Origin of the sequence: Proteus cibi (assembly GCF_003144405.1) — a bacterium.
GTDB lineage: Bacteria > Pseudomonadota > Gammaproteobacteria > Enterobacterales > Enterobacteriaceae > Proteus > Proteus cibi.
The window spans coordinates 57672-105348 of sequence record NZ_PENW01000003.1; the positions used below are offsets into that span (position 1 = coordinate 57672).

The 47677-nt window shown below is 38.3% G+C and carries 49 protein-coding genes (1 of these 49 running past the window's edge); 30 read left to right on the plus strand and 19 right to left on the minus strand.

The annotated features are described in order from the left end of the window. The 4 genes from DK865_RS00590 to DK865_RS00605 all read right to left on the minus strand — a co-directional run. Positions 1–105, minus strand: the 5' end (the start) of a protein-coding gene (locus tag DK865_RS00590; protein WP_023583266.1) for a serine hydrolase domain-containing protein. The gene continues 906 nt to the left of window position 1, outside the view; 105 of the gene's 1011 nt are visible here — the first part of the coding sequence; its start codon is at positions 103–105; its stop codon lies beyond the left edge, outside the window. Positions 106–185: 80 nt separating this feature from the next. Then, on the minus strand, positions 186–395 hold the full coding sequence (locus DK865_RS00595; RefSeq protein ID WP_006534633.1) for a 2-hydroxymuconate tautomerase family protein: 210 nt from the start codon (positions 393–395) through the stop codon (positions 186–188). A gap of 69 nt (positions 396–464) precedes the next feature. Continuing rightward, positions 465–1484 carry an inner membrane protein YhjD gene (gene yhjD / locus DK865_RS00600; RefSeq protein WP_023583267.1) on the minus strand — a complete coding sequence of 340 codons (1020 nt, stop codon included), beginning with the start codon at positions 1482–1484 and terminating at the stop codon, positions 465–467. Positions 1485–1815: 331 nt separating this feature from the next. Beyond that, the gene (locus DK865_RS00605) at positions 1816–2205 is read right to left on the minus strand and encodes a DUF1090 domain-containing protein (protein WP_036914376.1); all 390 of its coding nucleotides are present in this window, start codon (positions 2203–2205) and stop codon (positions 1816–1818) included. Positions 2206–2385: 180 nt separating this feature from the next. Between DK865_RS00605 and DK865_RS00610 the strand changes: the two genes are divergently transcribed. The 4 genes from DK865_RS00610 to DK865_RS00625 all read left to right on the plus strand — a co-directional run bounded on the left by DK865_RS00610 (position 2386) and on the right by DK865_RS00625 (position 7311). Next, positions 2386–3228 carry a 23S rRNA (adenine(2030)-N(6))-methyltransferase RlmJ gene (locus tag DK865_RS00610; RefSeq protein ID WP_109390911.1) on the plus strand — a complete coding sequence of 281 codons (843 nt, stop codon included), beginning with the start codon at positions 2386–2388 and terminating at the stop codon, positions 3226–3228. Between the two features lie 144 nt (positions 3229–3372). After that, entirely contained in the window at positions 3373–4728 is a 1356-nt protein-coding gene (gorA, locus tag DK865_RS00615) for a glutathione-disulfide reductase (protein ID WP_023583270.1), read from the plus strand. Positions 4729–5349: 621 nt separating this feature from the next. Next, positions 5350–6771 carry an NAD(P)/FAD-dependent oxidoreductase gene (locus DK865_RS00620; protein ID WP_109390912.1) on the plus strand — a complete coding sequence of 474 codons (1422 nt, stop codon included), beginning with the start codon at positions 5350–5352 and terminating at the stop codon, positions 6769–6771. A gap of 45 nt (positions 6772–6816) precedes the next feature. After that, a complete protein-coding gene (locus tag DK865_RS00625; protein WP_023583272.1) occupies positions 6817–7311 on the plus strand; it encodes a RidA family protein in 495 nt (164 codons plus the stop codon). Between the two features lie 144 nt (positions 7312–7455). Here the strand turns inward: DK865_RS00625 and DK865_RS00630 are convergent, their stop codons facing one another. Beyond that, positions 7456–8436: a LacI family DNA-binding transcriptional regulator gene (locus DK865_RS00630; RefSeq protein WP_109390913.1), complete on the minus strand. Its 981-nt coding sequence runs from the start codon at positions 8434–8436 to the stop codon at positions 7456–7458. A 216-nt stretch (positions 8437–8652) separates the two neighbouring features. Between DK865_RS00630 and DK865_RS00635 the strand changes: the two genes are divergently transcribed. Further along, positions 8653–10311, plus strand: a complete 1659-nt coding sequence (locus tag DK865_RS00635; protein ID WP_109390914.1) for a glycoside hydrolase family 13 protein — start codon at positions 8653–8655, stop codon at positions 10309–10311. A 59-nt stretch (positions 10312–10370) separates the two neighbouring features. On the opposite strand, the gene mobB is transcribed toward DK865_RS00635, so the two are convergent. Both mobB and mobA read right to left on the minus strand, forming a co-directional pair. Next, entirely contained in the window at positions 10371–10889 is a 519-nt protein-coding gene (gene mobB, locus DK865_RS00640) for a molybdopterin-guanine dinucleotide biosynthesis protein MobB (RefSeq protein ID WP_023583275.1), read from the minus strand. 8 nt (positions 10890–10897) lie between these two features. Continuing rightward, complete coding sequence (mobA, locus tag DK865_RS00645; protein ID WP_109390915.1) at positions 10898–11482, minus strand: molybdenum cofactor guanylyltransferase MobA; 585 nt, start codon at positions 11480–11482, stop codon at positions 10898–10900. A gap of 221 nt (positions 11483–11703) precedes the next feature. On the opposite strand from mobA, the gene DK865_RS00650 reads away from it, so the two are divergent. The 4 genes from DK865_RS00650 to polA all read left to right on the plus strand — a co-directional run bounded on the left by DK865_RS00650 (position 11704) and on the right by polA (position 17060). Further along, complete coding sequence (locus DK865_RS00650; protein ID WP_023583277.1) at positions 11704–11973, plus strand: YihD family protein; 270 nt, start codon at positions 11704–11706, stop codon at positions 11971–11973. 14 nt (positions 11974–11987) lie between these two features. Further along, positions 11988–12983 carry a serine/threonine protein kinase gene (locus DK865_RS00655; RefSeq protein ID WP_023583278.1) on the plus strand — a complete coding sequence of 332 codons (996 nt, stop codon included), beginning with the start codon at positions 11988–11990 and terminating at the stop codon, positions 12981–12983. Positions 12984–13003: 20 nt separating this feature from the next. Continuing rightward, complete coding sequence (gene dsbA, locus DK865_RS00660) at positions 13004–13627, plus strand: thiol:disulfide interchange protein DsbA (protein WP_023583279.1); 624 nt, start codon at positions 13004–13006, stop codon at positions 13625–13627. A 634-nt stretch (positions 13628–14261) separates the two neighbouring features. Next, the gene (polA, locus tag DK865_RS00665) at positions 14262–17060 is read left to right on the plus strand and encodes a DNA polymerase I (protein WP_109390928.1); all 2799 of its coding nucleotides are present in this window, start codon (positions 14262–14264) and stop codon (positions 17058–17060) included. A gap of 133 nt (positions 17061–17193) precedes the next feature. Here polA and def read toward each other — a convergent pair whose 3' ends face one another. Beyond that, positions 17194–17712, minus strand: a complete 519-nt coding sequence (gene def / locus DK865_RS00670; RefSeq protein WP_109390916.1) for a peptide deformylase — start codon at positions 17710–17712, stop codon at positions 17194–17196. A 286-nt stretch (positions 17713–17998) separates the two neighbouring features. Here def and DK865_RS19105 point away from each other — a divergent pair, with 286 nt between their 5' ends. Next, the gene (locus DK865_RS19105) at positions 17999–18046 is read left to right on the plus strand and encodes a hypothetical protein (RefSeq protein ID WP_438361642.1); all 48 of its coding nucleotides are present in this window, start codon (positions 17999–18001) and stop codon (positions 18044–18046) included. 152 nt (positions 18047–18198) lie between these two features. Here the strand turns inward: DK865_RS19105 and yihA are convergent, their stop codons facing one another. Beyond that, entirely contained in the window at positions 18199–18831 is a 633-nt protein-coding gene (yihA, locus tag DK865_RS00675; protein WP_109390917.1) for a ribosome biogenesis GTP-binding protein YihA/YsxC, read from the minus strand. Between the two features lie 269 nt (positions 18832–19100). Here yihA and ppiA point away from each other — a divergent pair, with 269 nt between their 5' ends. From ppiA to argD, 3 genes are all read left to right on the plus strand, one after another. Continuing rightward, positions 19101–19670, plus strand: coding sequence for a peptidylprolyl isomerase A (ppiA, locus tag DK865_RS00680; protein ID WP_023583283.1), 570 nt, complete (start codon positions 19101–19103; stop codon positions 19668–19670). A gap of 374 nt (positions 19671–20044) precedes the next feature. Further along, a complete protein-coding gene (locus DK865_RS00685; RefSeq protein ID WP_023583284.1) occupies positions 20045–20620 on the plus strand; it encodes an aminodeoxychorismate synthase component II in 576 nt (191 codons plus the stop codon). Positions 20621–20737: 117 nt separating this feature from the next. After that, entirely contained in the window at positions 20738–21958 is a 1221-nt protein-coding gene (gene argD, locus DK865_RS00690) for a bifunctional acetylornithine/succinyldiaminopimelate transaminase (protein WP_109390918.1), read from the plus strand. An 88-nt stretch (positions 21959–22046) separates the two neighbouring features. Here the strand turns inward: argD and crp are convergent, their stop codons facing one another. Continuing rightward, positions 22047–22679, minus strand: coding sequence for a cAMP-activated global transcriptional regulator CRP (gene crp / locus DK865_RS00695; protein WP_004246872.1), 633 nt, complete (start codon positions 22677–22679; stop codon positions 22047–22049). Between the two features lie 313 nt (positions 22680–22992). Here crp and DK865_RS00700 point away from each other — a divergent pair, with 313 nt between their 5' ends. Next, positions 22993–23400 (plus strand): OsmC family protein, encoded by a 408-nt coding sequence (locus DK865_RS00700; RefSeq protein ID WP_023583286.1) that lies wholly within the window; start codon positions 22993–22995, stop codon positions 23398–23400. An 88-nt stretch (positions 23401–23488) separates the two neighbouring features. On the opposite strand, the gene DK865_RS00705 is transcribed toward DK865_RS00700, so the two are convergent. The 3 genes from DK865_RS00705 to DK865_RS00715 all read right to left on the minus strand — a co-directional run bounded on the left by DK865_RS00705 (position 23489) and on the right by DK865_RS00715 (position 25622). Continuing rightward, on the minus strand, positions 23489–24358 hold the full coding sequence (locus DK865_RS00705; RefSeq protein ID WP_023583287.1) for a phosphoribulokinase: 870 nt from the start codon (positions 24356–24358) through the stop codon (positions 23489–23491). Between the two features lie 65 nt (positions 24359–24423). Further along, entirely contained in the window at positions 24424–24645 is a 222-nt protein-coding gene (locus DK865_RS00710) for a YheU family protein (RefSeq protein WP_023583288.1), read from the minus strand. Beyond that, a complete protein-coding gene (locus tag DK865_RS00715) occupies positions 24642–25622 on the minus strand; it encodes a hydrolase (protein WP_023583289.1) in 981 nt (326 codons plus the stop codon). Before DK865_RS00715 ends, DK865_RS00710 begins: the two co-directional genes overlap by 4 nt. Positions 25623–25721: 99 nt before the next feature. On the opposite strand from DK865_RS00715, the gene DK865_RS00720 reads away from it, so the two are divergent. From DK865_RS00720 to DK865_RS00730, 3 genes are all read left to right on the plus strand, one after another. Next, entirely contained in the window at positions 25722–26327 is a 606-nt protein-coding gene (locus tag DK865_RS00720; protein WP_109390919.1) for a LysE family translocator, read from the plus strand. 728 nt (positions 26328–27055) lie between these two features. Beyond that, positions 27056–27916: an SIS domain-containing protein gene (locus DK865_RS00725; protein ID WP_109390920.1), complete on the plus strand. Its 861-nt coding sequence runs from the start codon at positions 27056–27058 to the stop codon at positions 27914–27916. Positions 27917–28065: 149 nt separating this feature from the next. Next, entirely contained in the window at positions 28066–29610 is a 1545-nt protein-coding gene (locus DK865_RS00730; protein ID WP_023583292.1) for a methyl-accepting chemotaxis protein, read from the plus strand. A 99-nt stretch (positions 29611–29709) separates the two neighbouring features. On the opposite strand, the gene DK865_RS00735 is transcribed toward DK865_RS00730, so the two are convergent. The 3 genes from DK865_RS00735 to DK865_RS00745 form a co-directional block, all read right to left on the minus strand. Further along, complete coding sequence (locus tag DK865_RS00735; protein ID WP_109390921.1) at positions 29710–31455, minus strand: methyl-accepting chemotaxis protein; 1746 nt, start codon at positions 31453–31455, stop codon at positions 29710–29712. Positions 31456–31993: 538 nt separating this feature from the next. Next, positions 31994–33682, minus strand: coding sequence for a methyl-accepting chemotaxis protein (locus tag DK865_RS00740; protein WP_109390922.1), 1689 nt, complete (start codon positions 33680–33682; stop codon positions 31994–31996). 330 nt (positions 33683–34012) lie between these two features. Further along, positions 34013–35947, minus strand: coding sequence for an ABC transporter ATP-binding protein (locus tag DK865_RS00745; RefSeq protein WP_109390923.1), 1935 nt, complete (start codon positions 35945–35947; stop codon positions 34013–34015). 121 nt (positions 35948–36068) lie between these two features. Here DK865_RS00745 and kefG point away from each other — a divergent pair, with 121 nt between their 5' ends. The 4 genes from kefG (at position 36069) to slyD (ending at position 39418) form a co-directional block, all read left to right on the plus strand. After that, on the plus strand, positions 36069–36620 hold the full coding sequence (gene kefG, locus DK865_RS00750) for a glutathione-regulated potassium-efflux system ancillary protein KefG (RefSeq protein ID WP_023583295.1): 552 nt from the start codon (positions 36069–36071) through the stop codon (positions 36618–36620). After that, positions 36620–38473 (plus strand): glutathione-regulated potassium-efflux system protein KefB, encoded by a 1854-nt coding sequence (gene kefB, locus DK865_RS00755; RefSeq protein ID WP_023583296.1) that lies wholly within the window; start codon positions 36620–36622, stop codon positions 38471–38473. The genes kefG and kefB overlap by 1 nt, the downstream gene beginning before the upstream one ends. A 13-nt stretch (positions 38474–38486) precedes the next feature. Next, positions 38487–38690 carry a YheV family putative zinc ribbon protein gene (locus DK865_RS00760; protein WP_036914399.1) on the plus strand — a complete coding sequence of 68 codons (204 nt, stop codon included), beginning with the start codon at positions 38487–38489 and terminating at the stop codon, positions 38688–38690. Positions 38691–38779: 89 nt separating this feature from the next. Further along, a complete protein-coding gene (slyD, locus tag DK865_RS00765; RefSeq protein WP_109390924.1) occupies positions 38780–39418 on the plus strand; it encodes a peptidylprolyl isomerase in 639 nt (212 codons plus the stop codon). An 82-nt stretch (positions 39419–39500) separates the two neighbouring features. Here slyD and DK865_RS00770 read toward each other — a convergent pair whose 3' ends face one another. Beyond that, positions 39501–39719, minus strand: a complete 219-nt coding sequence (locus DK865_RS00770) for a SlyX family protein (RefSeq protein ID WP_023583298.1) — start codon at positions 39717–39719, stop codon at positions 39501–39503. A gap of 334 nt (positions 39720–40053) precedes the next feature. Between DK865_RS00770 and fkpA the strand changes: the two genes are divergently transcribed. Further along, on the plus strand, positions 40054–40806 hold the full coding sequence (gene fkpA, locus DK865_RS00775; RefSeq protein ID WP_088494382.1) for an FKBP-type peptidyl-prolyl cis-trans isomerase: 753 nt from the start codon (positions 40054–40056) through the stop codon (positions 40804–40806). Positions 40807–40900: 94 nt separating this feature from the next. Here fkpA and DK865_RS00780 read toward each other — a convergent pair whose 3' ends face one another. Together DK865_RS00780 and DK865_RS18590 are read right to left on the minus strand one after the other, a co-directional pair. Next, on the minus strand, positions 40901–41782 hold the full coding sequence (locus tag DK865_RS00780; RefSeq protein WP_109390925.1) for a DMT family transporter: 882 nt from the start codon (positions 41780–41782) through the stop codon (positions 40901–40903). A gap of 146 nt (positions 41783–41928) precedes the next feature. Continuing rightward, positions 41929–42087 (minus strand): hypothetical protein, encoded by a 159-nt coding sequence (locus DK865_RS18590; protein ID WP_162556596.1) that lies wholly within the window; start codon positions 42085–42087, stop codon positions 41929–41931. Between the two features lie 347 nt (positions 42088–42434). On the opposite strand from DK865_RS18590, the gene DK865_RS00785 reads away from it, so the two are divergent. The 8 genes from DK865_RS00785 to DK865_RS00820 all read left to right on the plus strand — a co-directional run. Continuing rightward, positions 42435–43139, plus strand: a complete 705-nt coding sequence (locus DK865_RS00785; RefSeq protein WP_023583301.1) for a helix-turn-helix transcriptional regulator — start codon at positions 42435–42437, stop codon at positions 43137–43139. Positions 43140–43148: 9 nt separating this feature from the next. After that, entirely contained in the window at positions 43149–43544 is a 396-nt protein-coding gene (tusD, locus tag DK865_RS00790; protein WP_036914403.1) for a sulfurtransferase complex subunit TusD, read from the plus strand. Beyond that, the gene (gene tusC / locus DK865_RS00795; RefSeq protein WP_023583302.1) at positions 43544–43912 is read left to right on the plus strand and encodes a sulfurtransferase complex subunit TusC; all 369 of its coding nucleotides are present in this window, start codon (positions 43544–43546) and stop codon (positions 43910–43912) included. The genes tusD and tusC overlap by 1 nt, the downstream gene beginning before the upstream one ends. Positions 43913–43943: 31 nt before the next feature. Then, positions 43944–44237 carry a sulfurtransferase complex subunit TusB gene (gene tusB, locus DK865_RS00800; protein ID WP_109390926.1) on the plus strand — a complete coding sequence of 98 codons (294 nt, stop codon included), beginning with the start codon at positions 43944–43946 and terminating at the stop codon, positions 44235–44237. 127 nt (positions 44238–44364) lie between these two features. Continuing rightward, positions 44365–44739: a 30S ribosomal protein S12 gene (rpsL, locus tag DK865_RS00805; protein ID WP_004236497.1), complete on the plus strand. Its 375-nt coding sequence runs from the start codon at positions 44365–44367 to the stop codon at positions 44737–44739. Positions 44740–44838: 99 nt separating this feature from the next. Next, positions 44839–45309, plus strand: coding sequence for a 30S ribosomal protein S7 (gene rpsG / locus DK865_RS00810; protein ID WP_004246897.1), 471 nt, complete (start codon positions 44839–44841; stop codon positions 45307–45309). Between the two features lie 78 nt (positions 45310–45387). Next, positions 45388–47502, plus strand: coding sequence for an elongation factor G (fusA, locus tag DK865_RS00815; RefSeq protein WP_023583305.1), 2115 nt, complete (start codon positions 45388–45390; stop codon positions 47500–47502). 67 nt (positions 47503–47569) lie between these two features. Next, positions 47570–47677: GTP-binding protein (locus DK865_RS00820; RefSeq protein WP_228407704.1), on the plus strand; the 108-nt coding region annotated here is incomplete at its 3' end.

Genomic DNA, 47677 nt, shown 5'->3' on the forward strand with positions numbered 1-47677 from the left:
AAATCCGTGCGCCATACCAAAAGGGTACTGAATGCCTGCACCTGTAATATAGATAGCACTTGCTGAAGGTAAGGCATGAAAAGCATCAGTCATTGATTGAACCATAGTTACTTCCTTATCTGTCAGGAAAATAAATCAGCAAAAAGGGTGTACTTGGCACCCTTTATTTATATTGCAGAAATTCTTTATTTACTTTTTGTTGCTGCTCGTAATTCTGTCACTGTTTTACCGCCTATTCCCCAGTTATCTGTTTCAACTTCATCAATGACGACAACGGTAGTTGCTGGGTTTTTACCTAATACATCCACCAAAAGTTGTGTTGCTCCCGCAATGAGTTGCTCTTTTTGCTCTGCGGTTGCACCTTCGCGTGTAATTTTAATATTAACGTATGGCATTATTTTTCCTTATTACGTTATGTATAGACGGTTAATGCAGGGAATTAACCATGTAGTTTTATCATAAAGTTAAGATGTTGATTGCGTTTCAGACAACTGTTCTTTACGCATATTTGGGCCATCAGTGGCGATCCACGCGGCACAAAAGAGCGTTAATCGGGCAAAAAAGTAGAAAAAAGCCATTAAACCTATTACTGAACCAAATGCGGCACCTGAAGGTGAGCTTGCGATTTTGGGTAGCATCCATGTCATGACAGATTTCAATATTTCAAAACCAATGGCAGCGATCAGTGTGCCTTTAATAAGTGAAATTCGTTTTGGTTGATGACGGGGCAAGATCCACAATATCCATAAAAAGAGTAAATAGTTTGCAGTAATGGAAATAGTTAAGCCGATGGTTGTCCAGGCTGGCGTTAACCATTCAATACCGTCTAATCCCAATGTGTGAACAATCATTCTTTGGGCTGAGCCAGCCACAGAAGTGAGTGTAATAGTGACAATTAACGCAAAAAGTAAGCCAATTAGCGCTAAAAAGTCACGAAAGTAGCGAAAATAGATTTTCTCTTGCTCTTCTTTGTTTCTTTCCCAAACGGGGCGTGATTGCGCCAAAATGGCTTGGCGTAAATTACCTACCCAATTAACACCAGAATAAAGAGCAATAGCTAAACCCGTTAAACCAACGGTGGTACGCTGGCGAACAGCGGTATCAATACTTTGTTGAACCGTAGATGCAAGCGTTGGATCGTCAATGCTATTGGCGACGCCTGTAATTAATTTCGCAAGTAAATCTGGGTTTGAGGCTAAAACAAAACCCGCACAAGCAAAGGAAAGCATTAATACAGGAATTAATGATAAGAATGAAAAATAGGTAATCGCGGCGCCAAACTGATTTCCCATTCTGTCAGTAAAGCGTTCGGCGGTGCGAATAAGATGTGCAATAAAAGGGATGTTAGTAATAAAATTACTGATTTTTATTCCAATACCGATGGCTTTTTTTCCGCCATGGAGCCCTTTTTCCAGCCCTTTTTTGAGCGGCTGAGTCAGTTGAGTTTTTTCGTTCTCTGTTTTGGGTTGCTGCTCTTCTGACATATATCCTCTTTAATTAGATCTGTCCATTTTTAATAATTGAGTGTCACTACTATAGTTTTCACTCAAAAATATCATAGCTTAATTTCTATTACACACCTTATGCTTATTGTAATTAGCCACTGATTTAGGAGATGTATTTGTTTGTTCTGGCTTAAGTGTAGATGATGCTCTATCAAAAGGCGTAGATAATCTTGTACTTAATAAAGGATAAAAAAACCAATACTGCAATTCTGAAATTAAGTGTAGTTTAATAAGAGAATGGCTACTCACTTATTGTTTTATTCTGCATTTCACAGTCAAATAAGGAGTAGACATTAATTACTGATGATAACTATTTTGTCAGTAGATTTAATTCTTCTTCAATTGCTTTTAAATCTGCTTTTTCTTCAGCTAGCTTTCTTTCTTGCTTAGCAATTTTATCTGCATCACCTTTAAGTTGTGCTTCTTTTAATTCAAGCTCACGTTCTTTAACATCAAGTTGTTTTTCACGTAATTCAAGGCGCGTGTTCTCAACTACTTTTTCAGGTGTGCAATAGCGTTCAACATTTTGTAATGCTCTTTCCAAGCCTTGGATACGATATTGATTACCATGTGCTTTTGCATATTCCATCTGTTTTTGGATATTCTGTTTTTTTATCTCGCAGCCATTGGTTGATCTATCTGCATAAGCATGACTTGTTAGTAAGCTTAAGGCGATGGCAGTAAAAAGTAATTTTTTCATCATTCTATCCTAGTTAAACTTAAGTGAAATATGGCGTTATCATAACGGTTGAATACTAAGACACAACGTTTCTTTCGCTTTCAATGAAGAAGTTCGGCTTTTTCTGATACACTGAGTTTAATCACGATTTCAGAGTAAATTAATTACTAAGCTATACTTATTTCTAACGGAAGATAAAGAATGCTGAGCTATCGCCATAGTTTCCATGCTGGCAACCACGCCGATGTTTTAAAACATATTGTTCAAACACTCATCATTGAGTCTTTAAAAGAGAAAGAGAAACCTTTTCTTTATCTTGATACTCATGCTGGCGCTGGACGTTATCAATTAACCAATGCTCATGCGACTCGCACTGGCGAATATTTAGAAGGGATCGCACGCTTATGGCAGCAAGAAGAAGTGCCTGAGCTTATTTTGCCTTACCTTGAAGCAGTTGGAGAATTAAATGCAAGTGGGGAACTGCGTTATTATCCAGGATCACCTCTATTAGCGGGTAAATTACTAAGAGAACAAGATTCTTTAGTGTTAACAGAATTACATCCAACGGATTTTCCTTTATTACGTACCGAATTTTCTCGTGATGAGCGAGTTCGAGTTTCTCGTGAAGATGGGTTTGGTCAATTAAAATCTAAGTTACCTCCACCAAGTCGTCGTGGATTCGCATTAATAGATCCACCTTATGAACTTAAGCAAGACTATTCTGCGGTTGTTAAAGGTGTTGTTGATGGTCATAAGCGTTTTGCGACAGGAACTTATGCGATTTGGTATCCTGTAGTTCACCGTCAGCAAATCAAACGCATGCTAAAAGAGCTTGAAGCCACTGGGATCCGTAAGATTTTACAAATTGAATTGGCAGTAAAACCCGATAGTGATCAACTCGGGATGACAGCATCAGGCATGATTGTGATTAATCCGCCTTGGAAATTAGAATCACAAATGAAATCGATACTCCCTTGGTTACATAAAACCTTAGTTCCTGAGGGGATTGGACATACATTAGTTGAGTGGGTTGTACCAGAATAAGCATCTTTATTATTGTTTTTGCCTATTACTGTAAAAGCTAAAATCTGACGTGCTATGTTTTAAACTTTGTCATAATAGACATCATGATATGAAAGACTTAGCCTGTGAGTTACCTATTTTTCTACAGATAAATGGATCAGAGAAATGACGAGCAAACATTACGATTACATCGCCATCGGTGGCGGTAGTGGCGGTATTGCATCAATTAATAGAGCAGCAATGTATGGTCAAAAATGCGCATTAATTGAAGCGAAAGCATTAGGTGGCACTTGTGTTAACGTGGGTTGTGTACCTAAAAAAGTGATGTGGCATGCAGCGCAAATTGCTGAAGCTATTCATCAATACGGCCCTGATTATGGTTTTGATACCACCGTGAACCGTTTTGATTGGGATACGCTGATCAGCAGCCGTTCTGCTTATATTGATCGTATTCATCAATCTTATGACCGTGTCTTAGGTAATAACAAAGTTGATGTTATCCAAGGGTTTGCTCGTTTTGTTGATGCCAATACTATTGAAGTTAATGGTGAAAAGATCACGGCTGATAATATTCTGATTGCAACAGGGGGGCGTCCTGTTCAACCTAATATTCCAGGTGCTGAGTATGGTATTAATTCTGATGGTTTCTTTGAATTAAAAGCTTTACCAAAACGCGTTGCTGTTGTTGGCGCCGGTTATATCGCGGTTGAACTTGCTGGTGTGTTAAATGCTTTAGGTAGTGAAACACATCTATTTGTACGTAAACATGCACCACTGCGTAATTTTGACCCATTAATCGTTGAAACACTGTTAGAAGTGATGGAAACAGAAGGGCCTAAGTTACATACACATGCTATTCCTAAAGCGGTGATTAAGAATGCAGATGGAAGTTTAACGCTACAACTGGAAAACGGCACAGAACAGACAGTTGATACATTAATCTGGGCAATTGGTCGTGAGCCAGCAACAGATAACCTGAATCTGGCGGCAACGGGTGTGGAGTTAAATGAAAAAGGCTATATTAACGTCGATAAATTCCAAAATACCAATGTAAAAGGAATTTATGCGGTGGGCGATAATACAGGGGCAGTGGAATTAACGCCTGTTGCTGTTGCCGCAGGGCGTCGTTTATCAGAACGTTTATTTAACAACAAACCTAACGAACACTTAGACTATTCAAATATCCCAACGGTTGTATTTAGCCATCCTGCTATTGGTACTGTTGGCTTAACAGAGCCTCAAGCCGTTGAGCAATACGGTGCAGATCAAGTCAAAGTGTACAAATCATCTTTCACCGCAATGTATAGTGCTGTGACTCGTCATCGTCAACCGTGTCGTATGAAGTTAGTTTGTGTTGGTGCAGACGAAAAAATTGTTGGTATTCATGGTATTGGTTTTGGTATGGATGAAATGCTACAAGGTTTTGCGGTGGCACTGAAAATGGGTGCAACGAAAAAAGACTTTGATGATACTGTGGCAATCCACCCAACAGCAGCAGAAGAATTTGTGACGATGAGATAAGCCATTTCTATTTATAGAGCTTAAGCTTATTTTTATTATTACGTGAAAAGCTAGAGTTAACCCTCTGGCTTTTTTATTGAAAATTTGTACTGACTTGGGTTTTATTTTGCACTCAAATATCCTCTTTTCTAGGCTTTTTCCCAAAAGCACATTCTTCTATTTACTGACCAACAAACCAGTTATTAAGTGAGATGACTTGTTTTGTAAAAATAAGGTTATTACATAGCCAAGATCATCTTTTTATTTTATGCAATTGTGCGATAGGTTTTGCTTGTTTTGTAAACAATATTTTACAGTTCCTCCTTGTTGTTTGTATCAATATGTTAATTATTTAAACAATTACTTTTTCTGTTAAAAATTTCTTTCTTTCTTATTATTTCATTATTTATCAACGAATAATGAATGAGCTTCTGCTATTGCTAATTCATTAAATGATGGGTTTCTATGAAAAAAAACGGTTAAAGTAACCATATTGTATCTATGGATATTGTTATTCTAAGAAACGGTTAACAAATAATTATAATTATTAACAATATAATGAACTATGGTATTATTCAGTTTTAAAGAAATAAATGAATAACATTATAAATATAAATGGTAAATCCATTACTGAGGTAGAAGATGAAAATTTCAAGGAGAAAGCTGCTTTTAGGTGTTGGTGCTGCAGGCGTTTTAGCTGGTGGTGCCGCGTTAGTTCCAATGGTTCGCCGGGATGGTAAATTCGTTGAAGCTAAATCTAGAGCATCATTTGTCGAAGGTACAGAAGGTGCGCTGCCTAAAGAGTCTGATGCAGTGATTATTGGTGGTGGTATCCAAGGTATCATGACCGCTATCAACCTTGCAGAACGTGGCATGAGTGTCACTATTTTAGAAAAAGGCGAGATTGGTGGTGAACAATCAGGCCGAGCATACAGCCAAATTATTAGTTATCAAACATCACCAGAAATTTTCCCATTACACCATTACGGGAAAATCTTATGGCGTGGAATGAACGAGAAAATTGGTGCTGATACCAGTTATCGCACACAAGGTCGTGTAGAAGCTCTTGCTGATGAAAAAGCATTTGATAAAGCTCAAGCGTGGATCAAAACAGCAAAAGAAACTGCGGGATTCGATACACCATTAAATACTCGCATCATTAAAGGTGAAGAGTTATCAAACCGTCTTGTTGGTGCTCAAACACCATGGACTGTTGCCGCTTTTGAAGAAGATTCAGGTTCTGTTGATCCAGAAACAGGAACACCTGCATTAGCGCGCTACGCTAAACAAATTGGCGTGAAAATTTATACCAATTGTGCGGTAAGAGGCATTGAAACTGCGGGTGGTAAAATTTCTGATGTTGTAACAGAAAAAGGCGCAATTAGAACATCTCATGTTGTTCTTGCGGGGGGGATTTGGTCACGTTTATTTATGGGTAACATGGGTATTGATATTCCAACCCTGAATGTTTACTTATCACAACAACGTGTATCAGGTGTTCCTGGCGCACCTCGTGGTAACGTGCATTTACCGAATGGTATCCACTTCCGTGAACAAGCTGATGGTACTTATGCTGTCGCACCGCGTATTTTCACCAGTTCGATTGTGAAAGATAGCTTCTTATTAGGACCTAAGTTCATGCACCTATTAGGAGGTGGTGAGCTACCATTAGAATTCTCTATCGGTGAAGACTTGTTTAATTCATTCAAGATACCAACATCTTGGAAATTAGATGAAAAAACACCGTTTGAGCAATACCGCATTGCAACAGCAACACAAAATACTGAGCACTTAGATGCTGTATTCCAAAGAATGAAAGCTGAATTCCCAGTATTTGAAAAATCACAAGTTGTTGAACGTTGGGGGGCAGTAGTTAGCCCAACATTTGATGAATTACCTATTATTTCTGAAGTCAAAGAATACCCAGGTCTAGTTATTAATACGGCTACTGTATGGGGTATGACTGAAGGCCCAGCAGCAGGTGAAGTCACTGCTGATATCGTAACGGGCAAAAAACCAGTTATTGATCCAACACCATTTAGTATGGATCGCTTTAAGAAGTAAATAACCCCTTGTTTTACTGTAAATTAAACATGTTAAGGAGTTTTCATGCGTTATAAAAGTTTACTTGTTGCCCTGCCTTTTATCTTTGGTGTAGCAAGCGCGAATGCGGAGGGTGTTGTGCACCATAAATTAAACGGTATGCCTATTTCTGAATCTGTTGAAGTGAGTGCAGCTAATAACCTCGTATTCTTAAGCGGTAAAGTACCGGCTAAGAAATCAGCAGATGCACCAGAAGGCGTATTAGCGTCTTATGGTAACACTGAAGAACAAACTATCAGTGTATTAGAACAAATCAAAACGCACTTAAATGAACTTGGCCTAGACATGAAAGACGTTGTTAAAATGCAAGTCTTCCTAGTTGGTGGTGAAGAAACTAAGGGTGAGATGGACTTTAAAGGCTTTATGGATGGTTATTCTAAGTACTTTGATGCTTCGAAAACTGACCAACTGCCAGCACGCTCAACTTTCCAAATCGCTAAACTGGCAAATCCAGCATGGCGTGTAGAAATTGAAGTTATCGCTGTTCGTCCTGCAAAATAAGAACGATCGCGTTTACTCAATTTCGACGTAAAACATAATTGAATAAAACGCCAAAGAGGGACAACTTTCTTTGGCGTTTTTTATGATATCAACACATTATGGCAATGTTTCAACACCAAACTGTGATAAGAATTGAATCAACAATTAACTACTTTCACCTTGGATAAATCGCACCGGAATAACAGAGACATTATCTGTTATTTCTTTATTCTCAATTAATGCACTAATCACTTCTACACTTTTTTCAGCTAGTTTTTCAAAAGGCTGTTCAATACAAGTTAATTGGCGCAGTGTTTGGCTTAACCACGGGCTGCCATCGTAAGCAACAATTTTTAATTGTTCAGGAATGGCAATATTTCGCCTTGTTGCTTCATTAAATAATGCCATCGCGGGAATATCAGCAGCAAAAATAGCATCGATATCTGAATGCAAAGAAAGTGTTTTTGTTGCAAAGGAGTGGAAATAGTCTTTCTCTTCTTTTTTCCAATTTACTTTGCAAGGAATAGGTTTAATACCTGCCTGAATAAGTGTTTCTTTAAAAGCCAAACAGCTTTGATATGAAGGGGTGGATGATAAATAACTTGAATTATCTTCAATATAGAGGATTTTTTGGCAGCCCTTTTGAATAAGGTGTTCTGCTGCTAATCGACCACCAGTATGGTGATCGGAACAAACTAATGGAATATCACGAAGATGACGATCTAGCGTTACCACGGGTCTTTGAATATGCTGATATTCACTATCATTCAATAACAGATATTCTGCAATAATACCGTCGATCTGACCGCGTTTAAGCATATCAAAAAATATACGTTCACGTACTTTGCTATTTTGGGTTGCACATAACATCATGCTATAGCCGTTTTCAGCGAGTTTATTTTCAATAAAACGTGTCACTGTCGCAAAATAAGGGTATTCAAGGCTATTAATAATGACACCAACAACAGCACTTTTTTGTTGATATAAATTTCTTAGCCAAGTATCTGGAATATAATCTAATTCCTCTACCGCTTTTTTTATTTTTTCTCGCGCAGCTTGAGACACATAACCACTGTTATTTAATGCTCTAGAAACAGTGCTTGCTGCGACATTGGCTTTTTTTGCGACATCACGGATCCCGGCCATTGAATATGCTGTTGCTCCTTTCAATTAGTTGATGACCTAATATATCTTAATATGATTATGACAAACCCATCTTTATTGAGGTAATTGTGTTTTTTTAGTATGAGCTATTTCACATTTTAGTATGTTAATTACCTTGCTCTCTCTTTTAGTGCTTATAGTATCTTATATTAACTATGGAACAGTTCCATAAATACTAATTACCTTGGTGAGGTGAATATGTCTAATACTTGGTGGAAAGAAGCCGTGGTTTATCAAATTTATCCCAAGAGTTATTATGATAGTAACGGAGATGGTATTGGGGATTTAGCTGGGATCACAGAGAAATTAGATTATATTCAGTCACTCGGTACCAACGTTATTTGGTTATGTCCTATTTTTAAATCGCCAATGAAAGACAATGGTTATGATATTGCAGATTATTCTGTTGTCGATCCTATCTTTGGCGATAATAACGAGTTAGATAAACTTATTAGCGAAGCTAAAAAACGTGATATAAAAATTCTATTAGATTTAGTATTAAATCATTCTTCTAATGAACATCCATGGTTTAAAGCTGCAATTGAAGATCCTAATAGCCCATATAACGATTATTATATTTTTAAACAATGGGATAAGCCGACTCCCCCTAATAATTTGCGCACTTATTTTGATTGCTCTGTTTGGAGTCGCGTTGGAAAAACTAATCGTTGGTATTTCAATTCCTTTGGCCCTGAACAGCCGGACTTAAATTGGGAAAACCCGCAATTACGTAAAGACATTATCGATATGATAAATGTCTGGATCAAAAAAGGTGTTGCAGGATTTCGCATTGATGCGATTGGTAATTTAAAAAAATCTCCTGAAGCCTTATCAGAATATCAATTTGAACCTGATAAAGATGATGGTTCTGCATCTTTAGTACCTTGGGTTTTAAATCAACCGGGTATTGATAAGTTTTTAACAGAATTAGTTGAGAATACTTTTAAGCCTGCAAATAGCATGACAGTTGCAGAAATTGATGTACCGGAAAAAGATTTACGTGCTTATGTTGGTGAGAATGGGTATTTCTCTATGGTATTTGATTTTAGTATCGCGGACTTAGATATTCGCAATGAAAAGCCATTCACCATTAATCCAATCACAGGCGAAAGATTAAAACCTGTATTTATTAAAAGCCAACTAGATACTCAACGAGTAGGTTGGGGAGCACCTTATTTAGAAAATCATGATCAACCTCGTTCATTAAATAAATTTCTCCCTAAGGGAGGCATTAATCTTATTAGTGCCAAAATGTTAGCAACATTTTTATTAACTCAACGAGGAACGCCTTTTATTTATCAAGGGCAAGAAATCGGTATGACAAATTGCCCTATGACATTAGCGGAACATGATGATTTACATGTTTTTAAATTGTATGAATGGGGTAATAAATTAGGTTATAGCGATAAGCAAATCATTGAATATTTTAATGACCGTAGCCGTGATAATTCAAGAACACCATTCCAATGGAATAGTGAAATAAATGGTGGTTTTAGTACGGGTAAACCATGGTTAAAAGTTAACCCTAACTATGTTGATATTAACGCACAGAAAGAAACGCAAGATAAGCACTCTCTTTTTTCTTATTACCAACAATTAATTGCATTAAGACGTCATTCAGAGATCAGTGATATTTTGATTTATGGTGAGTTTTTACCATTAGATCCACCAGCAAATGTGATTGCTTTTAAGCGTACTTATGAAGATAACTCAATCAATATTTACTGTAATTTTAGTGATGAAGAAAAAGCGCTAACCATTAAAGCGAAAGACATTTATTTGCATAACAGCCCAATAGTGGAAAATGCACAAGGCGACCTTATCCTTCAGCCTTATCAAGCTATTATTTTTGCTTAACGTCCTCTATTTGATTGAGAATAAAGCGCCTTTATAGGGCGCTTTATTCTTTGCGACTTTTATTTCGTCTGTTTCAGCCAATCTGCAATAAATTCTGCAATAGCCTCGGGTGCGTTAATATCTAGTAGTGGAAAATCCACACTTAAATCACAATCGCTGGCGACGGCAATAACATGCTCATCAAGTAAATCATTAAAATCACGCTCGTTGATATGGCGATAAAGTGCAATTTTAGGAATAGTTTCGCCTTTAAATCCTTCGACTAAGATTAAATCTAGCTTACTTGCATCAAAACGAGATGCGAGGTAATACAAATCTAATTCTGGTTGTTCTGGCGTCTCTGTCATTAATGCCCAACGTTGTTGGCTTGCGACTAATGTCTGATCGGCACCTGCTTTTCTTAGCTCGTAGCTATCTTTTCCAGGTTTATCCACATCCATATCATGATGAGTGTGTTTGATCATGCCTACACGAATTTCTCTTTTGCGTAATTGTGGAATAAGTTGTTTTAGTAGTGTTGTTTTACCGGTTCCACTCCATGCCGTGATCCCTAAAAGGGGTAGATCAACTTGTGCCATTTTTATTCCTATTTTTTTAATTTGTTGGCTTTTTCAATATCGTCAGCGGTATTTAAATTAATAAAAGCACTCGCTTGATCCGCGAATAAAACCGGATGTGCATTTATCTGCTTCATAAACAACATTAATTTTCGATCACCTTGTGCTAAATAAGCTTCTAGCATAGGAATAACACGACGATTTAGCAGTGCTAAGGTAGGATGTTCTCTTTCACCATCATTAACATAAACGGCTAATGCTTCACCTCTTTGCTCATAGAGTTTTTCAACTAAATTAAGAGGAAAATAGGGGACATCGCAAGGTACAAAGGCAACCCAAGGTGTTGAAGCTTGTTTTAATAACGTGAGCATACCCGCTAAAGGCCCTGAGAATCCTTCTATTTCATCTGTAATAACAGGATATTGGCTTTGGCGATATTGCTCTAAATTTCGGTTAGCACTAATCAGTATATTATCCACTTGAGGTGCTAGTTTTTGGGCAATATGCTGGTATAAAGGCTGTCCATGTAGAATTTGAAGCCCTTTATCAGCCCCCCCCATTCGTGTTGCTTGGCCACCCGCAAGTATACCACCTGTAATATTCTTCATTTTCATATTCAATATTTGTGAATAAATTGGCTAAAATTTCCGAACGATTTTTATCAAATAAAGACGATATACTAAGTAAGAAGTATCGACTTAATGAGATTTCATGTAAAGCGACAGCAATTTTTATCAAAAAAGCGTAATCTTTACGCATATTGACAGAGGTTTCCTTTTTCTATCAGATAATAATTGGTACTTTGTTGTTGTAATTAATAATAAGGATTTTTTGTATGAAATGTCACCGTCTTAATGAAGTTATGGAATTATTGCACCCAGTTTGGGAAGAAAATTCTGATTTAAACTTAATTCAATTATTGCAGAAACTGGCTGATGAAGCGGGTTTTAAAGGTCAATTATCTGATCTGACTGATGATATTTTGATTTACCATCTGAAAATGCGCGGTTCAGCACCGACAGATGTGATACCAGGACTGAAAAAAGATTACGAAGAAGATTTTAAAACTGCGATTTTACGAGCTCGTGGCGTGATTAAAGATTAAATTCAGGATAGAAAATGGAAATATCTGCCTCATTTAATTTTCAGGGACTTTCACCTGATAACATTTGGGACGCGTTAGTTAAAATCGGTTTTTATCCTGAGTCAGGGTTAACAGAATTAAATAGCTATGAAAATCGTGTTTTTCAATTTATGGATGAGCATCGACAACGTTATGTGGTGAAATTTTATCGTCCTCAACGCTGGTCGTATGAACAAATAAAAGAAGAACATGAATTTGTTTTAGCATTAAAAGAGGCTGAGGTACCCGTTGCTGCCCCTTTAATGATTAATAGTGAGACAGTTCATCTTTCTGATGATGGCTTTTATTTTGCAATATTCCCCAGCATAGGGGGAAGAGCATATGAAACTGATAATTTATTTCAGCTAGAAGAAGTTGGACGCACATTAGGGCGCATTCACCAAATAGGCAGAAAAAAGAGTTATGAGTATCGACCTACAGTTTCTATTGCAGAATATCTCATAGCGCCAAAATTAGAATTTGAAAGTAGTGCGTTAATTCCTAATAACCTCAAACTTCAATTTATAGAGGTTATAGATAAACTTATTCATGATGTACGTCCCAGAATAGAGGATTCTACATGGCAAATATTACGGCTACATGGTGATTGCCATCCCGGTAATATATTGTGGCGTGATGAAGTTGTAATGGTTGATTTTGATGATTCCCGAATGGGACCGGCAGTACAAGACTTTTGGATGTTATTAAATGGCTCACGGCAAGAGCAGATTATACAGTTAGATACGATCCTTGAGTCTTATTATGAATACCAAGATTTTGATTTACGTGAATTGTCATTAATTGAACCACTAAGAGCAATGAGAATGGTGCATTATCTCGCGTGGGTATTAAAACGCTGGAATGATCCTGCTTTCCCTCGCGCTTTTGTTTGGTTTCAAGAGCAAGATTTTTGGTTTAAACAATTAGCCTTATTCAAGGGACAAGTGGAGCAACTAAACGAGCCTCCTTTACAACTTAGCCCAATGTATTAATTCTTAGGAGATGATGAGAAATGAAAAAGATTTGGCTGGCGTTAGCAAGTATCGTGTTAGCATTCAGTGTTTCTGCTGCTGATATTTCTGAGGGAAAACAGTACACTAACCTTTCTAAACCTGTTGCATCAGCGCCTGATGTTGTTGAGTTTTTCTCTTTTTATTGCCCACATTGTTATCAATTTTCTGAAGTGTATAAAGTCAATAGCACCGTTGAAAAGAACGCACCAGAAAATACCAATATTGTCCGTTATCACGTTGATTTCTTAGGACCTTTAGGTAAAGATTTAACACGTTCTTGGGCTGTGGCAATGGCATTAGGTGTTGAAGATCAAGTTTCTCCTGTTTTATTTAAAGGTATTCAAGAAACGCAATCTATTCGTTCTGTTGACGATATCCGTAATGCCTTTATTAATGCCGGCGTTAAAGGCGAAGATTATGATGCAGCAATGAATAGTTTTGTTGTGAATTCTTTAGTTAGCCAACAACAAAATGCTGTCGCTGATTTCCAAATCAATGGTGTTCCTGCCATGATAATTGGCGGTAAATATAAAATGAAAAATGATGGTATCAGCGCAAAATCACCAGAAGAGTATGCAAAAACATATTCTGAAATTGTGAATCAATTATTGCTGAAAAAATAATATAGGCTTAATTTTTCCTATATAGACTAAGTAAAAGTATATAGATTTTTATATGAAAAATAGCACTCAAGAAATAAGAGTGCTATTTTTTTACTTTCATATTTTTGTCATAATACAACTATCCACATTAATAAAAAATACTACGATTAATTTATAATATCTTAATGAATTCGCTAAGTGATTGATTTTTTAATTATGTTAATAAATTGGAAAGGAAGCTAACTTATTAATATAGAGAGGGTTACAAAACTACTCACAGAGTTATCCACAGGTTGTTTTGCTATTAGCTAAAAAATAAATCCTTAATAAAAAAAGATGACACTAATACGAACATTAATATTAATGATGAGTAAATAGCGCTATCTTAAATACGTTTAAACTTACACTGTAAGTTTACTTTTTAGTCTTTTTTTAATTGAGATAAAATGAAAGAATATTGCTTATGATAAAAAAGTCCTTTAATTACTATTAAGTTATCATTCATACTTATTTTTTCTGTTAAGTTCGGCTAATAATAAATAATTGAGTAATTAAGCCGAATTTCTGCATTTAAGAACAGGTAATATTCGTCTATTGCGCTGTGATGTGGCATTCTAGTCATATCAACGAACCTCAGAACAATGATGAACAGATTATGGTCCAGATAGCAGAAAACCCCTTTATCCTTGTAGATGGCTCCTCATATCTTTACCGCGCCTATCATGCATTCCCACCGCTAACCAATAGCCAAGGTGAACCAACGGGTGCGATGTACGGTGTGTTGAACATGCTACGTAGCCTGATAATACAGTATAAACCAAGCCATGTTGCGGTTGTGTTTGACGCTAAAGGTAAAACATTCCGTGATGAGTTGTATGAGGAATATAAATCTAATCGGCCTCCAATGCCGGATGATTTACGTGAACAAATAGCGCCTTTACATGAGATGGTGCAAGCCATGGGCTTACCCTTGTTATCTATTTCAGGTGTGGAAGCGGATGACGTTATTGGAACATTGGCACTAAAAGCAGCTGCGGATGGACATGATGTCTTAATAAGCACCGGTGATAAAGATATGGCGCAATTAGTGACGCCAAAGATCACGCTGATTAACACGATGACTAACGTCATTTTAGGCCCTGATGAAGTTAAAGAAAAATATGGCGTTCCTCCTGAACTGATTATTGATTTTCTCGCCTTAATGGGTGATTCATCTGATAACATCCCTGGTGTTCCGGGGGTGGGTGAGAAAACGGCATTAGGTCTTTTACAAGGGCTTGGTAGTTTAGATGAAATCTATCAACAGCTGGATAATATCGCAACGTTAAGTTTCCGTGGAGCTAAAACACTTGGCGCTAAAATGGCTGAGCATGAGAAAGTGGCAAAACTTTCTTATAAGCTAGCAACGATTAAAACGGATGTTGAACTCGATAAAACGTTTGATGACTTAGTGGTTAATGAGCCAAATTTAGATCAATTATTAGAGATGTTCACGCGTTATGAATTTAAACGCTGGATAAGTGATCTTCAAAATGGCGGATGGTTAGCACAACGTAGTACACAAAAAGTGGCGGTGCCTTACACCTCAGAAGCCGTTAAACCCAAAGAAGCACCAGTCTCAGCTAATTTTCCTGTTATTACGCAAGAGAATTATGACGCTATTTTAACGCATGAAAGCCTAGCGCGATGGGTTGAGCGCCTCAAAAAAGCACCTGCATTTGCATTCGATACAGAAACGGACAGCTTAAATAATATTGATGCTCGTTTAGTGGGATTGTCATTTGCTATTGAGCCGGGTAAAGCCGCTTATATTCCATTGCGTCATGAGTATTTAGATGCGCCAGACCAACTACCTGTTAATGAAGTGCTCGCGGCATTAAAACCCATTTTAGAAGATAAAAATATTTTAAAAATTGGGCAAAACTTGAAGTTTGACCGTGGCATTATGGAAAATGAAGGTATCGAATTAAACGGTATTCATTTTGATACGATGTTGGAATCTTACGTATTAAATAGCGTGAGTAATCGACATGATATGGATACTTTGGCTGAAAAACATTTAAATCATAAAACCACAACATTTGAAGAAATTGCGGGTAAAGGTAAAGGGCAACTGACGTTTAACCAAATTGAGGTTGAGCAAGCGACGTTATATGCCGCTGAAGATGCCGATATCACTTTATTACTCCATCAAGCGCTATATCCTCAAATAGAAGCCATTGAGCCTCTAAAACATGTTTACCGCGATATTGAAATGCCATTAGTCCCTGTGCTTTCTAGAATGGAGCGCAAGGGGGTATTAATTGATGCCCAAGTGTTAGCTGTTCAATCTCAAGAAATCACACAACGTTTAGCTGAAATTGAAAAAGAGACGTTTGCGTTAGCAGGACAAGAATTTAATCTCTCTTCACCTAAACAGTTACAAGAAATCTTATTTGATAAACTGCAATTACCTGTTATCAAGAAAACCCCGAAAGGGGCGCCATCTACCAATGAAGAAGTGTTGGAAGAATTAGCGCATAGCCATGAATTACCTCGTTTGATTTTAGAGCATCGAGGTCTTGCGAAACTAAAATCTACCTATACAGATAAATTGCCGTTGATGGTGAATAGTAAAACGAAGCGTGTACATACTTCATATCATCAAGCGGTAACGGCAACAGGGCGCTTGTCTTCTCGCGATCCGAATCTTCAAAATATCCCAGTGAGAAATGAAGAAGGGCGTCGAATTCGCCAAGCATTTATTGCGCGTGATGGCTTTAAAATTGTTGCTGCCGACTATTCACAAATTGAATTACGGATCATGGCACATTTATCGCAAGATAAAGGCTTGTTAGATGCTTTTGCTCAAGGTAAAGATATTCACCGTGCAACGGCATCTGAAGTGTTTGGTATACCTTTAGAAGACGTTACTTCAGAGCAACGCCGTAGTGCGAAAGCGATCAACTTTGGTCTTATTTATGGCATGAGCGCATTTGGCTTATCACAACAGATTGGTGTTGAGAGAAGAGAAGCTCAGCGTTATATGGATCTCTATTTTGAACGCTATCCGGGTGTCTTGGACTATATGGAGCGCACACGTAAACAGGCTTCTGAACAAGGTTATGTTGAAACGTTAGATGGTCGTCGCCTTTATTTGCCAGAAATTAACTCAAAGAATGCCATTCGTCGTAAAGCGTCAGAGCGAGAGGCGATTAATGCGCCAATGCAAGGTACAGCTGCGGATATTATCAAAAAAGCAATGATTGCGGTGGATAATTGGATTTGCAATGAATGTCCTGCTGATGTGCATATGATTATGCAAGTACACGATGAATTAGTGTTTGAAGTGCGAGAGTCTTATCTAGAGAACGCAAATATCATGATCCATAAATTGATGGAAAGCAGTATGGAATTGGCTATTCCGTTGAAAGTTGAAGTGGGTGTTGGCAATAACTGGGATGAAGCACACTAGTTTTTAAATACTATTCTTAACAAGAAAAGGGCACAGGATTGTGCCTTTTTCTATATACAAGAAAAGCTCGGTTAATGACCGAGCTTTTTTATGTCAAAACTTATCAAAATGTGAAAAAGAGATAAGTGAATAATTAAGCAACTTGTGAGTCTATCAGTTTGCTCAATTTCTTCTGTTTTTTCTCAATACGTTGACGTTTTAACGGAGATAAATGGTCAATAAAGAGTTTGCCATTAAGATGGTCTAACTCATGCTGAATGCAGCCTGCAAACAAATCAGAGGCTTCAAGTTCAATTTCATCACCATTTCTATCTAATGCCTTAACCTTTAAGAAGCGGTAACGTTCTGTTGGAGCAAAAGAATCTGGAATAGATAGACACCCATCCATCATATCCATTACCTCATCTTCAGTGCTGATAATTTCAGGATTGATAAGTGCAATGGGTTGATCTCGGTTTTCAGAAACATCAATGACAACAATGCGTTTAGATACATTAACCTGAGGTGCGGCTAAGCCAATACCTCTTTCTGCATACATGGTTTCAATCATGTCATCGATTAATGTGCGTATTTCGTCATCTACTTTTTCCACTGGTACTGCGACTTTGCGCAGACGCTCATCAGGAAAACGCAGGAGCGTTAATACAGCCATGGATACCTCATTTTATCGCTAATTACATATTTACTACGGTCTCGCAATAAGCGTATCACAAAATCATTCAGGATAAACCGCACCTTTTGTGTGATTTGTTCTATTTTTAATCATATTCACACAAGTGATTAAAGTCTCATAATTATGTAATTAAACTACATTTATTTATGGTTTGAATACATTATTACATGGCTGAATCGTGTCTGCATGTGAAAAAAAATTACAAAAGGGCTTTTATTAACCAATAAAATAGAGTACATTATCTCTCGTAGGGTACAGAGGTAAGATGTTCTATCTTTCAGACCTTTTACTTCACGTAATCGGATTTAGCTGAATATTAGCTGCCCCAGTTGACTTTATTTCGACTGGGGCATTTTTTTATCTAAAATTCACTGAAGTGGTTTGTGCGAGAAGTAAAAGGGAAAAGAGATTTCCCTTTTATCAATTAGAAGAGCAGAACGTTATCGTTGAGAAAAAAGAAGATAATTAAGCGTTGTTATCATTTGTAGGCTGTTCTTCTGAACCTGAAAACCATTCATTAAGTGTGTTACGTAGCTTATCAATGCCAATTTTTTTCAATGATGAAAAATATTCGACGCGGATATCACCAACTTTATTTGCCAGCTCGTCACGTACACTCATTAACTGCTTTTTACGCGCACCTGATGCTAATTTATCTGCTTTAGTCAGTAAAACGAGAGTAGGAAGCTCTGAGCCTACAGCCCAGTCAATCATTTGCATATCGAGATCTTTTAATGGATGGCGAATATCCATTAAAATAACGACACCTTTTAAGCACTCCCTTTTTTGTAGGTATTCCCCTAAAGAGCGTTGCCATTTACGCTTCATTTCTTCAGGAACTTGAGCATAGCCGTAGCCTGGTAAATCGACTAAGCGTAAGTCCTCTTCAATTTGAAAAAGGTTGATTAATTGCGTACGACCTGGGGTTTTACTGGTTCTAGCTAATCCATTTTGTTGGGTTAACGCATTTAAAGCACTGGATTTACCGGCATTAGAGCGACCCGCAAAGGCAATTTCAATTCCTGTATCTGGTGGTAAATGACGGATATCAGGCGCACTGATGATGAAATGTGCTTTTTGGTAATTAAATTGGGTCATTATGGTATAAACCTCTCTGAAATAATGCGGCTTTTCATGCATACTCATTTCAATTTTGCATGAAAATGAATATCTAAAATACTATTTGCTCTATTTTGGCGCAATTTAATGACTTATAACAGTGCTTAAAAATTAAAATTTACCCTGTTATAACGTAATTAGACTTATTGAGCGTAAATAAAGGTAAATGATTGGCACTATTTACCTCAGCGAATTAGAATCGCTGCATATTAAGTAAGTTGTAGACTATTAAAGTAAAGGATCCCTGCATGTTAAAACGTTTTCTTGTCACCTTCGTTACCGCTTGCACTTTAACAACAGCGACTTTTGCAATGGCAACGGGAGAAACCTTCGTTAAATTAGTCACCTCTGAAGGCAATATTGAAATCTCACTGGATAATAAAAAAGCGCCAATCACAACGAAAAACTTTATTCAGTATGTCGAAGATGGGTACTATAACGGGACCACTTTTCATCGTGTTATTCCTGGTTTTATGGTTCAAGGCGGTGGTTTTACTGCGGATTTACAGCAAAAACAAACCAGAGCGCCAATTAAAAATGAAGCCGACAATGGATTACGCAATGTAAAAGGTTCTATTGCGATGGCGCGTACATCAGATAAAGACAGCGCAACCAGCCAATTCTTTATTAATGTGGCTGACAATGCATTTTTAGATCACGGTCAACGTGATTTTGGCTATGCCGTATTTGGTAAAGTTGTAAAAGGAATGGATGTTGTTGATAAAATTTCACAAGCGCCAACTCGTAATATTGGACCTTACCAAAATGTGCCAGTAAAAACGGTCACTATTTTATCTGCGGAAGTCGTAAAAGAATAAACACATTATTAGGATAGGATATTTACTTATTCTAATAAGATAAAATGCATATAAACCGGAATGAATGTTTTCATTCCGGGGTTTTTAGCACGAAAAAAATATTTTTTATCCTTCCTTTTTCCGCGCGTTCTCCTGTAATAAGTGTTCACTGCGCTATTAATCACTCTATTCATCATCAATTACCGTCATTCTTGTTATTGCTCAATAAATCAGCAGGTTTTCTTGCTTACTATTCATATTTTACACCTGTGCTATGATAATCGGCTTTGTTGTACCCAAGTCGGTTAAACAACGAGCTATTTTGGCAAATCTACACTCGCTTTAAAATAGTAATAAAATAGATAATGATAAGAAAATCAGTCGGATAGGCTAATATGCTGTTACTTATTGATAATTACGACTCGTTTACCTACAACCTCTATCAGTATTTCTGTGAATTGGGTGCTGAGGTTGTTGTTAAGCGTAACGATGAGATCGGACTTAAAGAGATAGAAAAGATGATGCCAGCACATCTTGTTATCTCGCCAGGACCTTGTACTCCTGATGAAGCAGGGATCTCTCTTGAGGCTATACAGCGGTTTGCCGGTGAAATTCCTATTCTTGGCGTTTGTCTTGGACACCAAGCGATAGGGCAAGCTTTTGGTGCATCGGTTATCAGAGCACGAGAAGTAATGCATGGTAAGAATTCATTAATACATCATAATCAACAAGGTGTTTTTAAGGGACTTAATCGGCCTTTAAATGTGACGCGTTACCACTCTTTAGTGATTGATGCGGCAACATTACCTGTACCTTTTGAAGTGACGGCATGGAGCCAACATGATGGAAATGTTGATGAAATTATGGGGATTCGCCATCGTACTCTGCCAATTGAAGGGGTTCAGTTTCACCCAGAAAGTATTTTAAGTGAACAAGGACATGAGCTATTAAATAATTTCCTTAAATATTAGATGGATAGCATTTAAATAGCAAAATAACGCCTTTTTACATAAAACCACATTTGATTTTTTATTCATATTTAGTGATTATATTTTCATATTGAATATGAATAACGATCAGGTGGGGTAATGACAAAGCAAAGCATCAACAGGGCAACTTACGATCAAGTAATGTTGCCAATTTATTCACCCGCAGAATTTATTCCTGTCAAAGGGATGGGGAGCCGTGTTTGGGATCAGCAGGGAAAATCGTATATTGATTTTGCTGGTGGTATTGCGGTTTTAGCACTGGGGCATGCTCATCCTGCTCTTAATCAAGCCTTGAAAGAACAAAGTGAACAACTTTGGCATGTTAGTAATATCTTTACTAATGAACCTGCATTACGTTTAGCGCAAAAATTAATAGATAACACATTTGCAGAACGTGTCTTTTTTGCCAATTCAGGCGCAGAAGCGAATGAAGCTGCATTTAAATTGGCGCGCCATTATGCCGTCACTCGCCATAGTCCTTATAAAACTAAAATTATTGCTTTTCATCATGCATTCCATGGCAGAACACTGTTTACCGTCTCTGTTGGTGGACAACCTAAATATGCCGATGGTTTTGGCCCTAAGCCTGCGGATATCGTGCACGTTCCTTTTAATGATTTAGAGGCTGTTAAAGCCGTAATGGACGACCATACTTGTGCTGTCGTATTGGAACCCGTGCAAGGTGAAGGGGGTGTCACGGCGGCAACGCCTGAGTTTATGAGGGGATTGCGTGAGCTGTGTGATAAGTACGAAGCCTTGCTTGTCCTTGATGAAGTACAAACAGGTATGGGGCGTACAGGCAAGCTTTTCGCCTATATGAACTATGATGTGACACCCGACATTATTACAACCGCAAAAGCGCTAGGAAGTGGTTTTCCTCTCAGTGCGATGCTAACAACACATGAGATAGCTTCTGCAATGGGGGTAGGGACTCATGGTACCACTTATGGTGGTAATCCATTAGCTTGTGCAGTGGGCAATGTCGCATTTGATTTAATTAATACACCTGAGGTACTTGAGGGTGTAGAAAAGCGCCATCAATGGATTGTGGATGAATTGGCGGCAATCAATCAAGCGTACAATGTCTTTTCGCAAATTCGAGGGCAAGGTTTATTGATTGGTGCGCAATTGGCACCACAATATGAAGGTAAAGCCAAAGAGTTACTTGGTCTTGCTGCCAAACATGGCTTAATGATGTTAAACGCAGGAGCCGATGTGATGCGTTTTACACCCTCGTTAATTATTACCCAAGAAGAGCTACAAGAAGGAATGGTGGCATTAAAAGCGGCTATTGCGGAATTTGTAAAAGGGTCGTATTAACTAAAAACCCCATCAACGAAGATGGGGTTTACACAAAAAGTATATCAATAGCCCTTTTATGGGCTATTGTTTGTTTGAGTGGGGAAACTCAGCGAGTTCCGTAAACGACGATAGTTTTACCGTGTGCGGAGATCAAGTTTTGATCTTCCAACATTTTCAAAATACGGCCTACAGTTTCGCGTGAACAACCAACGATTTGACCAATTTCCTGACGTGTAATTTTAATTTGCATGCCATCAGGATGCGTCATTGCATCGGGTTGTTTTGCTAAGTTTAATAAGGTTTGTGCAATACGACCTGTTACATCAAGGAAAGCAAGGTTACCTACTTTTTCTGATGTTGTTTGTAATCTGTTCGCCATTTGAGCAGAAAGGCGCATCAGAATATCAGGGTTAACCTGAATTAATTGGCGGAATTTTTTATAGGAAATTTCTGCTACTTCACAGGCTGTTTTTGCTCTAACCCATGCACTACGTTCTTGATCTTCTTCAAATAATCCAAGTTCACCGATGAAATCCCCCTGATTTAGGTAGGAGAGGATCATTTCTTTTCCTTCTTCATCTTTAATAAGAACAGCCACGGAACCTTTAACAATATAATAAAGTGTTTCCGCTTTCTCACCTTGGTGGATCAGCGTGCTCTTGGATGGATATTTGTGAATATGGCAGTGTGACAAAAACCATTCAAGAGTCGGGTCTGTTTGCGGCTTGCCGAGAACCATTCGCGTTATCCTCTGTACGTTAAATGCAGCCTTTCAAAACGGATAGGTTCCCTTTTGAGACAGCGTGCTTAAAAATCCTATCTTTACCTATTAACTTCCTGAGAACACGGTAAGTTAATATGGAGTAGATTATAATAAATGAGAAAATAATGCATTGATCTTAACCACTATCATCAAGCAGATATTGTTTTTAACACAATTAGTGCATTAAGTCTCGTTTTACGCTGTCAGCATAATAAACCTATTTGCTAATTGCCAGTTGAATTATGAGAATGTACTCTTTTAGTTTCTGTCATCTTTAGGGGGAAAATAAATGGAAGCGAGAGTTAAGTGGGTAGAAGATTTATCTTTTGTCGGTGAGTCTTCTTCTGGCCATCAAATCATGATGGATGGAAATTCTGGTGATAAAGCACCAAGCCCAATGGAAATGGTCTTAATTGCTGCGGGTGGGTGTAGCGCTATTGATGTTGTCAGCATTTTACGTAAAGGTCGTCACCAAGTGACTGATTGTGAAGTGAAATTAACATCAGAGCGACGCGAAGAAGCCCCTCGTTTATTTACTGATATCAATTTACATTTTATTGTTTCAGGTAAAGAATTAACAGATAAAATCGTAGAACGAGCGGTTCAATTATCCGCAGAAAAATATTGTTCTGTTTCTTTAATGTTAGGAAAAGCAGCCAATATTACGCATTCATTTGAAATAAAAGATGCTGACTAATTTTGATATTTTAAAATAAAGTTTAATTTGAAAAATAATATCCCTTAATTAATGGGATATTATTTTTATAGAGATAAATTTTTTTGGGTTAACTGATCTTTTCGCCATTTAATAATTTTTTGACTAATGGCGCCATAATTAATTCCATCGCTAATCCTAATTTCCCTCCCGGTACAACAATAGTATTTATTGTTGACATAAATGACCCATGCAACATCGCCAATAAATAGGGAAAATCAATATCGGTTAAGCCTCGAAAACGAATAACAATAAAGCTTTCATCGAGAGTGGGAATTGCTTTGGCAGAAAAAGGGTTTGAAGTATCAACCGTAGGCACGCGTTGAAAGTTAATGTGGGTGCGTGAGAATTGAGGAATAATATAACTAATATAATCATCCATTGAGCGTACAACCGAATCTCTTACCGCCTCTTGTGAGTGTCCTCTTTCTGTGGTGTCTCGAATAAGCTTTTGTATCCATTCAAGGTTTACGATAGGGACAACGCCAACCAATAAATCAACATGTTGTGCGACATTGTGCTCATTGGTGACAACGCCCCCGTGTAATCCTTCATAAAAGAGAACATCGGTATTATTCGGCAAAGGCTCCCAAGGTGTAAATGTACCTGGTAATTGGTTGTAGGGAGTGGCTTCATCATAAGAGTGTAGATACTTGCGAGACTGACCTTGCCCTGTATCACTATATTGACTTAGGGTCTTACTCAATAAGCTAAAATCATTTGCTTCAGGACCAAAATAACTGATATGTCTACCTTGTTCTCTGGCTTTTCTTATCGCCATATCCATTTCAGGGCGGGTATAGCGATGGAAACTATCTCCATCAATCAATGCGGAATTTGCATTGAGTTGTTGGAATATTTTACGAAAAGCTTGGCTTGTTGTGGTTGTTCCTGCGCCACTTGAGCCAGTCACTGCGATGATTGGATGCTTGATTGACATAGGTTATCCTTTTGCTAAATAAGGTTAGTCCTTATTGATGGCGATACATCGCTTGCTTTGAATAACTAACCAGAGCGAAATTGCGATGCAGGCATAATATTGACGCTCTCATGAAGTTCAGACCAAACCAACACGGCCTCACCGGATTTAAGTTGTTTTTTTACGTCGGCGACTTTTTGTTCAAGCGTTTTCTCTTGGATACCATAATCAGTGCCTTCTCGTAAAACGAAACTTTCAATGAGATTGTCGAGTGTTTCAGTTGAAAGCTCGTTCCAAGGAATTATCATTGGTTTTTCTCCAAATAGGCGGATAACCAGTCAGGTATTCGGCTTTCTAGCCACATCACTGGTTTAGAGAGTTTTCCTCCAACAAAGCCCACATGCCCGCCAAACTCGGTAAGTTGATATTCAATGTTGTTAGGGAGTGTTTTAACATCAGGGATCACATCGGCAGACATAAATGGATCATCTTTAGCATGAATGATAAGTGTAGTTTTCTTTATTTTATTTAATAAAGGCAATGCACTGCATTGGCGATAATAATCTAATGCATCTTTAAATCCGTGAATTTTAGATGTAATAAGATCGTCAAATTGGCGTAGTTTTTTGATGGATTTTATCGTCAATAAACTGATTGGTAAGGACTCTGGATAGCGAATGAGCTTTCGTGTTGCGTTATTTTTGAGTTCTTTTAACAGATACCATTGATAAAAACGAGAAAAGCCATGTTCAATTTTTGTTGAGCATGGTTCTAGCATTAATGGTGCAGAGACAATAACAGCAGCATCGACAACCGCATTTTCACCACTTTCTGCAAGATAATAGGCAAGCATATTTCCACCAAGCGAATAACCAACAGCGGCCGTTGGTTGCTCACCAAATTCCTTTTTCAACCAATTTAAGAAATAGCGAGCATCTTCTGTTTCACCTGAGTGATAAATACGGTTTTGTCTATTGGGTTCACCACTACACCCTCTAAAGTGCATTACCACACTTAGCCAGCCTCTCTCTTTTGCTGCGGCTAACATGCCGTGAGCATAAGGGCTACTAAATCCACCTTCTAAGCCATGAAAGATGACTAAGCGCGGTTTATTGCGTGCCGTTGTCGGGTCTTCACTCCAGGCTAAATCGACAAAATCGTTGTCTGGAAGATTGAGGCGTTGCCAATGTGGCGTAAGTTGTGGCGTCCTACGTACAATTCTTGGTAAAAGCGTTTGTAAATGTGGATTTTTAGCCCAACGCATTGGATTAAAGTATTGAGACATATTTTCCGTCTATCAAAATGAATTAACACTTGTTTGCTAAATAACATACTGCTATTTTCGGTGAAAATAAAACGTCTGTCACATCTTTGAGCACCGTTCATGACAATCAGCCTTATTTTTTCCTTAACTATTTTCCTATTTATTGCCGCGATAACACCTGGGCCAAACAACTTATTGCTGACTTCATCAGGCGCAAATGTAGGCTTTAAAGGCTCGTTAAAGCTCATGGTCGGCATTATGCTAGGTATGCAATGCGTTTTATTGAGCTCTGCATTTGGTGTTGCCGCATTATTGATAATTTATCCTGCACTGCATATCGGATTGAAGATAGTTGGGAGTGCATATTTGCTTTGGCTTGCTTGGAAAACAGCAACATCATCTTATCAGCGTTTAGATATTCCAGCAAAAATACCCCAAGCAGTAAGCGGAGTTCAGGGCGGATTATTACAATTTCTAAATCCAAAGGCGTGGATGATGGGATTAGGTGCAGTAGGAAGCTTTAGTTTATCGGGAGATGCTTATTTTAGCTCTGTTATTGCTATTAGTATTGTTATGATCATTGTTAATTTCGTTGCCGGTGTTGTTTGGATATTAGGCGGAACATTAATTAGCCTATTTTTACAAAGCAGACGCTCTTGGTTTGTGTTTAATATTTCAATGGGCTTATTAACGGCGCTCTGCGTCCCTTTGATTTGGATAGAATAATTCAAAAAAACACTTGCAAATCAATAAATAACTTAAATTTCTTAATTATAATGATGTTTTTTTAAGTTTAGTTGACATGATATTTCTAATTATGTGTCAAAAAAAGAGTATTAATCTATCAAAAGAGAGATCTGTGATCATCTGACATCTTTATTATGTATGTTACAGTGTTAATCATATAAAAAGCTTATTAGTTTCGGGTTTTTTACTCTGTTTAATATCAATCTTTTTTATTTAAATATGCCATTTAACCTATTTCTATATCATTAAAAATAAAAATAATTCCTCTTTTAAGGAATTATTTATTCCTCATTACTGTTTGTAATTAAAGGTTTTTTATTGTGTTAATGTTTTTAAATTGTGTTTTATATTGTTATTTGGTTAATGACTATGTTTAAAAACGCAATTTTTCTGAATATAAATATATTCAGTTTATATCGTGTTATTGACCAAGAAGAATAAATTATTATTTAAAATTGGAAAAAATTAAATTAAGTATTATAAAATATAGAGATTAATGTGTGAGAGATTGAATAAAAAAAATCAATATAACGTTATTATAAGAACTAGTATTTTGATAATACTATTACTTTTTTTATGATTTATTGTATCTCATATTTTGTTTCTAATTGATTTTATTCTAAAAACCTAATTACTCTAGGTATTAAACGTTTTATCAAAATTATTCCATATATAACTATATTGTACTCGAAGTGGATATTGTCATTATGCCAACATTAACGAAGATTGCGTGGATCAAGCCTGGTATGGCGACAAATCAGCGTAAGATAGCAGACTATATTTTAGATAACCCAGAAAAAACGGTGACGCTTTCCTCACAGCAACTAGCTGTCATTATGGGGGTGAGTCAATCGGCAATTGTTAAATTTAGCCAAAAAATAGGATTTAAAGGCTTTCCATCTTTGAAACTTGCCATTAGTGAAGATCTTGGGCGAAAAAACGCAAATACGGGGAAAGATCCTAACATATTACATAATCAGATTGGCTCTGAAGATAGCTTAGTGGTAATAGCCCAAAAACTGGCTCAAGAGAAGAATAATTCTATCAGTGATACCACTCGCCAAATTAATTACCTTCATTTTGAAAAAGTCATTCAGCTTATTGATGAAGCACAGCGTGTTCAAATTATCGGTATTGGTGGTTCCGGACTCGTTGCAAGAGATCTAAGCTATAAATTGCAAAAAATAGGAATAACAACGCTGATTGAAACAGATCATCATGTACAAATATCTGTTGCTCAGATGTTAAGTCCAAAGGATTTGCAGATTGTCATTTCTTATAGTGGTAAAAGAAAAGATATGTTGGTTGCGGCCTCTGTGGCTAAAAAACAGGGAGCAAAAATCATTGCCATTACAGGAGAAAAACATTCTCCATTAGGAAGAATTTCTGATTATATATTAGAAACAATTGCGGATGAAGGTGAGTGGCGAAGTGCTTCAATTTCTTCACGTACAGCACAAAATACGATTACTGACCTTATTTTTATGGCGTTATTAAAGAAACGTGATGAGAGTGCGAAGATATTAGTGCTCAGTTCACAGGCATTAATTAATAGCTTAGATAATTAAAAAATTTGAACTGATTCAAAAAACTAATATTTAAAGTTAAGTATTTTCACTTATTGTTAAAGTTATTCTCCTCACTGCCGAAACGATAGTTATTTAGGCAGTCTTTTTTTGTTGAGATGTTTTAATTTCAATGTCGAGGAGAGTAACTAATGCGTAACAATCAACCGGTGACACAGCGAGAATACCCGGTATCTGAAAACGCAACACTGATGTCAACGACAGATCTTGATGGCAATATTATTTATGCCAACGAGGACTTTGTCGAAGCCAGTGGGTTTTCAGTGGAAGAACTTGTGGGACAACCGCACAATATTGTCCGACATCCAGATATACCTTCAGAAGTCTTTAAGGATATGTGGAAAACGTTAAAGCAAGGCGAAGTTTGGACGGGGATCGTGAAAAATCGGCGTAAAAATGGGGATCACTATTGGGTTAGAGCGAATGTCACCCCCATTATACGTCAGGGTAAAATTCAAAGTTTTATGTCGGTAAGGACTGCAGCAAAAAAAGAGGAAATAGCACAAGCCTCTGCACTTTACACCGCATTTAATCAAGGTAAGTATCCTTCACACACGTTTTCAAAAGGCGCTTTTGTTTATAAAGGGTGGCAACGTTGGCGCTCATGGAATCAAACCATTTCATTAAAAAAAAGACTTCGTCTTTTTATCCTTTTACCTTTACCTTTTATGTTGTTAAGTGCATGGTTTGCTGGCTTATCGGGGTATGCCCTTTTTATGCATATCGCAATTTTGCTGGTATTACTGATGGCAAATGAACGAATTCTTTATTTTCAGATTGTTAAGCCAATTAGACTGCTTAATGAGCAGGCAAATCGTGTTGCAACTGGCGATGAACATAACGTTACATATATAAACCGTATTGATGAAGTAGGTATGACACAGCGTTCAGTTAATCAATTAGGACGTATGTTTCGTTGGTTAGTCAGTGATGTGAGTCATCAAATTCATCAAGTAGATATCTCTTGTGATCAATTAGCCGCAGGTAATCGCGATCTGTATGTGAGAACAGAGCAAACTGCCAGCAATGTTGAAGCAACCGCCTCAACGATGAATGAATTAACGACAGCGGTAAGCAGTAATAGTGAAACGGCAGGGCAGGCAAACAATCTTTCTAATATCACTTGTGAGGCCGCGATAAAAGGCGGTAGTGCAATGGATAATATTGTTAATACGATGAATGATATTGCCAAAAGTTCTGATCGTATTAGTAATATCATTGGTGTTATTGATAGCATTGCTTTCCAAACCAATATCCTTGCACTTAATGCATCCGTAGAGGCCGCTAGAGCGGGTGAGCAAGGTCGTGGTTTCTCAGTGGTGGCAACCGAAGTTCGCAATTTAGCCCAACGGAGTGCAGAAGCGGCGAAAGAGATCAAAACATTGATCAATGCTTCAAGTAGTAATATCAAAGTGGGTTCAAAGCAAGTCAATGAAACCGTTGGAACAATGGAAGATATTGTGGTGCATGTTAAAAATGTGACCGATTTAATTGGTGAAATCAGTCTTGCATCATCAGAACAGAGTGCGGGTTTAAAAGAGTTAGGTCGCGCAGTTGAAAAATTGGAATCGATTACGCATGAAAATGCGGATTATGTTTCGAAAGCCTCAATGATTTCAGGTGAAATGAAAGTACAAACTAACTATTTAGTTAGTGCAATCAATGTATTTCATTAATTTGTTATTATTTATGAAGTAAAAGAAAAAGACACCTACTAAAAATAGGTGTCTTTGTGTTTATCTAAATCATGTTTTTATCATGATTAAATCAATGAGTTAAAAGCTTGTCCAATCATCATCTTCACCATCATTTACAGTCGTTGCTCCTTTTGCTGATTTTCTCTCTTTCACTTCATCTGTGACTGTATTTTTTATCTTCTCATCTTTTGTATGTAGTAATTTTTCAGATGAGAATTGTTTTTCTATTAGTTTGTGTTGTGTCTTTTTATCGAACTGGTCACTTTCAGCAGTTTTAAATTGTTCAACGATTTGTTCAAGATTACCCGCTTCTTCGGTCAATAAGCTGGCAACAGCGGAAGATTGTTCAACCATCGCGGCATTTTGCTGGGTTGCTTTATCCATTTCAGTGACAGCAAGAGAGACTTGAGTAATACCTCGAGTTTGTTCTTCTGACGCAGATAAAATTTCAGTCATTGAGTCTTCTACATGTTTTACTGATGTCAGGATTTCGCCCATAGAAATACTCACTTGTTCAACAAGATCATTACCATGACGAACACGGCTAATTGAAGCATCAATTAATTCTTTAATTTCCTTAGCTGCTTCAGCACTACGCTGTGCTAACTCCCTGACTTCGGTTGCCACCACCGAGAAACCACGACCTTGCTCGCCCGCTCTAGCCGCTTCAACCGCGGCATTTAACGATAGAATATTGGTTTGGAAAGCGATGCTATTAATCACGGCGGTGATCTCACCAATTTTTTGTGAACTATCGGCAATGTCCGTCATTGTTTTCACCATTCTATTGGTGACATCGCCTCCTTTGCTGGCAATATTAGAAGTTTGGCTGATAAGGTGTGAAACTTCACGAGCACTTTCTGTATTGTTTCTCACTGTTGCGGTGAGTTGTTCCATACTTGATGCGGTTTCCTCTAATGCACTCGCTTGTTCTTCAGTACGACAAGAAAGATCGGTATTCCCTGCGGATAACTCTTGAACACCGGTATAAATATGATGACTTGTTCCTCGGATCGCATTCACAATTAATGACAGTTCGGTACGCATATATTGAATACCTGTAATTAATTGGTCGATTTCATTATTTCCTTTTGCTGTGACATCTTTATTTTCTAATAAATTTCCTTGTGAAATTTCCGACATATAATCGACAATTTGATTGATACGTAAAACAATATTTCGACGTATCCACAGTACAACAAGGACAGTGAAAAGAATAAAAATAAACATAAAGATAAAAGCTAAGACTAAGGTTCGTTCATAATTACCTTGAGCTGCTTTTATTGCGTGAGTAACAACGTTATCACTGAGATAATCAGTGGCTTCATAAAGAGATTGAGTGAAGCGTTCATTGGTATTATGTGCATAAAGAGATTGGAAACCGTAGTAATCGCGGATCTCTAAACATGAGGCAAGTTGGTCAAGATCGTAAAGCACACGATTAAAGAGCTTTTTCATGCTTTCTATTTTTTCGGGATCAAAATTTGCTTCTTCGGTAGCCGTAAAGTATGCGGTAATAATACGTGTAACTTCTTGTTTTCTTTTAGGATAAGAGGAAAGGAAGTCAGAAATGGTATTTTCTGCAATATCAGGTGTGAGATGAGCATCAAACATCACATTTAGCATATCTTCACGTAATTTATTTAACTCAGCATAACCATAATCCATCGTTTTTATCTGTTCAAAGCCATTCGCTAATTGTGAGATCCGCTTATTTGTTAAACTCGCATCACGGATACTCATTGCACCAGAAAAAAGTTGAATGGCGCAAAACAGTATTAAGATAAACATTAAGCCATTAGATATTTTTATTCGTTTCAGCATAGCCTTACCTATTTAATTGGTTTGTAGGACACACAGCAAGGAGCGATAACTATTTATCAATTAAACTTATTCGGCTTAATATTTAAAAACTTTACCTTTTCTACTCTATTTAATAGTAAAGACAACTTATATTTCTTTTTTTAGCTTTAATTACCAGCTAATAGCTAAAATTTTTTAATGATTGATAGAAAAGACTATAAGTATATTATCTTACTTATTTTTTGTGTTAATTATTAATGTATAAATTTAAATAATGTATTGTTGGATATTAAAGCGATAATAAACAGTATTTTATTTTTATTTATCTTTTTATCTTATGATAAGTAAAATAAAATTGTCTCTTTCATAAATGCTCTTAATATTTCTTAAAAAAACGTTTTTTTCGTATGAAAAACGATCTGCTTTTTTGTGTTTATGTGCGATGGAATTGGAAATACTCCCAGAAAAATGACTGGGAGTAGGGTAGGGAGGGGTTTTGTTATATGTTCGGAACTATTTTTACACCGCGCTTCCTCACGATGTTACGTGATCGAGATACTTAAAAACTTTCCCAATTATCGTCAGTTTCATGATTATTGGTTTTGATGGTTGGTGTTTTAAGTGTTTCAGAGTCTTGTGATTTAGCTGAAAATGTTGGCAATTTAGCTTTGGCAGGTGCCGCTTTTTCATGCTCAACTTTAAATGTATTCACAATCATATCTAGCATACTGGCTTGTTCACTCAATGTGGCAGACGCCGCCGTTGATTGTTCAACCATCGCCGCATTTTGCTGGGTTGCTTTATCCATCTCATTAACAGCAAGGCTAATTTGTGCAATACCACGCGTTTGCTCTTCTGATGCAGATAAAATTTCTTTCATCGAACCTGAGACATGATTGACAGATGTAACAATTTCACCCATTGATAAGCTAACTTGTTCGACAAGATCATTACCTTGTCTCACACGTAATATTGTTGATTCAATCAGTTCTTTGATCTCTTTTGCTGCTTCAGCACTCCGTTGGGCTAAATTGCGAACTTCACTTGCCACTACCGAGAAACCACGGCCTTGTTCGCCTGCTCTGGCGGCTTCAACAGCGGCGTTAAGAGCTAATATATTGGTTTGGAAAGCAATATCATCAATAACCGCAGTGATTTCACCAATTTTTTGTGAGCGATCGGCAATGTCGGTCATTGTCATTACCATCTTATTACTATGCTCACCCCCTTGAACAGCAATATCGGCAGTGCTCATAACAAGCGCTGTTACTTCACGGGCGCTCTCCGTATTATTACGAATAGTGGCGGTCATCTGCTCCATGCTGGATGCCGTTTCTTCTAATGCGCTAGCTTGCTCTTCAGTTCGGCTGGATAAATCATTATTACCCGCAGCAATTTCTTGTACACCTGTGTAAATAGTTGCACTGGTATTTCGAATAGAGCTTACCATCTCTTTTAATTGAGCCCGCATTTGCTGTAAGCCGAGCATGAGCTGATCGATTTCAGTCTTACCTGAAACATCACTATCAATGCGACTGACTAAATCACCTTTAGCAATGGCTTCTTGATAGGTGATCATTTGGTTAATGCGCACAATAATATATTTGCGGATCCAAATAAGCACTAAGGTGGTAAAGATGAGGAAGATACCCATAAAGAGAGAGGCTATCCACAACATACTGTGGTAGTTGTTTTCTGCTTCAATCACGGAAGGGTTAACAACCTCATCGGTAATAAAGTCTGTAGCTTCATACAATGAATTCGTGAAATTAGTGTTTGCTGGGCTTTTTAAAATTAAACGAACCGCGTTAGTGTTACGTTCATTTAAATACTGCGCCAGTAAATCAAGATCAGCTCGGCTCTTTTGATAGAGCTGTTTGATCTGAGCCATACGTTGCTGATCGAAACCTGTTTGCGCAGATAGCTCAACATACTCATTCATCAATGCATCAACTTGCGCTTTACGTGCAGGCATGGTTTGCATAAATGTGGTGATGTTTTCATCCTCGGCTTGAGGATTTGATATATAACTAAATGCTTGTGCAATAATATCAGTACGTAATGTATTCAACTCCGCATAGGTATTATCCATGGTGCGTAGTTGATCGAAACTGTATGAAATTTTTTTAAGAGTATTTTGAGTCTGGTAGGCATCGTGAATGCTTTGTACTCCAGAAATGATCTGAATAATACAAAACAGAGTCAGGACACACATTAAACCTTGAGAGATTTTAATTCGTTTTAACATAACCCTACCTATTAGCTTTGCCTTTACGTTGGTAAGTGGGAGGTCCACTTAGCAGAATGATTAATTCGGCTGGAATGTTAAAAACTTTAGCGTGAAAGAATTTATTTCCCTTACTTAATCTAAATAGGTAGAAAATAAATGTTAGATAGCTATTTTTATTGGGTTATTGCTAGATAAGGTGAGATTATGTTTTGTGTAAATCGTGCTATTGTAAAATGATATAAATACCGTAAGTGAAATGAATTGTATAAATTTTAAGAATGAATCGAGAGCAAAAAGAAAGGAACTATTTTATTTTAGATAGTTCCTTTTTTAATGATTTGGATTGTATTACTGGGCGGCAAATGCGTTTGTCATTTCTTCCAGTGTTTCTTGTAATTCCATCCACTCCATTTCCACTTCTTCTAGTGCCGATTTCGCAACACCTTGTCGGCTTAAGCAATCAGAAAGCTCATTTTTACGACGAGTATCATAAATACCACTATCAGAAAGAGCGGATTCGATATCACTAAGCTCTTGGCTTAATTTATCCATCTTGCTTTCTAATGTTGTGAGTTTCTTGCGTAAAGGCTGGGTTTGTTGTCTAAATTCAGCTTCTTTACGTTTTTGCTCTTTTTTATCTTGAGCACTTAAATTGGCGGTTGTTGTAGTATTGTCGTTATTTTGTTGGCTCTTATTTGCCTGTGTCTCTTGGCGATTTTGATCAACTAACCATTGTTGGTAATCATCAAGATCGCCATCAAATGGTTCAACTTGACCATCATGTACCAGATAGAGGTCGTCAGTGGTAGAGCGTAATAAATGCCTATCATGCGATACAACAACAATTGCCCCTTCAAAGCTAATTAAAGCTTGGGTCAGTGCTTGACGCATATCTAAATCAAGGTGGTTTGTTGGTTCATCCATTAATAGCAAGTTAGGGCGTTGCCAAACTAAAAGTGATAAGACTAAACGTGCCTTTTCGCCTCCAGAAAATTGACCACAAGCATCCGTGACTTTATCGCCATGAAAACCAAAACCCCCCAAGTAATCACGTAATTTTTGTTCAGTTTCTTTGGGTGCTAAACGCGTTAAATGTTGCAGTGCTGATTCATCAGAGCGTAAAAACTCTAATTGATGCTGGGCAAAATAACCAAGTTTAATGCCTTTAGAAAGAGCCAATTTCCCTTGTAATGGTTGAATTTCGTCCGCAAGTAATTTAATCAGTGTTGATTTACCTGCACCATTGCGCCCTAATAATCCAATACGTGAGCCAGGAACTAAATTGAGTTTGATATCATTAAGAATGACTTTTTCACCATAACCCGCGCTGACTTTCTCCATTGATAAAAGTGGATTAGGTAAGCTTTCAGGTTGGCGAAAACTGAATTGGAATGGGTTATCTGAATGCGCAGGAGCAACGCGTTCCATTCGTTCAAGCATTTTTACACGGCTTTGCGCCTGTTTTGCTTTTGTCGCTTTCGCTTTAAATCTATCTATAAAACTTTGTAAGTGTGCAATTTTAGCTTGTTGATTTTCAAACAAAGCTTGTTGTTGTGCGAGTTTGGTTGCACGCTGCATTTCAAACGAAGAGTAGTTACCGGAATATTCAAAGATTTTTTCTTGCTCAATATGTAAAATTTTATCCACGATAGGATCAAGAAAATCACGGTCATGGGAAATTAAAATAAGCGTTCCGGTGTAGCTTTTTAGCCATTTTTCTAGCCAAATAACAGCGTCTAAATCTAAGTGGTTGGTGGGCTCATCGAGTAGCAGTAAATCAGATCGACAAATCAGCGCTTGTGCTAAGTTTAAACGCATTCTCCAGCCACCTGAAAATGATTTTACAGGTTCACTCAGTTGCTGTTGGCTAAACCCTAAACCATTCAGTAAGGTCGCTGCACGAGATTGTATTGTCCATGCATTAATTGCATCTAATTGCCCGTGGATCAGTGCAATAGCATGACCATCGTTGATCTCGTTAGCTTTTTGTAATCGTTGTTCTAATTGACGGTATTCTCTATCACCATCAATAACATAATCTATAGCAGGTACATCAAGTGCGGGTGTTTCTTGGTTAACCCATGCCATTGACCATGTACTAGGATAGGTGACATTGCCTGCTTCAGCTTGCAGTTCACCTTTCAATAAAGAAAGTAATGTGGTTTTGCCACAGCCATTTTTACCGACTAGACCAATTTTTTGCCCTGGATTAATGGTTGCACTGGCATTGTCCAGTAACACTCTGACACCACGGCGAATTTGCAAAGAAGAAAAAACAATCATAAATATCGTCTATTAAGAGTATGTAAATTAATATATAGAGTAAGTTGTTCGTAACAGTTGGTCACAATGCGTGCATGGTAACGGAAAAAACAGTTTCTGACACGTTTTGTAAGGAGGAATGATGTCAAACGCATCAAATGTTTTGCTGGTGTATGTTCATCCCGAGCCGCGCGAATCAATCGCCAATAAGGCGTTATTAAAAGCGGTGAGGAATTTAGAAAATATAACTATCCATGATTTATATGCTATTTATCCTGATTTTTTTATTGATATACACCATGAACAATCTTTGTTGTGTAAGCACCAGGTGATCGTTTTTCAATTTCCATTGCAAACATATAGTTGCCCTGCGTTATTAAAAGAGTGGCAAGATAGAGTATTAACGCGTCCATTTGCTAACAAAGCGGGCAGAGCACAATTAAAGGGTAAGTCATTTCGTTGTGTTATTACAACGGGAGAGCCTGAGATGGCTTATCAACATGATGGGAAGAATCACTATACACTTACAGAATTATTACGACCTTTTGAATTAATGGCAGAAATGTGTGGTATGCGCTGGTTATCACCAATGATTGTGTATTCAGCAAGACAACAATCTAAAACAACACTGACTCATATCGGTGAAGCTTATCGCCATTGGTTAAGTGCTCCACTTGAAGGAGAACAAGCTTAATGGAAGATAATTGGATGATTAAAGCCGTGCTCTTTTTCCTGTGCGCTGCCGTGGTTATGGTACCTATTGCACAGCGTCTTAAAATTGGTGCTGTACTCGGTTATTTGATTGCTGGTATTGCTATTGGACCTTGGGGATTAGGGCTGTTTAAAGATGTTGATAACATCTTACATTTTGCTGAATTAGGTGTGGTCTTTTTAATGTTCCTGATTGGTTTGGAGTTAAATCCAGCCAAGTTATGGGAGTTGAGACGTGCCATTTTTGGTGTTGGTTCAATGCAGGTGGTATTAACGGCTTCTATTTTTTCAGGGCTCATTCTCGTTTTTACGTCTTTCTCATGGCAGGCTGCCGTTATTGGTGGATTAGGTATTGCGATGTCTTCTACGGCGATGGCATTGCAACTTATGAATGAAAAAGGAATGAACCATAATGAAGGTGGGCAATTAGGTTTTGCTGTTTTACTTTTCCAAGATATGGCGGTTATTCCTATCCTCGCCGTTATTCCTTTGTTAGCCGGAGAAACGGCAAGTAGTGATTGGTATCGCATTGGCGTGAAAGTGGCTGCTTTTGCTGGGCTGCTGATTTGTGGTCGTTATTTATTACGTCCGCTCTTACGTTTAGTTGTGAAATCGGGAGTGAGAGAGGTTTTTACTGCTGCTGCGCTACTTGTTGTATTAGGTGCCGCTATTTTTATGGAAACGCTAGGTTTTTCAATGGCAATGGGAACTTTTATTGCGGGAGTGTTATTGGCAGACTCAGAATATCGACATGAATTAGAGATCTCCATTGAACCTTTTAAAGGCCTACTTTTAGGACTCTTTTTTATCTCTGTTGGTATGTCTTTAGATATCGGTATTTTATGGCGTTATCTTCCACAAGTATTATTGGGCGTCTTAGTTCTGGTTATTGTGAAAGCCTTGATCCTTTATAGTATTGCTTGGTTAGCCAGATTGCGTTTTTCCACGCGTTTACAATTCTCTGCCGTATTAAGCCAAGGTGGGGAGTTTGCGTTTGTTGTTTTCTCGACATCGATGGCAATGGGCGTATTGGACAGTCAACAAATGGCGTTATTGTTGGTTGTTGTCACACTTTCTATGATGACAACGCCTCTTGTGATGCAAATGACAGACGCTGTGTTTGCTCGTCGTTATAATGAAGCGAAAACGGACGAACAGCCCTTTGTTGAAAATAACCACCCAGAGGTCATTCTTGTCGGGTTTGGTCGAATGGGACAGGTTGTAGGGCGCTTGTTAATGGCGAACAAGATTAACGTCACGGTATTAGAGCATGATGTCGGAAGCATAAGCACCATGCGTAAATATGGCTATAAAGTTTATTACGGTGATGCAACCGATCTCAATCTATTGCGTGCTGCCGGTGCTGAACACGCTAAAACGATTGTTATCACTTGCAATGAACCTGAAGCGACGATGGAAATCGTTCATCTTTGCCAACATCATTTTCCTAATTTGCATATTATTGCAAGGGCAAGAGGGCGTGTTGAAGCCCATGAGTTGCTCAAAGCGGGGGTGACAGATTTTAGCCGTGAAACATTTTCTAGCGCCTTAGAATTAGGACGTAAAACGTTAATTGAATTAGGCATGCATCCTCATCAAGCTTATCGAGCACAACAGCATTTTCGTCGTCTGGACATTAACTTATTGCGAAAGCTGGTGGATGAATCTCCTGAAGAAGTCTCTAACGTTTCACGAGTAAAAGAAGCGAGACGAGAACTTGAAGAGCTCTTTAGTGAAGAAATTCGTCAAGAGCATCATCAGCCTGATATTTGGGATGAATCTTTAGCAGAAGATATTCCTCAAATACATAAAGAAAAAAAATCTATTGATAAATAGGAGAATTGACCCCATGTCTGCAACCCGTAAACGCTTTATCGCAGGAGCTGTGTGTCCACACTGTCAAGCCCAAGATACACTCAAAATGTGGCGTGAAGATAAAGTGGATATTGTGGAATGTGCGAAATGTGGCCATCAGCAACGGCAAACAGAGGGTGAAGTTAACTCGCTTGTTCGTGAAAATGAACAAGTCATTGGGATCTTTACACCACAATAATTGTAGGTTTTTTTGATATAACCCGATACAGAAGATTTATTTTTCGTTACAATCGGGAAAATTTTGCCCACGGGTATGTAGGAGATGTCATGAAAGTAGCAAACGACTTGGTAGTTAGTCTGGCTTATCAAGTAAGATCAGAAGACGGTGTTTTAGTTGATGAGTCCACGGTGAGCGCACCGTTAGACTATCTGCATGGCCGTGGTTCTTTAATCAGTGGTTTAGAAAATGCATTAACAGGTCGCGAAGTCGGTGAAAAATTCGACGTAGAAGTTGCTTCTGATGATGCATATGGTCAATACGATGAAAACTTAGTTCAACGCGTCCCAAAAGATGTTTTTGTGGGTGTTGATGAGTTAGAAGTTGGTATGCGTTTTCTTGCTGATACCGATCAAGGTCCAGTACCAGTAGAAATCACAGGTATTGAAGGTGACGAAGTTATCGTTGATGGTAACCACATGTTAGCAGGTCAAAACCTGAAGTTTCATGTTGAAATCGTTGCAATTCGTGAAGCAACTGAAGAAGAATTAGCTCACGGTCATGTACACGGTGAAGAAGAAGAACACGAATGTTGTGGTGGCCACGGTCACGGTGAAGAAGGCGGATGCTGTGGCGGTGGTCATGGTCATGGTCATTCACACGGTGAAGAAGGTGGATGCTGTGGCGGCGGTCATGGTCATGGTCACGGCCACGGCCACGGCAATGGCGGTTGTGGTTGCCAGCACTAATTTTTCTTTGAAAAGATCAAAAGGAGCGCGTTTAAGTGCTCCTTTTTTGTTTTCAGTTTTGATCTTAACAGCGAACGATGACTTAATAGTGAGGGGGAGGTGTTTCATCCTCAGGTCTAGCAAGTATCGAAGTTTGAGAATTTTTTAGGCGCTCAGAAACAATTTTTAAAGCTTCTTTAAAGCGGCTGATTTCAATTTGCTGTTGTGTGACCACTTGATTTAATTCTTCAATAGTCGCATCTTGGAAAGCAACTTTGCTTTCTAATTGAATGAGCAATCGCTCTACTTCCTTAATATCCATTGTGTTTTTCCTCCTTCAAAATGACCTATTACGACGAATATGATTAACAAACTCGCGAAATTTAATCTTATTTACTGATATATACACAGGAAGACATAAATCTGGTTTGAGATAAAAGACTATTTTGCTAATGTGATAGCACTCTGTGCTGACAAAAATCGTAACATTAACTGTTAAGAGTGTCGGCAACTTTTTTAAATTCATATAAAATTGCTACCCGCGGATGAGTATATACCGCAACGACAGCAAGAAGTGATGCAAAATGTTTTGGCGAAGCATCTATGATGCTCGTTCGCAAAACGTAGCGACTCACTAACATATACTGGAGAATGGGATGAAATCTTTATTAAAAACGACGTTGTTGGCAACCAGTTTAGCTTTCGCATTCAGTGCACCTCATGCATTCGCTGAAGAAGCAACAGCTAAAGTGCCAACACTAAATAGCGCATTTAAAACTCAAAATGAGCAAAATGCCTATGCGTTAGGCGCGTCGATGGGTCGCTATATGGAAGCTGCATTACAAGAACAAAAAAATATTGGTATTACTTTAGATTCTAAACAACTGTTAGCAGGTGTTCAGGATGCATTTAATAGTAAATCAAAATTATCAGACGCTGAGATTGAATTAACGTTAGCGGCTTTTGAAGATCAAGTCCGTACTGCTGCAACAGCAAAAATGGAAAAAGAAGCGACTGAGAACAAAACGGCGGGTGATAAATTCCGTACAGAGTTTGCTGCGGAAAAAGGTGTGGTAAAAACCAAATCAGGTTTACTCTATTTAGTTGAAAATCCGGGTAAAGGTAAAACACCAACAGATGCTGATCGTGTTACTGTAAACTACAAAGGCATGCTGATTGATGGTAAACAATTTGATAGCTCTTATGATCGTAACGAACCTCTGACGATTAGCCTGAAAAGCGTTATTCCTGGTTGGACTGAAGGTATGAAGTACATCAAAGAAGGCGGTAAAATCAAGTTAGTTATTCCACCAGAATTAGGCTACGGACAACGCGCAACAAGTGGTATTCCAGCTAACTCAACATTAGTCTTTGAAGTTGAATTACTAAGTGTTGAAAGCGATAAGTAATCCACTTATCTCTAAATATCACTAAAAAAATGCTGACATTTATGTCAGCATTTTTATTTCTAATGTATAGCTCATTATTTATTAATGCATAGTGTTAGTTTACTGTCTCTTCTACAATAATGGCGTTGGGTTTTTTAAAAACAAACAGCAAGCCCACAATAATTGCGCCCATCCCAGCTAAACTCAGCCAAGACATCTTGTTACCTAAAAAGATGTAATCCATTAATGCTGTCACGCCAGGCACCAAATAAAATAAGCTAGTGACGTTAACTAAATTACCTGTTGTAAGTAAGCGGTATAGTAGTAATTGAGCAACAACAGAAATGATCACGGCAAGCCAAAGCACAGGAATGACGAAGCCAATATCGAATGAAGCATGAAAAGGCTGGAATGGTACAAATAACAAGCACAACACAAGGCTAACAACATATTGTAACGGTAGGGCATCCATTGGCGCTAATTGCAGTTTCTTCTGAGAGATGGCACCAAAGCTCATACAAAGTAGTGCAACTAACGCGTAAATCATTCCCGTAAATGAGAGGGTTGTATTAAATAAACTTTGGGCAACCACTAACACTAATCCAGCCAAGGCGATTAAAAGTCCTAATAGCCGTGTCGCGGTAAAATTACGTTCTATTATCCATAGGGTAATAATTGGCTGAACGCCCATAATCGTGGCTAACATTCCCGGTGTAATGCTATTAGCGAGTGCTAAAAGATAACAGATGGAATAACCACCAATAATAAGTAAGCCGACCCATGCTGTTTTTAAACGACTTCCTTTGGGGGGCAGAAAACGATGGCGCTGAATACACAAAAAAGAGAGAAATGCTAAAGCGATAATAAAACGCCACGTTAAAATAGCAAATGAGCTACCATTATCTAAGCCCCAGCGAGAAAAGATAGCACCGCTACTCCACAATAAAACGAATAATGTCGTTGGACCGAATTTTGCCCAATATTGACGTAAGTACATAATGATATACCTGTAAAATAAGCAATAAGAGAGCTTGATTATTTTTAATGTCTATTAGCTAATTGGTAAGATATCAATGAATAAAATAAACAACATATCATTATATAGGTGTTGATTAAGTATGTTCTTTAAGCTAAGCAAATTAATCAAGCAACGTGAGTTGCAACAACAACTGTTGTATTGACTACAACCACTTTCATAGGCAGAGGTGGTGAAGCGAGGATCTTAATAGGTATAGGAGCAACAAAAATTAATCCTACTATTGATGAACTTTGCTGAGATTTGTAGATCACCAGTGTATTCATAGGATTAATCACTCGTTAAAATAACAATAAATTGGAATATAGGTAATCTATTCAATAGTGTCAATCTTTATTCTAACTACCCATAAAAAGGGAAGTTTGTAAAAATAAAAGCTGGAGATGAGTACAAAATATAAAGAAAAATGAAAAAAGCTGTGACCTATCACAAAGCTCTTATTCTAAGTCACTTGACGTAGATCTTCTGGCGATCTAACGTCAGAATCGTGCTTAATTCTGTTTTTATATTTAAATTTTTTTAATATTGAATTGATCCGCAATGACGAATCGTTATAAAAAATAGAGCCTCAAGTCATTATCATAATTAAAGCCTTTAAGGATTATATAATCATATGTCTAGCCCGTTATTTAATGGTGACAGCAGCGAGTTTGAAAAACTAGATAGCCGACCTTTTACTCAAACTGATCACGAAATACTAAAGTCCTATGAAGCTGCCGTGGATGGTTTAGCAATGCTCATAGGCAATCATTGCGAAATCGTATTGCACTCTCTGGAAGATTTGAAATGTTCAGCGGTTAAAATCGCGAATGGAGAACATACTGGTCGTAAGATTGGTTCTCCAATTACCGATTTGGCATTACAAATGTTACATGACATCACAGATGAAGATTCAAGTTTTTCAAAGGCCTATTTTACTAGAGCAAAAAGTGGTGCATTGATGAAGTCAATCACGATTGCCATTCGTAATCGTGAACGCCGTGTCATTGGTTTATTATGTATTAATATGAACCTTGATGTCCCATTCTCTGAAATAATCAAAACCTTTATTCCTGAAGAAACACATGAAGTTGCATCTGATGTTAACTTTGCCTCATCTGTTGATGATTTAGTGGCTCAAACATTAGAGTTCACGATTGAAGAAGTCAATAATGATCGTGAAGTCGCTAATAATGCCAAGAATAAACAAGTCGTGTTAAGCCTTTATGAGAAAGGTATTTTTGATATTAAAGATGCGATTAATCAGGTTGCAGACCGCTTGAATATCTCAAAACATACTGTGTATCTCTATATTCGCCAGTTTAAAAACGGAGAATAAGGCAACATTATGAGTTCCTTGACATATTGTTTAGTGGTTACGGGGCCTCATTACGGAACTGAACAAGCTTCAAGTGCCTATTTATTCGCGAATGCCCTTCTTGAAAAAGGGCATCAAATTGCACAAATTTTCTTCTATCGAGAAGGTGTTGTGAACGCTAATAAGTGGGTATCGCCCGCAAATGATGAATTTGATCTCCCTAAAGCGTGGGTTACTTTGGCGAAAAAACATCAAATCCCCTTGCATGTTTGTGTTGCTGCCGCATTGCGTAGAGGAATTATCGATGAGCAACAGGCAAAAGAGCAGGAAATGGATGGTTATAACATGGCACCTGAATTTGAGTTAAGTGGTTTGGGGTCATTGGCTCAAGCGATGTTGACCTGTTCCCGAGTGGTGCAATTTTAATGAAGAAAATGAATTCAATCGCCTTCCTGTTTACTCAAGCTCCTCATGGTAATAGTGCAGGGCGAGAAGGTTTAGATGCTTTACTTGCAACCTCCGCATTAACAGAAGATCTTGGTGTTTTCTTTATCTCTGATGGCGTATTTCAACTTGTTGAAAATCAACAGCCTGAAGGGGTGTTGTCACGACATCATGCGGCAACATTTAAAGTGCTACCCTTGTATGATGTGACAAACGTCTATATATCACAGAAAGACATGGCTCATCGTGGATTATCCTCTCAAACTGCTTTTGTGTTGGATGCGCAGGTGATATCCCATCAAGATATTGCTCAAAAATTGAGTGAATATGATGTGGTATTACGCTTTTAATACAGAAGTTAGTCAGGAAGGTTGAACAGTTATGTTGTATACTTATTCTGTCTCTATTTATCAAAGTGATTTAGAGGCTTTTTTATCTTTATTGACAAAAGAAGATGATGTTTTGTTAATACAAGATGGTGTACTGGCAGTCCTTGAAGACAATCCTTTATTAAAATATTGTCTTCAACAGCAAATTTCAGTTTACGCATTAATTGATGATGTTTTGGCAAGAGGCTTAAAAGATCAAGTATCTCATCATATTAAACTCATCCATTATAGTGATTTTGTCGATTTAACGGTAAAACACCCCCAACAAATTCATTGGGGAGCGTAGAATTGCTGTATAATTCTTGACACATGAGCCCGTCAGCAATAAAATTCTGCGTCCTCATGTTTTGTCTTGTTGACAAGACAGAGTTCAAATCCGTGTTTACGAAGCAAAAACCAGGAGCTTTTTTTAAATGGCAACTATTAATCAGCTGGTACGCAAATCTCGTAGCTCGAAAGTTGTTAAAAGCAACGTTCCAGCTCTGGAAGCTTGCCCGCAAAAACGTGGCGTATGTACTCGTGTATATACTACCACTCCAAAAAAACCAAACTCAGCACTGCGTAAAGTATGCCGTGTGCGTTTGACTAACGGTTTCGAAGTTTCTTCCTACATCGGTGGTGAAGGCCACAACTTGCAGGAGCACTCCGTAATCTTAATCCGTGGTGGTCGTGTTAAAGACTTACCAGGTGTGCGTTACCACACTGTTCGCGGCGCGCTGGACTGTTCTGGTGTTAAAGACCGTAAACAAGCTCGTTCTAAGTACGGTGTGAAGAAGCCAAAGGCTTAATGGTTCTCCGTTAAGTAAGGCCAAACATTTTTTCACCAATAATGTCAAAATAAACTCATTGAGTTTTGGACAACCCTGAATTTTAAACGGAGTATTTCCATGCCACGTCGTCGTGTAATTGGTCAACGTAAAATTCTGCCAGATCCTAAGTTCGGATCAGAACTGCTGGCTAAATTTGTAAACATTCTGATGGTAGACGGTAAAAAATCTACTGCAGAATCTATCGTATATAATGCGCTTGAGACCCTGGCTCAGCGTTCAGGCAAAACTGAACTGGAAGCGTTCGAAATCGCATTAGATAACGTACGTCCTACTGTGGAAGTTAAATCCCGCCGTGTTGGTGGTTCAACTTACCAAGTTCCAGTTGAAGTACGCCCAGTTCGTCGTAATGCATTAGCAATGCGTTGGATTGTTGAAGCTGCTCGTAAACGCGGTGATAAATCCATGGCTCTTCGCCTGGCAAATGAATTATCTGATGCGGCTGAAAACAAAGGCGCTGCTGTTAAGAAACGTGAAGACGTTCACCGTATGGCAGATGCAAACAAGGCGTTCGCACACTACCGTTGGTAATCCACGGAGTATCGCAACTCTTTTCAGGACAGCTCTGCTGTCCTTTACCTGAATTGAACGCCCACGAGAGAGGAAAAAATGGCTCGTCAAACCCCCATAGCACGCTACCGTAATATCGGTATCAGTGCGCACATCGATGCCGGTAAAACCACTACAAGTGAACGTATTCTGTTTTATACCGGTGTAAACCATAAAATTGGTGAAACTCACGAAGGTTCAGCAACAATGGACTGGATGGAGCAGGAGCAGGAACGTGGTATTACTATCACATCCGCAGCAACTACTGCATTCTGGTCTGGTATGGCTAAACAGTTTGAGCCTCACCGTGTAAACATCATCGACACCCCGGGACACGTTGACTTCACAATCGAAGTAGAACGTTCTATGCGTGTTCTTGATGGCGCGGTTATGGTTTACTGTGCAGTTGGTGGTGTTCAGCCTCAGTCAGAAACAGTATGGCGCCAGGCTAACAAATATCATGTACCACGTATCGCGTTCGTTAACAAAATGGACCGTATGGGTGCAAACTTCCTGCGTGTTGTTGAACAAATCAAAACACGTCTGGCAGCAAACCCAGTTCCACTGCAAATTCCAGTAGGCGCTGAAGAAAATTTCACCGGTGTTGTTGATTTAATTAAAATGAAATCAATCCGTTGGAATGAAGAAGACCAAGGTGTTACCTTCGAATACGAAGACATTCCTGCAAATCTGCAAGATTTAGCTGAAGAATGGCACAACAACCTGGTTGAATCTGCTGCTGAAGCATCAGAAGAACTGATGGACAAATATCTGGGCGGTGAAGAACTGACAGAAGCAGAAATCAAAGCTGCTCTGCGTAAACGCGTTCTAGATAATGAAATTATCCTGGTTACCTGTGGTTCTGCATTTAAGAACAAAGGTGTTCAGGCAATGCTGGATGCGGTAATTGAATACCTGCCAGCACCAACAGATGTTCCTGCAATCAAAGGTATGTTACCAGACGGTAAAGATACTCCAGCAGAACGTCATTCAAGCGACGAAGAGCCATTCTCATCTCTGGCATTCAAAATCGCAACTGACCCATTTGTTGGTAACTTAACATTCTTCCGTGTGTACTCTGGTGTTGTAAACTCAGGTGACACAGTTCTGAACCCGGTTAAAGACAAAAAAGAACGTTTTGGCCGTATTGTTCAGATGCATGCTAACAAGCGTGAAGAAATTAAAGAAGTTCGTGCGGGCGACATCGCTGCTGCTATCGGTCTGAAAGACGTGACTACAGGTGATACTCTGTGTGCAATTGAAGCACCAATCATCTTAGAACGTATGGAATTCCCAGAGCCAGTAATCTCTGTTGCTATCGAACCTAAGACTAAAGCTGACCAAGAAAAAATGGGTATCGCTCTGAACCGTCTGGCTCAGGAAGATCCATCTTTCCGCGTATCAAGCGACGAAGAAACTGGTCAGACTATCATTGCTGGTATGGGTGAGCTGCACTTAGACGTGTTAGTTGACCGTATGCGTCGTGAATTTAAAGTTGAAGCGAACGTAGGTAAACCACAGGTTGCTTACCGTGAAACTATTCGTGATACAGTAACTGATATCGAAGGTAAGCACGCGAAACAATCTGGTGGTCGTGGTCAGTACGGTCATGTTGTTATCGACCTGTCTCCATTACCAGCAGGTGGTGAAGAGAACTACGTATTTATCAACGATATCGTTGGTGGTGTAATTCCTAAAGAATTCATCCCAGCTGTTGATAAAGGTATTCAAGAACAGCTGAAATCTGGTCCATTAGCAGGTTACCCTGTTGTGGATATTCAGGCTCGTTTACATTACGGTTCTTACCATGATGTTGACTCCTCAGAAATCGCGTTTAAAATTGCCGCATCAATGGCATTTAAAGACGGCTTCATGAAAGCTAAGCCAATTCTGCTTGAGCCAGTCATGAAAGTTGAGATTGAAACGCCAGAAGATTACATGGGCGACGTTATCGGTGACTTAAACCGTCGTCGTGGTATGGTTGAAGGTATGGACGATCTGCCTACCGGTAAGATCATCCGTGCTCAAGTACCACTGGCTGAAATGTTCGGTTATGCAACTGACCTGCGTTCACAAACTCAGGGTCGTGCTTCATACTCTATGGAGTTCTTGAAGTACAACGAAGCGCCTAGCAACGTCGCTCAGGCTATTATCGAAGCTCGTAAAGCGAAATAAGATCCTTTCGAGTTCAATTTAGTTTACGCTCCCTCTACTCGAGGGAGCGATATTAAGGAATATAGTCGTGTCTAAAGAAAAATTTGAACGTTCCAAACCGCACGTTAACGTTGGTACTATCGGCCACGTTGACCACGGTAAAACAACTCTGACTGCTGCAATCACTACAGTTTTA

Bases quoted from the DNA above. Each gene is read 5' to 3' on its own strand.
- DK865_RS00595 (WP_006534633.1), bottom strand. From the start codon at position 395: ATGCCATACGTTAATATTAAAATTACACGCGAAGGTGCAACCGCAGAG.
- yhjD (WP_023583267.1), bottom strand. From the start codon at position 1,484: ATGTCAGAAGAGCAGCAACCCAAAACAGAGAACGAAAAAACTCAACTG.
- DK865_RS00605 (WP_036914376.1), bottom strand. From the start codon at position 2,205: ATGAAAAAATTACTTTTTACTGCCATCGCCTTAAGCTTACTAACAAGT.
- DK865_RS00610 (WP_109390911.1), top strand. From the start codon at position 2,386: ATGCTGAGCTATCGCCATAGTTTCCATGCTGGCAACCACGCCGATGTT.
- gorA (WP_023583270.1), top strand. From the start codon at position 3,373: ATGACGAGCAAACATTACGATTACATCGCCATCGGTGGCGGTAGTGGC.
- DK865_RS00620 (WP_109390912.1), top strand. From the start codon at position 5,350: ATGAAAATTTCAAGGAGAAAGCTGCTTTTAGGTGTTGGTGCTGCAGGC.
- DK865_RS00625 (WP_023583272.1), top strand. From the start codon at position 6,817: ATGCGTTATAAAAGTTTACTTGTTGCCCTGCCTTTTATCTTTGGTGTA.
- DK865_RS00630 (WP_109390913.1), bottom strand. From the start codon at position 8,436: ATGGCCGGGATCCGTGATGTCGCAAAAAAAGCCAATGTCGCAGCAAGC.
- DK865_RS00635 (WP_109390914.1), top strand. From the start codon at position 8,653: ATGTCTAATACTTGGTGGAAAGAAGCCGTGGTTTATCAAATTTATCCC.
- mobB (WP_023583275.1), bottom strand. From the start codon at position 10,889: ATGGCACAAGTTGATCTACCCCTTTTAGGGATCACGGCATGGAGTGGA.
- mobA (WP_109390915.1), bottom strand. From the start codon at position 11,482: ATGAAAATGAAGAATATTACAGGTGGTATACTTGCGGGTGGCCAAGCA.
- DK865_RS00650 (WP_023583277.1), top strand. From the start codon at position 11,704: ATGAAATGTCACCGTCTTAATGAAGTTATGGAATTATTGCACCCAGTT.
- DK865_RS00655 (WP_023583278.1), top strand. From the start codon at position 11,988: ATGGAAATATCTGCCTCATTTAATTTTCAGGGACTTTCACCTGATAAC.
- dsbA (WP_023583279.1), top strand. From the start codon at position 13,004: ATGAAAAAGATTTGGCTGGCGTTAGCAAGTATCGTGTTAGCATTCAGT.
- polA (WP_109390928.1), top strand. From the start codon at position 14,262: ATGGTCCAGATAGCAGAAAACCCCTTTATCCTTGTAGATGGCTCCTCA.
- def (WP_109390916.1), bottom strand. From the start codon at position 17,712: ATGGCTGTATTAACGCTCCTGCGTTTTCCTGATGAGCGTCTGCGCAAA.
- yihA (WP_109390917.1), bottom strand. From the start codon at position 18,831: ATGACCCAATTTAATTACCAAAAAGCACATTTCATCATCAGTGCGCCT.
- ppiA (WP_023583283.1), top strand. From the start codon at position 19,101: ATGTTAAAACGTTTTCTTGTCACCTTCGTTACCGCTTGCACTTTAACA.
- DK865_RS00685 (WP_023583284.1), top strand. From the start codon at position 20,045: ATGCTGTTACTTATTGATAATTACGACTCGTTTACCTACAACCTCTAT.
- argD (WP_109390918.1), top strand. From the start codon at position 20,738: ATGACAAAGCAAAGCATCAACAGGGCAACTTACGATCAAGTAATGTTG.
- crp (WP_004246872.1), bottom strand. From the start codon at position 22,679: ATGGTTCTCGGCAAGCCGCAAACAGACCCGACTCTTGAATGGTTTTTG.
- DK865_RS00700 (WP_023583286.1), top strand. From the start codon at position 22,993: ATGGAAGCGAGAGTTAAGTGGGTAGAAGATTTATCTTTTGTCGGTGAG.
- DK865_RS00705 (WP_023583287.1), bottom strand. From the start codon at position 24,358: ATGTCAATCAAGCATCCAATCATCGCAGTGACTGGCTCAAGTGGCGCA.
- DK865_RS00710 (WP_023583288.1), bottom strand. From the start codon at position 24,645: ATGATAATTCCTTGGAACGAGCTTTCAACTGAAACACTCGACAATCTC.
- DK865_RS00715 (WP_023583289.1), bottom strand. From the start codon at position 25,622: ATGTCTCAATACTTTAATCCAATGCGTTGGGCTAAAAATCCACATTTA.
- DK865_RS00720 (WP_109390919.1), top strand. From the start codon at position 25,722: ATGACAATCAGCCTTATTTTTTCCTTAACTATTTTCCTATTTATTGCC.
- DK865_RS00725 (WP_109390920.1), top strand. From the start codon at position 27,056: ATGCCAACATTAACGAAGATTGCGTGGATCAAGCCTGGTATGGCGACA.
- DK865_RS00730 (WP_023583292.1), top strand. From the start codon at position 28,066: ATGCGTAACAATCAACCGGTGACACAGCGAGAATACCCGGTATCTGAA.
- DK865_RS00735 (WP_109390921.1), bottom strand. From the start codon at position 31,455: ATGCTGAAACGAATAAAAATATCTAATGGCTTAATGTTTATCTTAATA.
- DK865_RS00740 (WP_109390922.1), bottom strand. From the start codon at position 33,682: ATGTTAAAACGAATTAAAATCTCTCAAGGTTTAATGTGTGTCCTGACT.
- DK865_RS00745 (WP_109390923.1), bottom strand. From the start codon at position 35,947: ATGATTGTTTTTTCTTCTTTGCAAATTCGCCGTGGTGTCAGAGTGTTA.
- kefG (WP_023583295.1), top strand. From the start codon at position 36,069: ATGTCAAACGCATCAAATGTTTTGCTGGTGTATGTTCATCCCGAGCCG.
- kefB (WP_023583296.1), top strand. From the start codon at position 36,620: ATGGAAGATAATTGGATGATTAAAGCCGTGCTCTTTTTCCTGTGCGCT.
- DK865_RS00760 (WP_036914399.1), top strand. From the start codon at position 38,487: ATGTCTGCAACCCGTAAACGCTTTATCGCAGGAGCTGTGTGTCCACAC.
- slyD (WP_109390924.1), top strand. From the start codon at position 38,780: ATGAAAGTAGCAAACGACTTGGTAGTTAGTCTGGCTTATCAAGTAAGA.
- DK865_RS00770 (WP_023583298.1), bottom strand. From the start codon at position 39,719: ATGGATATTAAGGAAGTAGAGCGATTGCTCATTCAATTAGAAAGCAAA.
- fkpA (WP_088494382.1), top strand. From the start codon at position 40,054: ATGAAATCTTTATTAAAAACGACGTTGTTGGCAACCAGTTTAGCTTTC.
- DK865_RS00780 (WP_109390925.1), bottom strand. From the start codon at position 41,782: ATGTACTTACGTCAATATTGGGCAAAATTCGGTCCAACGACATTATTC.
- DK865_RS18590 (WP_162556596.1), bottom strand. From the start codon at position 42,087: ATGAATACACTGGTGATCTACAAATCTCAGCAAAGTTCATCAATAGTA.
- DK865_RS00785 (WP_023583301.1), top strand. From the start codon at position 42,435: ATGTCTAGCCCGTTATTTAATGGTGACAGCAGCGAGTTTGAAAAACTA.
- tusD (WP_036914403.1), top strand. From the start codon at position 43,149: ATGAGTTCCTTGACATATTGTTTAGTGGTTACGGGGCCTCATTACGGA.
- tusC (WP_023583302.1), top strand. From the start codon at position 43,544: ATGAAGAAAATGAATTCAATCGCCTTCCTGTTTACTCAAGCTCCTCAT.
- tusB (WP_109390926.1), top strand. From the start codon at position 43,944: ATGTTGTATACTTATTCTGTCTCTATTTATCAAAGTGATTTAGAGGCT.
- rpsL (WP_004236497.1), top strand. From the start codon at position 44,365: ATGGCAACTATTAATCAGCTGGTACGCAAATCTCGTAGCTCGAAAGTT.
- rpsG (WP_004246897.1), top strand. From the start codon at position 44,839: ATGCCACGTCGTCGTGTAATTGGTCAACGTAAAATTCTGCCAGATCCT.
- fusA (WP_023583305.1), top strand. From the start codon at position 45,388: ATGGCTCGTCAAACCCCCATAGCACGCTACCGTAATATCGGTATCAGT.